Source organism: Rhizobium redzepovicii, from assembly GCF_019793435.1.
Taxonomy (GTDB): Bacteria; Pseudomonadota; Alphaproteobacteria; order Rhizobiales; family Rhizobiaceae; genus Rhizobium; species Rhizobium redzepovicii.
On sequence record NZ_JAILYH010000011.1, the window covers coordinates 172714 to 226463 of the forward strand.

At 61.1% G+C, this 53750-nt stretch carries 65 protein-coding genes, 1 tRNA gene and 2 pseudogenes (2 of these 68 only partly in view); 24 read left to right on the forward strand and 44 right to left on the reverse strand.

Annotation, left to right across the window (positions count from 1 at the left end):
• The 3 genes from K6N12_RS19115 to K6N12_RS19125 form a co-directional block, all read right to left on the reverse strand.
• Positions 1-68, reverse strand: partial view of a glutamine synthetase family protein gene (locus tag K6N12_RS19115; protein WP_097628212.1) — the 5' portion only. Its footprint begins 1297 nt before the window's first position; 68 of the gene's 1365 nt are visible here — the first part of the coding sequence; the start codon lies at positions 66-68; its stop codon lies beyond the left edge, outside the window.
• A gap of 144 nt (positions 69-212) precedes the next feature.
• Positions 213-1775 (reverse strand): amino acid permease, encoded by a 1563-nt coding sequence (locus K6N12_RS19120; RefSeq protein WP_097628211.1) that lies wholly within the window; start codon positions 1773-1775, stop codon positions 213-215.
• 119 nt (positions 1776-1894) lie between these two features.
• A complete protein-coding gene (locus tag K6N12_RS19125; RefSeq protein ID WP_097628210.1) occupies positions 1895-2665 on the reverse strand; it encodes an N-formylglutamate amidohydrolase in 771 nt (256 codons plus the stop codon).
• 177 nt (positions 2666-2842) lie between these two features.
• On the opposite strand from K6N12_RS19125, the gene K6N12_RS19130 reads away from it, so the two are divergent.
• The 6 genes from K6N12_RS19130 to K6N12_RS19155 all read left to right on the forward strand — a co-directional run bounded on the left by K6N12_RS19130 (position 2843) and on the right by K6N12_RS19155 (position 8336).
• The gene (locus tag K6N12_RS19130) at positions 2843-3715 is read left to right on the forward strand and encodes a MurR/RpiR family transcriptional regulator (RefSeq protein ID WP_097628209.1); all 873 of its coding nucleotides are present in this window, start codon (positions 2843-2845) and stop codon (positions 3713-3715) included.
• Positions 3716-3906: 191 nt separating this feature from the next.
• Positions 3907-5010 carry an ABC transporter substrate-binding protein gene (locus K6N12_RS19135; protein ID WP_012558401.1) on the forward strand — a complete coding sequence of 368 codons (1104 nt, stop codon included), beginning with the start codon at positions 3907-3909 and terminating at the stop codon, positions 5008-5010.
• Positions 5011-5081: 71 nt separating this feature from the next.
• Positions 5082-5975 (forward strand): ABC transporter permease, encoded by an 894-nt coding sequence (locus K6N12_RS19140; protein WP_097628315.1) that lies wholly within the window; start codon positions 5082-5084, stop codon positions 5973-5975.
• A complete protein-coding gene (locus K6N12_RS19145; RefSeq protein ID WP_003593296.1) occupies positions 5972-6760 on the forward strand; it encodes an ABC transporter permease in 789 nt (262 codons plus the stop codon). Before K6N12_RS19140 ends, K6N12_RS19145 begins: the two co-directional genes overlap by 4 nt.
• Positions 6761-6772: 12 nt before the next feature.
• Positions 6773-7834 carry an ABC transporter ATP-binding protein gene (locus K6N12_RS19150; RefSeq protein ID WP_097628208.1) on the forward strand — a complete coding sequence of 354 codons (1062 nt, stop codon included), beginning with the start codon at positions 6773-6775 and terminating at the stop codon, positions 7832-7834.
• 196 nt (positions 7835-8030) lie between these two features.
• Positions 8031-8336 (forward strand): NIPSNAP family protein, encoded by a 306-nt coding sequence (locus K6N12_RS19155; RefSeq protein WP_097628207.1) that lies wholly within the window; start codon positions 8031-8033, stop codon positions 8334-8336.
• A 121-nt stretch (positions 8337-8457) separates the two neighbouring features.
• Here the strand turns inward: K6N12_RS19155 and K6N12_RS19160 are convergent, their stop codons facing one another.
• The 5 genes from K6N12_RS19160 to K6N12_RS19180 form a co-directional block, all read right to left on the reverse strand.
• A complete protein-coding gene (locus K6N12_RS19160) occupies positions 8458-9459 on the reverse strand; it encodes an ABC transporter ATP-binding protein (protein WP_097628206.1) in 1002 nt (333 codons plus the stop codon).
• Positions 9460-9469: 10 nt separating this feature from the next.
• Positions 9470-10531 carry a Gfo/Idh/MocA family protein gene (locus tag K6N12_RS19165; RefSeq protein WP_097628205.1) on the reverse strand — a complete coding sequence of 354 codons (1062 nt, stop codon included), beginning with the start codon at positions 10529-10531 and terminating at the stop codon, positions 9470-9472.
• Entirely contained in the window at positions 10528-11367 is an 840-nt protein-coding gene (locus K6N12_RS19170) for a carbohydrate ABC transporter permease (protein WP_097628204.1), read from the reverse strand. The genes K6N12_RS19165 and K6N12_RS19170 overlap by 4 nt, the downstream gene beginning before the upstream one ends.
• A 9-nt stretch (positions 11368-11376) precedes the next feature.
• Positions 11377-12324, reverse strand: coding sequence for a carbohydrate ABC transporter permease (locus K6N12_RS19175; RefSeq protein WP_097628203.1), 948 nt, complete (start codon positions 12322-12324; stop codon positions 11377-11379).
• Positions 12325-12542: 218 nt separating this feature from the next.
• Entirely contained in the window at positions 12543-13802 is a 1260-nt protein-coding gene (locus K6N12_RS19180; RefSeq protein ID WP_097628202.1) for an ABC transporter substrate-binding protein, read from the reverse strand.
• Between the two features lie 531 nt (positions 13803-14333).
• On the opposite strand from K6N12_RS19180, the gene K6N12_RS19185 reads away from it, so the two are divergent.
• Complete coding sequence (locus tag K6N12_RS19185) at positions 14334-15218, forward strand: glucosamine kinase nucleotide-binding domain-containing protein (protein WP_097628201.1); 885 nt, start codon at positions 14334-14336, stop codon at positions 15216-15218.
• The gene (locus tag K6N12_RS19190; RefSeq protein WP_097628200.1) at positions 15215-15979 is read left to right on the forward strand and encodes a GntR family transcriptional regulator; all 765 of its coding nucleotides are present in this window, start codon (positions 15215-15217) and stop codon (positions 15977-15979) included. The genes K6N12_RS19185 and K6N12_RS19190 overlap by 4 nt, the downstream gene beginning before the upstream one ends.
• Positions 15980-16141: 162 nt before the next feature.
• Here the strand turns inward: K6N12_RS19190 and K6N12_RS19195 are convergent, their stop codons facing one another.
• Both K6N12_RS19195 and metH read right to left on the reverse strand, forming a co-directional pair.
• Positions 16142-16375 carry a type II toxin-antitoxin system Phd/YefM family antitoxin gene (locus K6N12_RS19195; protein ID WP_097628199.1) on the reverse strand — a complete coding sequence of 78 codons (234 nt, stop codon included), beginning with the start codon at positions 16373-16375 and terminating at the stop codon, positions 16142-16144.
• Between the two features lie 195 nt (positions 16376-16570).
• Complete coding sequence (metH, locus tag K6N12_RS19200) at positions 16571-20344, reverse strand: methionine synthase (protein WP_097628198.1); 3774 nt, start codon at positions 20342-20344, stop codon at positions 16571-16573.
• A 170-nt stretch (positions 20345-20514) separates the two neighbouring features.
• On the opposite strand from metH, the gene K6N12_RS19205 reads away from it, so the two are divergent.
• Complete coding sequence (locus tag K6N12_RS19205) at positions 20515-21774, forward strand: AGE family epimerase/isomerase (RefSeq protein WP_097628197.1); 1260 nt, start codon at positions 20515-20517, stop codon at positions 21772-21774.
• Positions 21775-21815: 41 nt separating this feature from the next.
• Here the strand turns inward: K6N12_RS19205 and K6N12_RS19210 are convergent, their stop codons facing one another.
• The 7 genes from K6N12_RS19210 to K6N12_RS19240 form a co-directional block, all read right to left on the reverse strand.
• Positions 21816-22313 carry a heme-degrading domain-containing protein gene (locus tag K6N12_RS19210; protein ID WP_097628196.1) on the reverse strand — a complete coding sequence of 166 codons (498 nt, stop codon included), beginning with the start codon at positions 22311-22313 and terminating at the stop codon, positions 21816-21818.
• Positions 22314-22402: 89 nt separating this feature from the next.
• Positions 22403-23014: a flavin reductase family protein gene (locus K6N12_RS19215; RefSeq protein WP_003593270.1), complete on the reverse strand. Its 612-nt coding sequence runs from the start codon at positions 23012-23014 to the stop codon at positions 22403-22405.
• A gap of 3 nt (positions 23015-23017) precedes the next feature.
• Complete coding sequence (locus tag K6N12_RS19220) at positions 23018-23761, reverse strand: aspartate/glutamate racemase family protein (RefSeq protein WP_097628195.1); 744 nt, start codon at positions 23759-23761, stop codon at positions 23018-23020.
• A 1-nt stretch (position 23762) separates the two neighbouring features.
• Positions 23763-24584: an ABC transporter permease gene (locus tag K6N12_RS19225; RefSeq protein WP_097628194.1), complete on the reverse strand. Its 822-nt coding sequence runs from the start codon at positions 24582-24584 to the stop codon at positions 23763-23765.
• A gap of 1 nt (position 24585) precedes the next feature.
• Positions 24586-25494, reverse strand: a complete 909-nt coding sequence (locus K6N12_RS19230; protein ID WP_097628193.1) for an ABC transporter permease — start codon at positions 25492-25494, stop codon at positions 24586-24588.
• Between the two features lie 267 nt (positions 25495-25761).
• Positions 25762-27060, reverse strand: a complete 1299-nt coding sequence (locus K6N12_RS19235) for an ABC transporter substrate-binding protein (protein WP_097628192.1) — start codon at positions 27058-27060, stop codon at positions 25762-25764.
• 45 nt (positions 27061-27105) lie between these two features.
• Positions 27106-28194: an ABC transporter ATP-binding protein gene (locus K6N12_RS19240; protein ID WP_097628191.1), complete on the reverse strand. Its 1089-nt coding sequence runs from the start codon at positions 28192-28194 to the stop codon at positions 27106-27108.
• A gap of 115 nt (positions 28195-28309) precedes the next feature.
• Between K6N12_RS19240 and K6N12_RS19245 the strand changes: the two genes are divergently transcribed.
• Both K6N12_RS19245 and K6N12_RS19250 read left to right on the forward strand, forming a co-directional pair.
• Positions 28310-28465, forward strand: coding sequence for a hypothetical protein (locus K6N12_RS19245; protein WP_165503930.1), 156 nt, complete (start codon positions 28310-28312; stop codon positions 28463-28465).
• Positions 28462-29172, forward strand: coding sequence for a GntR family transcriptional regulator (locus K6N12_RS19250; protein WP_131711337.1), 711 nt, complete (start codon positions 28462-28464; stop codon positions 29170-29172). The genes K6N12_RS19245 and K6N12_RS19250 overlap by 4 nt, the downstream gene beginning before the upstream one ends.
• Before the next feature lie 188 nt (positions 29173-29360).
• On the opposite strand, the gene K6N12_RS19255 is transcribed toward K6N12_RS19250, so the two are convergent.
• Together K6N12_RS19255 and K6N12_RS19260 are read right to left on the reverse strand one after the other, a co-directional pair.
• A complete protein-coding gene (locus tag K6N12_RS19255) occupies positions 29361-29774 on the reverse strand; it encodes a DUF4174 domain-containing protein (protein WP_097628189.1) in 414 nt (137 codons plus the stop codon).
• A 115-nt stretch (positions 29775-29889) separates the two neighbouring features.
• Positions 29890-30273, reverse strand: a complete 384-nt coding sequence (locus K6N12_RS19260) for a BRA0787 family protein (protein WP_003593258.1) — start codon at positions 30271-30273, stop codon at positions 29890-29892.
• A 361-nt stretch (positions 30274-30634) separates the two neighbouring features.
• Between K6N12_RS19260 and K6N12_RS19265 the strand changes: the two genes are divergently transcribed.
• The 3 genes and pseudogenes from K6N12_RS19265 to K6N12_RS19275 form a co-directional block, all read left to right on the forward strand.
• Entirely contained in the window at positions 30635-30859 is a 225-nt protein-coding gene (locus K6N12_RS19265; RefSeq protein ID WP_012558422.1) for a hypothetical protein, read from the forward strand.
• 25 nt (positions 30860-30884) lie between these two features.
• Positions 30885-31124, forward strand: coding sequence for a DUF2934 domain-containing protein (locus K6N12_RS19270; RefSeq protein WP_097628188.1), 240 nt, complete (start codon positions 30885-30887; stop codon positions 31122-31124).
• A gap of 323 nt (positions 31125-31447) precedes the next feature.
• Positions 31448-31675, forward strand: a pseudogene (locus K6N12_RS19275) (GIY-YIG nuclease family protein); the annotation flags it as partial.
• 333 nt (positions 31676-32008) lie between these two features.
• Here K6N12_RS19275 and K6N12_RS19280 read toward each other — a convergent pair.
• Positions 32009-32203, reverse strand: coding sequence for a hypothetical protein (locus K6N12_RS19280; protein ID WP_097628187.1), 195 nt, complete (start codon positions 32201-32203; stop codon positions 32009-32011).
• A gap of 124 nt (positions 32204-32327) precedes the next feature.
• Here K6N12_RS19280 and K6N12_RS19285 point away from each other — a divergent pair, with 124 nt between their 5' ends.
• The 3 genes from K6N12_RS19285 to K6N12_RS19295 all read left to right on the forward strand — a co-directional run bounded on the left by K6N12_RS19285 (position 32328) and on the right by K6N12_RS19295 (position 34051).
• The gene (locus tag K6N12_RS19285) at positions 32328-33053 is read left to right on the forward strand and encodes a LuxR family transcriptional regulator (RefSeq protein WP_097628186.1); all 726 of its coding nucleotides are present in this window, start codon (positions 32328-32330) and stop codon (positions 33051-33053) included.
• 144 nt (positions 33054-33197) lie between these two features.
• Positions 33198-33863 carry an acyl-homoserine-lactone synthase gene (locus K6N12_RS19290; protein WP_088936510.1) on the forward strand — a complete coding sequence of 222 codons (666 nt, stop codon included), beginning with the start codon at positions 33198-33200 and terminating at the stop codon, positions 33861-33863.
• A complete protein-coding gene (locus K6N12_RS19295; protein ID WP_003593249.1) occupies positions 33860-34051 on the forward strand; it encodes a hypothetical protein in 192 nt (63 codons plus the stop codon). Before K6N12_RS19290 ends, K6N12_RS19295 begins: the two co-directional genes overlap by 4 nt.
• A gap of 119 nt (positions 34052-34170) precedes the next feature.
• Here the strand turns inward: K6N12_RS19295 and K6N12_RS19300 are convergent, their stop codons facing one another.
• The gene (locus tag K6N12_RS19300) at positions 34171-34539 is read right to left on the reverse strand and encodes a response regulator (protein WP_012558426.1); all 369 of its coding nucleotides are present in this window, start codon (positions 34537-34539) and stop codon (positions 34171-34173) included.
• A 220-nt stretch (positions 34540-34759) separates the two neighbouring features.
• On the opposite strand from K6N12_RS19300, the gene K6N12_RS19305 reads away from it, so the two are divergent.
• Positions 34760-34835: transfer RNA gene (locus K6N12_RS19305), tRNA-Ile, on the forward strand.
• Between the two features lie 184 nt (positions 34836-35019).
• Here the strand turns inward: K6N12_RS19305 and K6N12_RS19310 are convergent.
• The 4 genes and pseudogenes from K6N12_RS19310 to K6N12_RS19330 form a co-directional block, all read right to left on the reverse strand.
• The gene (locus K6N12_RS19310; protein WP_097628178.1) at positions 35020-35409 is read right to left on the reverse strand and encodes a type II toxin-antitoxin system death-on-curing family toxin; all 390 of its coding nucleotides are present in this window, start codon (positions 35407-35409) and stop codon (positions 35020-35022) included.
• The gene (locus K6N12_RS19315; RefSeq protein ID WP_097628177.1) at positions 35406-35978 is read right to left on the reverse strand and encodes a hypothetical protein; all 573 of its coding nucleotides are present in this window, start codon (positions 35976-35978) and stop codon (positions 35406-35408) included. The genes K6N12_RS19310 and K6N12_RS19315 overlap by 4 nt, the downstream gene beginning before the upstream one ends.
• Positions 35979-36183: 205 nt before the next feature.
• Positions 36184-36596, reverse strand: a pseudogene (locus tag K6N12_RS19320) (integrase core domain-containing protein); the annotation flags it as partial.
• 313 nt (positions 36597-36909) lie between these two features.
• Positions 36910-38115, reverse strand: coding sequence for a trypsin-like peptidase domain-containing protein (locus tag K6N12_RS19330; protein ID WP_097628176.1), 1206 nt, complete (start codon positions 38113-38115; stop codon positions 36910-36912).
• A 225-nt stretch (positions 38116-38340) separates the two neighbouring features.
• Between K6N12_RS19330 and K6N12_RS19335 the strand changes: the two genes are divergently transcribed.
• Positions 38341-38550: a hypothetical protein gene (locus K6N12_RS19335; protein ID WP_012558428.1), complete on the forward strand. Its 210-nt coding sequence runs from the start codon at positions 38341-38343 to the stop codon at positions 38548-38550.
• 127 nt (positions 38551-38677) lie between these two features.
• On the opposite strand, the gene K6N12_RS19340 is transcribed toward K6N12_RS19335, so the two are convergent.
• On the reverse strand, positions 38678-38872 hold the full coding sequence (locus tag K6N12_RS19340) for a hypothetical protein (protein ID WP_097628175.1): 195 nt from the start codon (positions 38870-38872) through the stop codon (positions 38678-38680).
• 238 nt (positions 38873-39110) lie between these two features.
• On the opposite strand from K6N12_RS19340, the gene K6N12_RS19345 reads away from it, so the two are divergent.
• The gene (locus K6N12_RS19345) at positions 39111-39257 is read left to right on the forward strand and encodes a hypothetical protein (RefSeq protein ID WP_003593213.1); all 147 of its coding nucleotides are present in this window, start codon (positions 39111-39113) and stop codon (positions 39255-39257) included.
• Between the two features lie 64 nt (positions 39258-39321).
• On the opposite strand, the gene K6N12_RS34150 is transcribed toward K6N12_RS19345, so the two are convergent.
• Positions 39322-39669, reverse strand: coding sequence for a hypothetical protein (locus tag K6N12_RS34150; RefSeq protein WP_239620172.1), 348 nt, complete (start codon positions 39667-39669; stop codon positions 39322-39324).
• Positions 39666-39863 (reverse strand): hypothetical protein, encoded by a 198-nt coding sequence (locus tag K6N12_RS34155; RefSeq protein WP_239620170.1) that lies wholly within the window; start codon positions 39861-39863, stop codon positions 39666-39668. Before K6N12_RS34155 ends, K6N12_RS34150 begins: the two co-directional genes overlap by 4 nt.
• 281 nt (positions 39864-40144) lie before the next feature.
• Here K6N12_RS34155 and K6N12_RS19355 point away from each other — a divergent pair, with 281 nt between their 5' ends.
• Complete coding sequence (locus K6N12_RS19355) at positions 40145-40882, forward strand: SIMPL domain-containing protein (protein ID WP_097628174.1); 738 nt, start codon at positions 40145-40147, stop codon at positions 40880-40882.
• A 288-nt stretch (positions 40883-41170) separates the two neighbouring features.
• Here K6N12_RS19355 and K6N12_RS19360 read toward each other — a convergent pair whose 3' ends face one another.
• The 6 genes from K6N12_RS19360 to K6N12_RS19385 form a co-directional block, all read right to left on the reverse strand.
• Entirely contained in the window at positions 41171-41530 is a 360-nt protein-coding gene (locus K6N12_RS19360) for a hypothetical protein (RefSeq protein ID WP_097628311.1), read from the reverse strand.
• Positions 41531-41672: 142 nt separating this feature from the next.
• A complete protein-coding gene (locus tag K6N12_RS19365) occupies positions 41673-41978 on the reverse strand; it encodes a hypothetical protein (RefSeq protein WP_064839834.1) in 306 nt (101 codons plus the stop codon).
• A 153-nt stretch (positions 41979-42131) separates the two neighbouring features.
• Positions 42132-42554, reverse strand: coding sequence for a secondary thiamine-phosphate synthase enzyme YjbQ (locus K6N12_RS19370; protein ID WP_097628173.1), 423 nt, complete (start codon positions 42552-42554; stop codon positions 42132-42134).
• 73 nt (positions 42555-42627) lie between these two features.
• Entirely contained in the window at positions 42628-42981 is a 354-nt protein-coding gene (locus K6N12_RS19375) for a DUF1428 domain-containing protein (protein WP_012558435.1), read from the reverse strand.
• 86 nt (positions 42982-43067) lie between these two features.
• Positions 43068-43664 carry a DUF922 domain-containing Zn-dependent protease gene (locus K6N12_RS19380; RefSeq protein WP_097628172.1) on the reverse strand — a complete coding sequence of 199 codons (597 nt, stop codon included), beginning with the start codon at positions 43662-43664 and terminating at the stop codon, positions 43068-43070.
• Between the two features lie 74 nt (positions 43665-43738).
• Entirely contained in the window at positions 43739-44959 is a 1221-nt protein-coding gene (locus tag K6N12_RS19385; RefSeq protein ID WP_097628171.1) for an MFS transporter, read from the reverse strand.
• A 237-nt stretch (positions 44960-45196) separates the two neighbouring features.
• Between K6N12_RS19385 and K6N12_RS19390 the strand changes: the two genes are divergently transcribed.
• Positions 45197-45664, forward strand: coding sequence for an ester cyclase (locus K6N12_RS19390; protein WP_097628170.1), 468 nt, complete (start codon positions 45197-45199; stop codon positions 45662-45664).
• Positions 45664-46590 carry an NADP-dependent oxidoreductase gene (locus K6N12_RS19395; RefSeq protein ID WP_097628169.1) on the forward strand — a complete coding sequence of 309 codons (927 nt, stop codon included), beginning with the start codon at positions 45664-45666 and terminating at the stop codon, positions 46588-46590. Before K6N12_RS19390 ends, K6N12_RS19395 begins: the two co-directional genes overlap by 1 nt.
• A gap of 240 nt (positions 46591-46830) precedes the next feature.
• On the opposite strand, the gene K6N12_RS19400 is transcribed toward K6N12_RS19395, so the two are convergent.
• Positions 46831-47763, reverse strand: a complete 933-nt coding sequence (locus K6N12_RS19400) for a LysR family transcriptional regulator (protein WP_097628168.1) — start codon at positions 47761-47763, stop codon at positions 46831-46833.
• 79 nt (positions 47764-47842) lie between these two features.
• Positions 47843-48562, reverse strand: coding sequence for a Crp/Fnr family transcriptional regulator (locus K6N12_RS19405; protein ID WP_222148940.1), 720 nt, complete (start codon positions 48560-48562; stop codon positions 47843-47845).
• A gap of 129 nt (positions 48563-48691) precedes the next feature.
• On the opposite strand from K6N12_RS19405, the gene K6N12_RS19410 reads away from it, so the two are divergent.
• Positions 48692-48937: a DUF6894 family protein gene (locus K6N12_RS19410; protein ID WP_097628166.1), complete on the forward strand. Its 246-nt coding sequence runs from the start codon at positions 48692-48694 to the stop codon at positions 48935-48937.
• A gap of 210 nt (positions 48938-49147) precedes the next feature.
• Here K6N12_RS19410 and K6N12_RS19415 read toward each other — a convergent pair whose 3' ends face one another.
• The 8 genes from K6N12_RS19415 to K6N12_RS19450 form a co-directional block, all read right to left on the reverse strand.
• Positions 49148-49381, reverse strand: a complete 234-nt coding sequence (locus K6N12_RS19415; RefSeq protein WP_097628165.1) for a DUF6894 family protein — start codon at positions 49379-49381, stop codon at positions 49148-49150.
• Positions 49382-49460: 79 nt separating this feature from the next.
• Positions 49461-49859, reverse strand: a complete 399-nt coding sequence (locus tag K6N12_RS19420; RefSeq protein WP_097628164.1) for a DUF427 domain-containing protein — start codon at positions 49857-49859, stop codon at positions 49461-49463.
• An 82-nt stretch (positions 49860-49941) separates the two neighbouring features.
• Entirely contained in the window at positions 49942-50634 is a 693-nt protein-coding gene (locus tag K6N12_RS19425) for a B3/B4 domain-containing protein (protein ID WP_097628163.1), read from the reverse strand.
• Positions 50635-50637: 3 nt separating this feature from the next.
• On the reverse strand, positions 50638-51537 hold the full coding sequence (locus tag K6N12_RS19430) for a DMT family transporter (protein WP_097628162.1): 900 nt from the start codon (positions 51535-51537) through the stop codon (positions 50638-50640).
• Between the two features lie 78 nt (positions 51538-51615).
• The gene (locus tag K6N12_RS19435; RefSeq protein ID WP_097628161.1) at positions 51616-52422 is read right to left on the reverse strand and encodes an AraC family transcriptional regulator; all 807 of its coding nucleotides are present in this window, start codon (positions 52420-52422) and stop codon (positions 51616-51618) included.
• A 59-nt stretch (positions 52423-52481) separates the two neighbouring features.
• Entirely contained in the window at positions 52482-53267 is a 786-nt protein-coding gene (locus K6N12_RS19440) for an APH(3')-II family aminoglycoside O-phosphotransferase (RefSeq protein WP_097628160.1), read from the reverse strand.
• Positions 53264-53425 carry a hypothetical protein gene (locus tag K6N12_RS19445; RefSeq protein ID WP_003565364.1) on the reverse strand — a complete coding sequence of 54 codons (162 nt, stop codon included), beginning with the start codon at positions 53423-53425 and terminating at the stop codon, positions 53264-53266. The genes K6N12_RS19440 and K6N12_RS19445 overlap by 4 nt, the downstream gene beginning before the upstream one ends.
• A 103-nt stretch (positions 53426-53528) precedes the next feature.
• Positions 53529-53750 carry the final stretch of a DUF930 domain-containing protein gene (locus tag K6N12_RS19450; RefSeq protein ID WP_183777661.1) on the reverse strand. Its footprint extends 876 nt past the window's final position, so the window shows 222 of its 1098 coding nt (coding positions 877-1098); its start codon lies off the right edge, out of view — the gene reads right to left on this strand; it ends in the stop codon at positions 53529-53531.

A 53750-nucleotide genomic window follows, 5' to 3' on the forward strand; every position in this document is an offset into this window, starting at 1 on the left:
GCAAGAACCGTATCGATGCGCCCTTCGGCAACATCCTTCTTGAGATCGTCGAATGTGTAGCTGCTCATGGTTGATCCGCCTGACATTGGAATTGAGATGATCGGGGCAACGAAATCGCATGCGCTCGGCCGATGTGGGCCTGATGCCTTTTCGTTGAACCGGCGATGGGGCCGCAGGAGCGGCCCCGCCATTTGAGAGGGAAGCCTCGATGCTTATTTTTCGCCGCTTTCGCCAACCGCCGCTTCGGCAGCTGCGATTTCGGCCTGGCGCTTTGCCACCTCAGCGCCGATCGGCGGTCCCTTGAAGCGCCGGCTTTCAAAACCGAACCAGACGATTGCGGTCATCAGAAGGAAGCCAACGGTAACGTAAAGGGCAGCACCGTTCGGCGGTTGGATTCCGAGAATGAAGATCAGAACCATCGCGATGATCGACAGCACTGCAAAGAGCTTGAAGAGGCCTTCGCCGAGGTTCCACGGTCCCATCTTGTCCCATTTCGATGTGCCCCAGGCGAAGAGGCCGAGCGTGATCGGGATCGCGAAGGAGAAGAAGAGGAAGATGACCGTGCACGAAACGACGATGGTGTACACCGGCGTGTCGCCAATTTTCATGATATCGAGTGAGGTGAACCAGACGAACAGCACCGAAAGGATCGAGCCGGTCCAGATCGCAGCCACCGGCGTGCGGTACTGCGGGCTGACTTTCGACAGCGCCTTCGATGCCGGTAGGCCGCCGTCACGCGAGAAGGCGAAGATCATGCGGGAAACCGAAGTGACGGTAGCAAGGCCGCACAGCCACTGACTGACGAGGATCGCCAAGTAGAGGATGTCCTTCACGGTCGCGTTGACCTGCGTGTCCATCGCCCAGAAGAACACGTTCCAGCCCTGTTTTGCTGCATCGTCCATATTCGGCAGCATGAGCACGAAAGAGCACAGCATGATGTAGCCGAAGAGTGCCGACCACAGAACTGAGGCGACCATGCCACGCGGCACCGAGTGGGCGGCTTTGACCGTCTCTTCCGACGTATGCGCCGAAGCGTCGTAGCCGGTGATGGTGTAGATCGGCAGCAGCAGACCGAGCAGGAAAACCCAGCTGCCCGACGTCGTCGGCCAGACACTGCCGCCCGCTTCGCCGGAGTAATTGGCGAAGGTGAAGAGCCGGCCGAATTCATATGACGGGGCCGATAACAGGCACACTACGGCAAGCGCGATGGCGGTCGCGAAGATCAGATAACCCGAGAAGTCTGTCAGCTTTGCGGTCAACCCTATCCCCATATGGTTCACGAGCGCCTGTGCGCCGGTGATGATGACGAGGAAGACGATCCGCACCGTGATAGTGTCCGTCAAGCCAAGATAGCCCGTGCCGAACGTACCCATGAAGAAATAATAGGTGCCGACATTGATGGCGCCGAGCACCGTGACGAGACCGAGCAGGTTGAACCAGGCGGTCAGCCAGCCAGTGAAGCGGTTGCCGAGGATCGAACCCCAGTGATAAAGCCCGCCGGCCGTCGGATAGGCGGAGCTGATCTGCGCCATGGCAACGGCGAAGACGAGCGAGATGAAGCAGCCGAGCGGCCAGCCGATGCCGATGGCGGCTCCGCCGGCACCGGAGGTCGCTTGCGCCAGCGAATTGATGCCGCCGGAGAGGATGCAGATGATGGAAAATGAGACGGCGAAGTTCGAGAACGAGCTCATGCGTCGTTCGAGTTCTTGGGCATAACCCATGGAATGCAGGATGTGCACATCCTGCTTCTTGTCCAGTTCGGAATAATCCGACATGACTTCCCCCTGTTCACGATCGGCCGCGGGATTGCGGGCCGGTTCAGTGCCAAATTGCCCGCTGCATTTGCGCCGTGCGGACGTTCGCAGTTAGACTGCTCCCTCGGGTCTTCTTTTTATCAGGCGTCCAGGCTTTGCTGGAGCAGCCCTTTTAGATAGTCGGCCATGACCCCTTGGCCGACATCGTCTGCGACGAGGTCGTTGCGGACCTCGATCATCACATTGCGCAAGCCGTTCGACAGCCCGTGCAGGATCAGCGTGTGAGTCACGCCATCCTCAGGCCCGTAAGGCTGGTTGCGTTCCGTCCTGTAAAGCGGCGCCTCGGCCGCAGCCTCCAGCATGCGGTCGGCGAGCCGGCTGTCCTCGTCGTGCAATATGCCGAGTTCGACGGCGCGTTCGCGGCCGTGATAGACCGGCGTGAAGCTATGGATCGTCACGATGATGCTGTCTTGCCCCCTCGCCCGGCGATCGCGGATCAGCCCGCGGATGGCGTCGTGGAAAGGCACGTAGAGCGCGTCGGTGCGCGCAAGCCGTTCTTCGGCGGTCAAATCCGTGTTGCCGGGAACGGCATAGATCTCGCTTACTTCAGGCATGGCGCCGGGTGAACTCGGCGGCCGGTTGCAGTCGTAGATCAGCCGAGAGAACCGCTGATAGACGAGCGTCGCATCGAGCCCTTCCGATAAGCGGCGGGCGACTGAAAGAGCCCCCGGGTCCCAGGCAATGTGGCTTAAGAGCGCTTCGCTGGGCAGGCCGAGATCACCGAAATGAGCGGGAAGCACATTCGAAGCGTGCTCGCAGACGAGCAGCACCGGGCTTCGGCCGCCGACGCGCTCGATCCCGACGCAATCACCGTCCGCTTCGCTGAGGATTTTTGGCCCGGCCAGCACCAATGGCGCCACTCCTATCCCTTAATAAAAGCTTTCCAAGAAAAGAATTCTTCAGGTTTCGGTCACTGTCAAGCGTCGACTGAAAATTTCTTTTCATGACAGTAGTTGACATGGATTATGACAGCGTTGTTAACTTTGAGCGGGAAAGTGGCGCCAGACCACCCCGGGGAGCATCGTTAAGTGACAGTTGCATCGAAGACGGTTTCGGACGTCATACACTCGCATTTCGGGGTGCTGACGCGCGCCGAGAAGCAACTGGCCGAAAGCCTTCTCGACAATTATCCGGTATCCGGTCTCGGCAGCATCACCACGATCGCCGAGAATGCCGGCGTTTCAACGCCGACTGTCGTGCGCATGGTGCAGAAGCTCGGCTTCAAGGGCTATCCGGACTTTCAGGCGCATCTGCATCTGGAGGTCGAAGCGACGATCTCCAACCCGATCGCCAAGCATGATCGTTGGGCCCAGAACGCACCTGGCACGCATATCCTCAACCGTTTCGCCGATGCCATCATGAGCAATCTGCGCCAGACGTTGACCGATCTCGACACCGCGACCTTCGACAGCGTCGTCTCACTGCTGTCGGACCGCAAGCGCGGCCTCTATTTCGTCGGCGGCCGCATCACCGGCGCGCTTGCCGAATATTTCTTCACCCACATGCAGGTGATTCGGCCGGCGACGACGCTGCTGTCGTCGAACTCCAGCAGCTGGCCGCAATATGCTCTCAACATGAATGCCGGCGACATTCTGATCATCTTCGACATCCGCCGCTACGAGCAGGAGATGGTGAGCCTTGCCACTGCCGCTCGCAAACGCGGCGCAGAAATCGTCGTCTTCACCGACCAGTGGAGCTCGCCCGCCGCCAAGCTCGCCCGGCATGCCTTCCGCGTTCGGATCGAGGCGCCGTCGGCTTGGGACTCCTCCGTCGTCACCCTCTTCATCGTCGAAGCACTCATCGAGGCCGTTCAGAATTCCACCTGGGACGAGACGAAGGAGCGCATGAAGACGCTTGAGGGCTTGTTCGAGCAGACCAAGCTTTTCCGCAAACCGGGTTAGGAGGGACAAGAAAAACAAAGGGGAGAACAAGGACGGACTTTCGCGGAAACAGGTCGTGTCGTCGCAAATAAAACACGTGTCGCAAACGCCTGCTATTCATAGCAAAATTAACGTCATCCACCCGTCACACAAGCTTCATGTAAGCTGATTAACAGCATCGCCAGACACTGAAAACCCGAAGGAGAACAACAGTGATCTCTAACATTTCTCGACTTCTGTCGCTCTCTACTGCGATGATCGTGGCTTCGACCGCGATTGCCGCCGCCGAGCCGAGCGCTGAACTTATCGCCGCCGCCAAGAAGGAAGGCACCCTGACCACGATCGCTCTTCCGCACGACTGGTGCGGCTACGGCGACGTCATTGCGGGCTTCAAGGCCAAGTATGGCCTCGAAGTCAACGAACTGAACCCGGACGCAGGTTCGGGCGACGAAGTCGAAGCCATCAAGGCCAACAAGGGCAACACCGGTCCGCAGGCTCCTGACGTCATCGACGTCGGCCTCTCCTTCGGTCCGTCCGCCAAGAAGGACGGTCTGATCCAGCCTTACAAGGTTTCCACCTGGGATTCGATCCCGGACACGGCCAAGGATGCCGAAGGCTTCTGGTACGGCGACTATTACGGCGTTCTCTCGTTCCTCGTGAACAAGGACCTCGTCAAGGAATCGCCGGCCGACTGGACCGACCTGAAGAAGAGCGACTACGCAAACACGGTCGCGCTTGCAGGTGATCCGCGCAGCGCCAACCAGGCTGTCCAGGGCGTCTATGCTGCTGGTCTTTCCGCATCCGGCGGTGACGCGGCCAAGGCAGGCGAAGAAGGCCTGAAGTTCTTCGCCGAACTCAACAAGGCTGGCAACTTCGTGCCCGTCGTCGGCAAGGCGGCTCCCTTCGCTCAGGGCTCGACGCCCATCATCGTCGCCTGGGACTACAACGCCCTGTCCTGGGGCCAGAGCCTCAAGGGCAATCCTCCGTTCGAGGTTGTCGTTCCGAAGACGGGCGTCGTTGCCGGTGTCTACGTCCAGGCGATTTCGGCCTTCGCTCCGCACCCGAACGCTGCCAAGCTCTGGATGGAATACCTCTATTCCGACGAAGGTCAGCTTGGCTGGCTGAAGGGATATTGCCACCCGATCCGCTTCAACGATCTTGCCAAGAACAACAAGATCCCGAAGGACCTGCTCGACAAGCTGCCGCCGGCAGCAGCCTATGAAAAGGCTGTTTTCCCGACGCTCGAAGAGCAGGCGGCCGGCAAGGAAACCATCACCAAGAACTGGGATTCCGTGGTCGGCGCCAGCGTCAAGTAACCCCTGATCCTGCCTCCCCGCCCAACGGCGGGGAGGTTTTCTCACTCCGACGCCCCAGGATGAGCTTTTCCATGAGCACCGTCTCAACGCCTATGGTCAGCAGCGCCCCCTTGATCAACAGAGATCGCGTGATCGACTGGCTGGGCATTGCACCCTTCATTATCTTCTCGCTGCTGTTTCTGATCATCCCCACGCTTTATCTCGTGGCGGGCGCGTTCCTGACACCCGAGGGTAGTTTTACGCTGAAGAATATCGGCGATCTTTTTACGCCATCGATCATGAGCGCTTATTGGATCAGTATCCGCGTCTCGGTCGCCTCGGCTCTGGGCGGCGCGTTGATCGGCTTTTTCCTCGCCTGGGCCGTCGTGCTCGGCGGCCTGCCGAACTCGGTGCGCTCGACGCTTCTGACCTTCTCCGGCGTCGCCTCCAATTTCGCCGGCGTGCCGCTCGCCTTCGCCTTTCTGGCAACGCTCGGCCGCACCGGCCTCGTGACGGTCTTCCTGCGGGAATGGTTCGACTTCAACCTTTACAGCACCGGCTTCAACCTGCTGTCCTTCTTCGGCCTCACCATCACCTATATGTATTTCCAGATCCCGCTGATGGTGCTGATCCTGACGCCTGCGCTCGACGGCATGAAGAAGGAATGGCGTGAAGCCTCGCAGATCCTCGGCGCCACCAACCGTCAGTACTGGACGATGGTCGCGATGCCGATCCTCTGGCCGAGCCTGCTCGGCACGACACTGCTGCTCTTTGCCAACGCCTTCGGCGCCATAGCCACCGCCTTCGCGCTGACCGGCAGTTCGCTGAACATCGTGCCGATCCTGCTCTACGCGCAGATCCGCGGCGACGTTCTGCACAATGCCAACCTCGGTTACGCAATCGCGCTCGGCATGATCGTGATCACCGGCGTATCCAACGTCCTGTACCTCATGCTGCGCATGCGCGCCGAACGGTGGCAGAAATGAAAGCGCAACGTCTCGGAGCCTGGATCGCCATCATCCTGGGCGCGTCCTATTTCATCATTCCGCTAATCGGCACCATTGAATTTTCGCTGCGAATGCGCCGCGGTGAATACAGTCTCGATGCCTATCAGTCGGTCTTCTCGGACGCCCAGTTCCGCGAGACCTTCGGCTACTCCATGATGATGGCGCTTCTGACCATCGTCTTCGGCATGCTGCTCGTCGTGCCGACGGCCTACTGGGTGCGGCTGCGGCTGCCGCAGATGCGCCCGGTCGTCGAATTCATCACGCTGCTGCCGCTCGTCATTCCGGCAATCGTCATCGTCTTCGGTTATCTCAGGATGTACAACTCGTCGTCCTATCTGCCGCTGACGGGTTCGACGACCGGCACCAACATACTGCTGGTCTTCTCCTACATCACGCTGTCCCTGCCCTACATGTACCGCGCCGTCGACACCGCCATGCGCGCCATCGACGTCCGCACCCTGACGGAAGCAGCCGAAAGCCTCGGCGCGCGCTGGACGACCATCATGTTCAGGTGCATTTTTCCCAACGTCATGAGCGGCGTGCTGTCGGGTGCCTTCATCACGCTGGCGATCGTCATGGGCGAATTCACCTTCGCTGCCCTGCTCAACCGCCCGGCCTTCGGCCCCTACCTGCAGCTTGTCGGCGCCAACAAGGCCTATGAGCCTTCAGCACTGGCCGTCATCGCCTTCTCGATCACATGGCTCAGCATGGGCCTGCTCAACCTCGTTTCCCGCTTCGGCAAAGCCCGTCCGGCAAAGGCTTAAGGTAATCGGCTCATGTCTTTTCTCACGCTGACCAACATTCAGAAATCCTTCGGCCCGGTCCAGGTCGTCAAGAACTTCAACATGAACATCGAGAAGGGCGAATTCGTCTCCTTCCTCGGACCGTCAGGCTGCGGCAAGACGACCGTTCTGCGCATGATCGCCGGCTTCGAAACGCCGACCGGCGGCACGCTGACCATCAACGGCAAGGACCAGAGCGCGCTGAAGCCGAACCAGCGCAATATCGGCATGGTCTTCCAGGCCTATGCGCTGTTCCCGAACATGACGGTGCACGACAATGTCGCCTTCGGCCTGAAGGTCGCCGGCGCCCCCAAGCCTGAAATTGATGCCCGCGTCAAGGAAATGCTCGGCCTGATCAAGCTCGACCACCTCGCCGACCGCTTCCCCTACCAATTGTCGGGGGGCCAGCAGCAGCGAGTCGCTCTTGCCCGTGCGCTTGCCGTCAAGCCGCAGGTGTTGCTGCTCGACGAGCCGCTCTCCGCACTCGACGCCAAGATCCGCGTGTCGCTGCGCGAGGAAATCCGCCAGATCCAGCAGCAGCTCGGCATCACCACGGTTTTCGTTACCCATGACCAGGAAGAGGCGCTGTCGATCTCCGACCGCATCGTCGTCATGAACGCCGGCAAGGCCGACCAGATCGGTTCGCCCTTCGAGATCTATAATACGCCGGCAACGCGCTTTGTCGCCTCCTTCGTTGGGACGCTGAACCTCATCGAGGCCAAGGTCGTCGATCCCGACGCCAACCGCATCCAGATCGGCGATCAGGCCATCACGCTGAAGCAGTCGGTCGCAGCCCACAAGGCCGGCGAAACCATCTCGCTGGCGCTGCGCCCGGAAGCGGGCTCGCTCTCCGACACCGTCAGAAGCGATACCGCGCTCACCGGCCAGGTCGTCTCGGCCCACTTCCTGGGGTCGGTCATCCGCACCCGCATGAATGTCGGCGGCAACGTCATTTCCTTTGACATGTTCAACAGCCCCGGCGTCACCCCGCCGCAGGCCGGCGAAACGGTGACGCTGCGCTTCATGGCGGCCGATCTGCTGGTCATCCGCGACTGAGTTTGACAATACCGCTGACGCAAAAGGCGCCGCAAAACGGCGCCTTTTTCAGGTCGGTTGGCCGAACTGTCACCAAGCGTGATGCAGCCATCACCACAAAGCACTTGAACTCTCCCAACTCGGTGCCAGAAGTTGCCCAAACCAAATGAGCCGGGACAGCTCTTCGCCCGGCGTTTCAAGCGACGGGATATTTTCAATGATTACTTGCCACCTGCGTTATGTGATCGATCCGTACAAGCTCGCCGAATTCGAGGAATATGCCCGGCTCTGGATTCCGATCGTCAACAGGATGGGCGGCACCCATCACGGTTATTTCCTGCCATCCGAAGGCGCCAACAACATTGCCGTTGCATTGTTTTCCTTCCCGAGCCTTGCCGCCTACGAGGACTATCGAACCCGCATGGCAAGCGATCCGGAATGTCAGGCCGCTTTCGAACTCGACAAGCGCAACCGCAGTATCGTCAGCTATGAACGTAGCTTCATGCGGCCGGTGCTCAACTGATCGAACCGGCGGACGGCCGCTGCATATTAAAACCCCGCAGGTGAATTGACCCCCGAAAGTTGGACATCAACCTTCGGGGGTCAGTCAGTTCAAGGCCGCAGGGCTTGCGCTTGTCATACGCTCAGCGGATTGCCTGGTCGTCCACATCGAAGCGGTGCACACGCGCCTGATCCGGCGTCGCATAGACGGTCTCGTCGGGCTCGTACTGATGTTCGCCGAACAGACGCGCCGTCAGCAGGCCGCACTGATCGGATTCCAGATAGATGATTGTATCGGCGCCGAGATGCTCGACGTGCACGACCTTCGCTGCCCAACTCCCCTGCTCGCGCGATAATGTCATATGTTCGGGACGCACGCCGATCGTCTTGGCACTGTGATCCCCGACCTTTTCGGCCGCGATGAAATTCATCTGCGGCGAGCCGATGAATCCGGCAACGAAGACGTTCGCCGGACGATTGTAGAGTTCCATCGGCGAGCCGATCTGCTCGATCGCGCCGGCATTCAGCACGACGATCTTGTCGGCAAGCGTCATCGCCTCGACCTGGTCATGGGTTACGTAGATCATCGTCGCCTTCAGGCTGCGGTGCAGCCGAGCGATTTCAAGGCGGGTCTGAACGCGCAGCGCTGCGTCGAGGTTCGACAGCGGCTCGTCGAACAGGAAGAGTTCCGGTTCGCGCACAATGGCGCGGCCGATCGCGACGCGCTGGCGCTGACCGCCCGAGAGTTCGGCCGGCCGCCGCGCCAGATAGGGGGCGAGCGACAGCATGCCCGATGCCTTGCCCACTCGGCTATCGATCTCGTCCTTGGGCGTGCCCGCCTGCTTGAGGCCGAGGCCCATGTTGTCCTTGACCGTCAAGTGCGGATAGAGCGCATAGGACTGGAACACCATGGCAATGCCGCGCTTGGCCGGCGGCGTCAGCGTCTCGTCGCGTCCGTTGATGACGACGGCGCCCGAGGTGACGTCCTCAAGGCCGGCAATGCTGCGCAACAGCGTCGATTTTCCGCAGCCTGAGGGGCCGACGAAGATGACGAATTCGCCGTCCTCAACCTCGAGGTCGATGCCCTTCAGCACCTCATGCGTGCCATAGGTCTTGCGGATGGATTTGAGTTGAAGTGATCCCACTGATTTTTCCTTACAATCTGACCGGCTGGCCGGTGCGCACGCTCTCGTCGGCGGCAAGGCAGATGCGCAGCGACGCCACCGCATCGGCCATATGGCGATCGAGGTTCAGATCCTCGCGGATCGCCCTCAGCATGAAGGCCTGTTCCAAGTCGCAGAGCGCCTGATGACCGGGCTCGCCCGTCATCCTCATGTCCTGGTCGGGCCGGATGAACTTGCCGTCCGGCCCGGTTTCGGCCGTATGCAGACGGATCACGGAAGTCTTGGTGTGCGTGTCGATATCGTCGGACTTGGCGTTCGGATCCATGACGATCGACACCGCACCCTTCGGCGACATCACATCCTTCACGAAGAAGGCGGTCTCCGAGATCATCGGTCCCCAGCCGGCCTCGTACCAGCCAACCGAACCATCCTCGAAGAGCACCTGCAACTGACCGTAATTATACATGTCGGCGGCGATCTCGTCGGACAGCCGCAGCCCCATGCCGCGCACCTCGACTGCCCTTGCGTCGGTGATCTGACACATGACGTCGACATAATGCACGCCGCAATCGACGATCGGCGACGTGGTTTGCATCAGAGACTTGTGCGTCGCCCAGGTCGGGCCGCTGGACTGCTGGTTGAGGTTCATGCGGAAGACGTAAGGCGGGCCGAGCTTGCGCGCTTCCTCGATCAGCTTCGTCCATGAGGGGTGATGGCGAAGGATATAGCCGATCACCAGCTTGCGCCCGGCCTTCTTCGCGGCAGCGACGACCCTCTCAGCGTCGGCGACGGTGGTCGCCAGCGGCTTCTCGACGAAGACGTCGCAGCCGGCCTCGAAAGCGGCGACGGCATAATCGGCATGGCTGTCGGAATAGGTGTTGATCGAGCAGAGGTCCGGCTTCAGCTCGGCGAGCGCCGTCGCGAAATCGGGATGGATCGTATAGGCCTGCAGCTCGGGCTCCAGCTTCGGCGTCGAGCGGTTGACGAGACCGACGATCTCGAAGCCTGGATTGTTGTGATAGGCGAGCGCATGGCTGCGGCCCATGTTGCCGAGGCCGGCAACGAGGACGCGGATGGGTTTCTCGTGGCTCACTTGACGGCTCCTGACGTAATGCCGCGGATCAGCTGCCGCGAGAAGATGACGTAGAGAACGAGGATCGGCAGGATCGCCAGCGACAGCGCCGCCAGCACCGCGTTCCAGTTGGTGACGAACTGGCCGATGAAGATCTGCGAGCCGAGCGTTACCGTTTTCGTGGCCTCGGAGGGCGCCAGGATCAGCGGGAACCAGAGATCGTTCCAGATCGGGATCATCGTGAAGACGGCGACGGTCGCCATGGCCGGCCGAACCAGCGGCAGCACCAGGCGGAAGAAGATCGCATATTCGGAAAGCCCGTCGATGCGCCCGGCATTCTTGAGATCATCCGAGACCGTGCGCATGAATTCCGACAGGATGAAGATCGCCAGCGGTATGCCCTGCGCGGTGTAGACGAGGACCAGCGCCGTCAACGTATTGACGAGGCCTGCCGCCACCATGCCCTGCAGGATTGCCACCGTGCCGAGGCGGATCGGGATCATGATGCCGATCGCCATATAGAGCCCGAGCAGCGTGTTGCCGCGGAAGCGATATTCCGAAAGCGCGAAGGCCGCCATGGCGCCGAAGAGCAGTACCAGCAGGATCGAGACGATCGTCACGACGAAGCTGTTCTGGAAATAGGTGGCGAAATCGCCCTGACCGAGCACCGTCTGATAACCGACCAGACTGAATGTCGACGGCGTCGGCACCATCAGCGGCTCGCGGAAGATCGAGGCGCGATCCTTGAACGAGTTGACCACCGTCAGGAAAACCGGAAACAGCGCGACCAGTGTATAGGCGCCAAGCGCCAGATGCACGAGGCCGGTGCGGATCGGAGATGTGCGTGCCTTGGACATGCGCGCTCCTCAGAACTGGTAGCGACGCATGCGCCGCTGGATGACGAAGAGATAGAGCGAGACGCCGGCGAGGATGATGAGGAACATCACCGTGGCGATCGTCGCGCCCATCGAGCGGTCGCCGAGCTGAAGCTGGAAACCGAAGAAGGTGCGGTAGAGCAGCGTACCGAGAATATCGGTCGACATATCAGGTCCGGCGAGCGCCCCTTGCACCGTGTAGATCAGGTCGAAGGCATTGAAATTGCCGACGAAGGTCAGGATCGAGATGATGCCGATTGCCGGCAGGATCAGCGGCAGCTTGATCTTCCAGAATTGCGCCCAGCCAGTGATGCCGTCGCATTCGGCCGCCTCGATCACCTCTTCGGGGATGCTGAGCAACGCGGCATAAATCAGCATCATCGGAATGCCGATATACTGCCAGTTGGAGATCAGCGACACTGCGATCAGCGCCGAGCCGGGCTTGCCGAGCCAGGGCGCAAACAGGAATTTCAAGCCGATGAGATCGAGCATCCAGGGCGCCACGCCCCAGATCGGCGACAGGATCAGCTTCCAGATGAAACCGACGATGACGAAAGAGAGCAGCGTCGGCAGGAAGATCGCCGTGCGGTAAAAGGCGACACCGCGCAGCTTCGGCACCGAAAGCAGGGCGGCAAGCGCCACGCCGATCGGGTTCTGCACGCACATGTGGATAGCGAAGAAGATCAGGTTGTTGACCAGCGCGTTCCAGAAGTCATGCGCCCAGCGCGGATCGCCGAACAACACCCTGAAATTCGCAAGTCCGACGAAGGCCGGCTGACCGTCGACGATATTGTAGAGCGAAAGCCTAAGCGTTTCGATGAGCGGCAGCACCATGACGGCGGAATAGACGATCACCGCGGGCAGCATGAAGACGAAGATGTGCCAGCGCACCGGGCGCTTGATCGGGACGATATCGATCGCGTTGTCGGTTTGGCTCATGGCGTTTGCCTGTTCTCGTCGACTGGCCGCAATCCTGCGGGCGCAGATGGAAGATGTTGCGCCTCACCCGAACTCTCTGCCGACGGGGGAGAGAGGCAATACCCTGCTGGGATGCGAAATCGGGCTGAGAGGTCGCTGCGAGTCTGCTTCTCCCCGCGCGCGGGGAGAAGGTGGCCGGCAGGCCGGATGAGGGGCCGCAAACGCGGCCCCCCGCCACGTCACTTGGCCGGCTTGTACCAGCTGTCGAGGCCCTTCTGGAGCTTTTCGGCAGCGACCTTCGGCGTATCGGTGCCGTTGATCACGTTGGCGGACTCGACCCAGGTCTCGTTTTCAAGGTTCGGCGTGCCGCGTGACAGGATCTGGTAGGTCGAGCGCACGGTCGACTTGTACGGACCGCGCCAGGACACGAATTCCTGAGCGAGTGGATCGGACATCTTGACCGGGTTGGAGTTCAGGCTGAAGAAGCCCGGCAGCGCGTTGGCGTAGATATCGGCGAACTCGGGCGATGCGACCCAGCTGAGGAATTTCTTGGCTTCCTCGGCATGCGTGCTCTTCGCGTTTAGGGCAACGCCGATATCGGGATGGTCGGAGATGTAGCCGGTGTCACCGGCCTTCGGAACCGGCGGCGGGAACGCGCCCATCTTGAACTGGGCCTGCGTGTTGAACAGCGCGATTTCCCAGGAACCGGCCGGATAGATCGCGGCGCGGCCAAGCGTGAAGAGGTTCTGGCTGTCCGAGTAGGTCTGGGCTTCGAAGCCGTCCCCGAGATAGGGCTTCCACTTGGCAAGCTCTTCGTAGGGCTTGACCCAGTCGGCGTCCGTCAGCTTCTGCTTGCCGGCGATAAGCGCTTCGCGGCCCTCTTCACCCTTCCAGTAGTTCGGGCCGATGTTCTGGTAGCCCATAGTCGCGGCTTCCCAGAGATCCTTCGTGCCCATGGCGAGCGGGATGTAGGTACCGTCGGCCTTGATCTTGTCGAGGGCTGCATAGAACTCGTCCTGCGTCTTCGGCACGGAGATGCCGAGCTTGTCGAAGGCATCTTTGTTGTAGATGAAGCCGTGGATGACCGAAGCCATCGGCACGCAGAAGGTCGACTTGCCGTCGTCGGTGGTCCAAGCCGCCTTGGCGACGGCTGAGAAGTTCTCCATGCCCGGCAGGCTGGTAATGTCGACGAGCTGCTTCTTGTTGAAGAGTTCCAGCGAAGCGTCGAACGGGCGGCAGGTGATGATGTCCCCTGCGGAGCCGGCATCGAGCTTGGCGTTCAGCGAGGCATTGTATTCGGTCGGCGCGGTCGGCGAGAAGACGATCTTGATGCCCGGGTTCTTCGCTTCGAAGGCCGGAATGATCTTCTCCTGCCAGATCTGCAGGTCGTCGTTACGCCAGCTTTCGACTGTCAGCGTGACGTCGGCGGCATGGACGAGACCTGCCGAAGTCAGCAGGCTGGAGGCAAGCAGAAAGCTTTTCAGAGCAGTGTTTTTCATTTCCCTCTCCTGTGTTTTGAGCGCCGCAAGGCGCTGTTTTCGATCTGAAACAAGCAATTGGTGTGCTTGAGGAAACACCCAACGCCTCTTGGAGGGCCGCCAGCACCTGCCGGCCCCGAAAGCTCGACGGACGCAAAGGCGGATCGCTTGCGGCCGGACTGCGCGCTGCCCCGTGACCTGCATCGGGCGCGGCAAAATTGATCGGGAAAAGCCGATGGATACCGAACTTCGCCACCAGTCTGACAAGCGGTGGGTCGTTCTCTCGATCATCCTCGAAGCGGTTCCGGCTTGGCTTTGCCGCCGGTTTTCGCGGGCTTCGATGTGCTGTTCCCTTTTGCCGAATTAAGTCCAAAAAAATACCAATTGTCCAGCCGAATTTAACTTTTCTGCCCCAAAAAATTCATTAAAAAATTTTATCAAATAAAATCAACATGATAAAAAGACGAATTTTCTCTATCATTCCCACTTGGTAAATGGTATTTTTTTGGTATTGTAATAAAAAACATAGGGAACGGCGTATTCGGAGGCCCGATGACGGAGCTTGCAATCGGCATAGACGGCGGTGGAACGAGCTGCCGAGCCGCGGTCGCGGACAGACACGGCAATGTCATCGGCCGCGGCAAAGCAGGCCCGGCCAATATCCTGTCCGATTTGGAAAATTCTCTTCTCAACATTGTCGAATCCGCCCGGCAGGCGCTGATAGATGCAGGACTTGCGGCTGAAACCATCGCCTCTGTTGCATCAGTCGTCGGCGTCGCCGGCGCCAATGTCACGGATTACGGGCAGCGAATAAAAAAGGCCCTGCCCTTTGCCGAAGGCCGCGTCGTCACCGATGCGCTAATTGCCCTACAGGGCGCGCTCGGCGATGGCGACGGCATCGTCGGGGCCTTCGGCACCGGCTCGGTCTATAATGCCCGCAGGAACGGCCGGCTGAACGGCATCGGCGGTTGGGGCTTCATCGTCGGCGACCAGGCAAGCGGCGCCCGCCTCGGCCGCGACCTGATGGAGCGATCGCTGCTCGCCCATGACGGCGTGCGCCCGTCGTCTCCCATGACCGAAGCGATCATGGCCGAATACGGCAGCGATCCTGAGCGCATCGTCGAGTTCGCGCATTCGGCAAGACCGATGGATTTTGCCCGCTATGCACCTGTGGTCTTCGAACATGCGGCTAAGGGCGATGCCGTCGCGGTCGGCATCATCACGGACGCGGCAACGGCAATCGGCGAAAGCCTCGAAGCGCTGCTCTGGCCTGAATGCCCGTCGATCTGCCTGCTCGGCGGCCTTGCAGGAGCCTATGAGCCGTGGCTTTCCGAACGCTACAAGGCACGGCTTGCCAGGCCGAAGGGCGATGCCCTGCAGGGTGCGGTCGAACTTGCCGTCAAGCTCCTGCACGACGAACAGAGAGGTGCGGCATGACCGACGACCTGGCCACCCTCCTGTCCCTGGAGCGTCTGCAGGCGGCCGGCACCGGCCCGCTCTACGTCAAGCTGCGCCGTACGCTGGAAGAGGCCGTGCGCACCGGTACGCTCGGTCACGGCGATGCGCTGCCGCCGGAACGCGACATCGCGGAATTCGCCGCCGTCAGCCGCGTCACCGTGCGCAAGGCGATCGACGAACTCGTCGCCGACGGTCTGCTGGTGCGCCGCCATGGTTCCGGCACCTTCGTCGCCAAACCCGTCTCAAGGGTCGAGCAGCGCCTGTCGCAGCTTACCTCCTTCACCGAGGACATGGCGCGCCGCGGCATGTCCTCCCGTTCCGAATGGCTGCACAAGGGCATCCACACCCCCTCGCCCGACGAGATGATGATTCTCGGCCTCGGCACCGACGTGAAGGTTTCGCGCCTCTCCCGCCTGCGCATCGCCGACGACCAGCCGCTGGCAATCGAAAATGCCAGCGTCTCCGGCGAGTTTCTCCCCGATCCCGCCGCCGTCACCAATTCGCTCTATGCCGAACTCGAACGACTCCAGGTCCGCCCGGTGCGGGCCGTGCAGCGCATCTCGGCGACCAACATGAAGGAAGCCGACGCCCAGATTCTCGGTGTCTCCGTCGGTGCCGCCGGCCTGTCGATCGAGCGCATCTCCTATCTCGGCTCCGGCCGCGCCGTGGAATTCACCCGCTCGCTCTATCGCGGCGACGCCTATGATTTCGTCGCCGAGCTGACGATCGGGGTTACCTGAGCCTACCAGAAGCGAGTAATCCAGCGCTCATTTCCGGCGAGTTGATCGAAGATCGCATCGGCGGAAGTGATCGGTATCCCATTCAGCATGGCAGTGGCGGCGACAGCCGTTTATCGCCAGTCAGCGCCCATGCCCAGGCATGGGTATCGAGTAGAAGGGAATTCACTCGCCCCCTTCCCAGGCCGCAAGGTCGCCCTCATCCATGGGCGCGAAAAAGTCAGGCCCATTTCCAGCAACCAGCCCCTTGAGCAGGCCGATCTTGAAGGAAGATTGCACAATCGGCATGATCTTCACGACAGGCTTGCGTCCCCTAGCGATCACCACTTCTTCACCGGAAAGCGCGGCGTCGATCAATTTCGATAGATTGGCCTTCGCGGCATGGATAGTAACTTGCATCGCGGCCCCATTCGCTGCTTGGCAGAGAATGCCATTACAACATCAATTCGGCTATCGAATTCGAAAAGCTAGAACGCGGATCATTATTGAACCATATCAAAATCATAGAGCCGGAAAGTGAATCACTTCCCGGCTTTCATTCATTGAATCAGTTCCTGAGCGCGCCGCCTCAAGCGGCTGCGAAGACTCAGCAAATCAGGCGGCGTCTTCGATCTCCTCGCTGGTCTTGCGCGGCACGTAGTTTAGCACCGGCCCGAGCCAGCGTTCGACTTCGGAAACCTCCATGCCCTTGCGCTTGGCATAGTCTTCCACCTGATCGCGCTCCACCTTGGCGACGCCGAAGTAATAGGAGTCGGGGTGGCCGATATAGAGACCCGAGACCGATGAGCCCGGCCACATCGCATAACTCTCCGTCAGCTTAACACCGGCAGCCTTTTCCGCGTCGAGCAGCCTGAAGAGCGTTGCCTTTTCGGTGTGGTCGGGCTGGGCGGGATAACCCGGCGCAGGCCGGATGCCGGCATAGGCTTCGGTGATCAGATCCTCATTGCTGAGCGTCTCGTCTTTTGCATAGCCCCAATATTCGCGCCGCACCTGCTCGTGCATGCGCTCGGCAAAGGCCTCGGCGAAGCGGTCGGCCAGCGCCTTGACGAGGATCGAGGAATAGTCGTCGTTCGCACGCTCGAAGCGCTCGGCGATGGCGATTTCCTCGATGCCCGCCGTCACCACGAAGCCGCCGACATAATCCTGCACGCCGCTTGTGACAGGTGCCACGAAATCGGAGAGCGCCACGTTCGCCCGCCCATCGCGCTTCGAAAGCTGCTGGCGCAAGGTGTAGAAGGTGGCAAGCTCCTTGCTGCGGCTTTCATCGGTGAACAGCCGAATGTCGTCGCCGACGGCGCCAGCCGGCCAGAAGCCGATGACGGCGCGCGGGCGGAACCACTTTTCGTCGATGATCTTCTTGAGCATCGACTGCGCATCAGCCCAGAGCGCACGCGCCGCTTCGCCCTGCTTCTCGTCCTCGAGAATGGCGGGGTAACGGCCGCGCAGTTCCCAGGTCTGGAAGAACGGCGTCCAGTCAATATACCGCGCAAGCTCGGCCAGATCGTAATCCTCGAATACCCGCGTGCCGAAGAATTGCGGCTTCGTCGGCTGGTAGCCGGACCAGTCGACCTTATGCGCATTGTCGCGGGCCCGCGGCAATGGCAGGCGCACTTTCTCTGCCTCGCTGCGCGCATGGGCGGCCGCCACCTTGGCATATTCGGCCCTTGTATCGTCGACATAGCCCTGGCGCGTCTCCGGCGACAGCAGCGCCGAGACGACGCCGACGGCACGGCTCGCATCGGTGACGTAGATCGCCTGCCCCTTGTTGTAGCCGGGATGGATCTTCACCGCCGTATGCACACGGCTGGTCGTCGCCCCACCGATCAAAAGCGGGATCTCAAAACCCTGCCGCTCCATCTCGGCCGCGACATGCACCATCTCGTCGAGCGACGGCGTGATCAGGCCGGAGAGGCCGATGACGTCGACCTTTTCGGCAATTGCCGTCTCGAGGATCTTTGTCGCCGGCACCATGACGCCGAGGTCGACGATCTCGTAATTGTTGCAGGCCAGCACGACGCCGACGATGTTCTTGCCGATATCGTGCACGTCGCCCTTGACCGTCGCCATCAGGATCTTGCCGGCCGAGCGACGTTCTTCGCCGCCGTTCAGGCGCTTTTCCTCTTCCATGTAGGGCAGCAGCACGGCGACCGCCTGCTTCATGACACGCGCCGACTTGACCACCTGCGGCAGGAACATCTTGCCCGAGCCAAACAGATCGCCGACGACGTTCATGCCGGCCATCAGCGGCCCTTCGATGACGTGCAGCGGCCGGGCCGCCTGCTGGCGCGCCTCCTCGGTATCGGCTTCGATATATTCGGTGATGCCGTTGACCAGCGCATGTTCGAGACGCTTCTCAACGCTCCATTCGCGCCAGGAAAGATCCTGGACCCGGCCTTCCCTGGCGCCGGCGCCGCGGAAACGCTCGGCGACTTCGAGCAGCCGCTCGGTGCCGTCGGGGCGGCGGTTCAGCACCACGTCTTCGCAGGCCTCGCGCAGCTCCGGATCGATATTGTCGTAGACGGCGAGCTGGCCGGCATTGACGATGCCCATGTCCATACCCGCCTGGATGGCGTGGTAGAGAAACACGGCGTGCATCGCCTCGCGCACCGGCTCGTTGCCGCGGAACGAGAAGGACAGGTTGGAGACGCCGCCGGAGATATGGACGAGCGGCATGCGCTCGCGGATCGTTCGGGTCGCCTCGATGAAATCGACGCCGTAATTATTGTGTTCTTCGATGCCGGTCGCGACCGCGAAAATGTTCGGGTCGAAGATGATATCCTCGGGCGGGAAGCCGATCTTCTCTGTCAGAAGCTTGTAAGCGCGGGTGCAGATTTCCACCTTGCGCTCATAGCTGTCGGCCTGCCCCGTCTCGTCGAAGGCCATGACGACGACGGCGGCACCGTAATTGTGCAACAGCCGCGCCTGGGCGAGAAAATTCTCCTCGCCTTCCTTCAGCGAGATCGAGTTGACGATCGGCTTGCCCTGGACGCGCTTCAGGCCGGATTCGATGATCGAGAATTTCGAACTGTCGATCATCACGGGCACACGGGCGATATCGGGCTCGGCGGCGATCAGGTTGAGGAACTCGACCATCGCCTTTTCGGAATCGATCAGGCCCTCATCCATGTTGATGTCGATCACCTGCGCGCCGTTCTCGACCTGGTCGCGTGCGACGTCGAGCGCTGCCGTGTAGTCGGCATTGGTGATCAGCTTGCGGAACTTCGCCGAGCCGGTGACGTTGGTGCGCTCGCCGACATTGACGAAGGGGATGTCCTTGGTCAGCTCGAAGGGTTCGAGGCCCGACAGCGACATGAAAGGGCGATGCTCGGGAAGCGGCCGCGGCTTGTACTTGGCGACGGTCTCGGCGATCGCCCGGATATGCTCGGGCGTCGAGCCGCAGCAGCCGCCGACGATGTTGACCAGGCCTTCGCGGGCAAAGCTGTCGATCTGCGCCGCCATCAGCTCCGGCGTTTCGTCGTACTGGCCGAATTCGTTCGGCAGGCCGGCATTCGGATAGGCGCAGATGAAAGTATCGGCGACACCCGAAAGCTCCTGCAGATGCGGGCGCATCGCATTGGCGCCGAGGGCGCAATTGAGCCCGATGGTGAAGGGATTGGCGTGGCGCACCGAATTCCAGAAGGCCGACGGCGTCTGGCCGGAAAGCGTGCGGCCGGAAAGGTCGGTGATCGTGCCGGAGATCATAACGGGCAGGCGCACGCCCTTGGCCTCGAAGCGCTCCTCGCAGGCGAAGATCGCCGCCTTGGCGTTCAGCGTGTCGAAGATCGTCTCGATCAGGATGATGTCGGCGCCGCCGTCGATCAGGCCGTCGATCTGCTCGCCATAGGCGGAGCGCAGATCGTCGAAGGTAACGGCGCGGAAACCGGGATTGTTGACGTCGGGCGAAATCGAGGCGGTGCGGTTGGTCGGGCCGATGGCGCCAGCGACGAAACGGCGGCGGCCGTCCTCGCGCTCGGCACGCTGTGCCGCGCGGCGGACGATTTCCGCACCCTCCTTGTTGAGGTCGTAGACCGCCCCTTCCATCTCGTAATCGGCCTGGGCGATGCGGGTCGAGGAGAAGGTGTTGGTCTCGAGAATATCGGCGCCGGCCTTGGCGTATTTATAATGGATCTCTTCGATCGCATCCGGCTGGGTCAGGATCAGAAGGTCGTTATTGCCCTTCTGGTGGCAGGCGCAGCCGATAAAGCGGGTGCCGCGGAACTGGTCTTCGTCATAGCCCAGCCCCTGGATCTGCGTGCCCATGGCGCCGTCGAGGACGAGGATGCGCTCGCTCGCGGCTTTGCGCAGCGCTGCGAAAATTTCGTTGCCGTCACGTTTGCCCGTTTCCGGACCAAAAAGAGTATCGAACACGGGAGGGCTCCTTGACGTCGTAAGACCAGACAGTTCAAATCACATAAAGATATCTTTATGTCAATATATGCCTATCGATTTCGTGCTTTGCAAGTCTCAGCGGATGACAGGCTTGAACGGCCTCTATATAGGCAATTGACACGCATTGCCCACCAAATCGGAGGAGTATCATGGCACCCGCAACCGGCAACGCCGCGCTTGGCAACTGGACGAGCCGCGCCTATCACCGCGACTGGCTGCTTGCCCAGGCAAACGGCCTCTTCGATTTCTTCCAGCACAATTCGGTCAACCCAAAGGGCGGCTTCTACGATCTCGACGATAACGGCACGCCGCTCGATGCCGAGGGCCAAGTGCGCAGCATCCATATCGCCGCGCGCGCCGTGCATTGTTTTGCCATCGGCGCCCTGCTCGGCCGTCCGGGTGCTGCCGACGTCGTCGACCACGGCATGGACTATCTCTGGAACCATCACCGCGACCTGAGGAATGGCGGCTATTTCTGGTCGCTCGACAACAGTGGTCCGGTCGATTCCAACAAGCAGGGTTATGGCCATGCTTTCGTGCTGCTCGCCGCCTCATCGGCCAAGACGATCGGCCATCCGCTGGCCGACGGCATGCTTGCCGATATTACCGAGGTCCTGAACACCAAGTTCTGGGAGCCGCGCCACGGCGCTATCGCCGAGGAATTCACCGCCGACTGGCAGCCGCTCGACGGCGGCGCCTACCGCGGCCAGAACTCCAACATGCACCTGACCGAAGCGCTGATGGCCGCCTTCGAAGCATCAGGCGACCGGGATTACCTGACCAAGGCCGAAAGCATCGCCGACCTCGTCATCCGGCGCGCGGCCGGTTCGGTCGACTGGCGCGTCGCCGAGCACTTCGACGCCGAATGGAAGCTCGACAAGCAATACTATCATCCGAACGAAATGTTCCGCCCGGCCGGCACGACGCCCGGCCATTGGCTGGAATGGACCCGCCTCATCCTGCAGCTTTGGGCCCTCGGCGGCAAACGCATCGAGTGGATGCCGGATGCGGCCAAAGCCCTCTTCGAGCAATCCATGGCGCTCGGCTGGGACAGCGACAAGGGCGGCTTCTTCTATACGCTCGACTGGAACGACAAGCCCGCCAAGCGCAATAAGCTCTGGTGGCCGGCCTGCGAGGGTGCGGCCGCCGCCCATTTCCTCAACGAGCACCTGCCGAGCGACTATCACGAGGAATGCTACCGCAAAATCTGGAATGTGATCGAACGCGCCTTCATCGACCATCGGAACGGCGGCTGGCATGAGGAGCTGACGGAGGATCTCGTTCCCGCCCATTCGCTCTTCCCCGGCAAGGGCGATATCTACCACGCCCTGCAGGCCTGCCTCATCCCGCTCTTCCCGGCAACCGGCAGCCTGACGAAGAGCATTACTGAGGCCGGCGGCAGGCTCTGAGGTTCACTAACCGGCGCCCGCCTATCCAGCAAATGGCCGGCTCAGAGCAGCGGGTCGAGCCGCAGCGTGTCCAGATCCTTTGCCAGCATCAGCGCCAGGGCCTCGACCGCGAGATTGTGGTCGTCGCGCTGGGGCAGGCCGGAGACGGTGACCGCGCCGATGCAGCCGGTGCCCTTGACGTTGATCGGGAAACTGCCGCCATGCGGCGCATAATCGGCGCCGGAAAGCCCGTTATCCTCGACCGTCTTGCCGTCCTTGCCGAGCTTCAGGCCGGAGGCATAGCTGCTGCGGAAATAGCGCAGCACCATGTTGCGCTTGCGTCTGACCCAGTTGACGTTGTCGGGCGTCACGCCAGGCAGTGCGGCATAGAAGACCGGCATCGAATGCAGGGTCACATCGATCGCGATGCCGAGGCCGCGCTCGGTGGCAAGTTCCTGCAGGAGCTTGCCGAGCTGCCATGCCGTCGTCAGATCGAAAGCGTCGAAGCTCAGCGCCTTCTCCTGTTCCGCGATCCGGCTGAGATCCTGTTCGACTGTCATGGCTAAGCACTCCTCTGCCGTGATGATCCGCTGCGACCATTCTTGCGGGGAGCAAAAAAGTAAAGCAAAAACTTGGAGGTACCCCGGGCTCAGAGTTTCGGCGTCAGCATCTCGAAGCGGTCGCGGATGGTGGCGCAGGTATCGCCGCCGAGCCGCGCAATGGCATCGACGGCGGCCGGATCGACATGCAGCCGTTCCGGATCCACGACGCCGTCCTGATAATGCGCATAGACGATCTCGCCCATGACGATCTGCCGCGAGCGCCCGAGCTCCAGCGTCACATGCCGCCGGCATTCGAAGGCTGCCGGCGCCTCGGCGATCCAGGGCGAGGCCACCTTCGCGCCCGGCATCGCCGTCAACCCAGCCTCCTTCAACTCGTCGACGCCGCGGGGATAGCGAGCGCCGCAGACATGCATCGCCTCGGCGATGGCGAAAGAGACGATGTTGACCGTGAAGACCTCGGTCATGCGAATATTGTGGCCGGTGTCCTTGAACGACATGTCGGCATTGTTTTCGACCCCGATCGCGAGGATCGGCGGATCGGCCGAAAGGCAGTTGAAGAAGCTGAAAGGGGCTGCGTTGATCCGCCCGTGTTCGTCGACCGTCGTCACCAGCGCAATCGGCCGTGGAATGATCGTGCCGATCATCAGCTTGTAACGCTCGCGCTCACTGAGCTCTTTGAAGTCGAAGGAGATGGCCATGGCTCAGCCGAGCTTCCCGGCCGGCGCAAAGACGCCCATCGCTCCGGTGAAGGGTTTCGGCAGCGGCGAGGCGTAGGAGCCGCGCTTGCTGGTGGAAAGGCCGAGCGAAACCAGCGCCTCTGCCTGCTTGACGGCGGCCGAGACACCATCGATGACGGGCACGCCGTAGATATCCTGCAATTCCCTCGCCAGATCCGTCATGCCGGCGCAGCCCAGCACGATCGCCTCGGCGCCGTCTTCGGCAAGCGCCCGTTCGATCTCGGCCCTGAGCTTGCCGATTGCGCCCGAGGCCGGATCTTCAAGCTCGAGCACCGGGATATCGGAGGCGCGCACCTTGGCGCGCTCGCCCATGCCGTAGCGGCGCACCAGATTGTCGATCAGCACCCGTGACCGCTCCAGCGTCGTCACCACGGTGAAGCGTTGCGCTAGGAAACCCGCTGTCGCGACGGCGGATTCGCAGAGCCCGAGGATCGGCACATCGGCGAAACTCCGCGCCGCGTCGAGCCCAGTATCGTCAAAGCAGGCGATGACGGCCGCGTCGTAACCCGCCGCCCATCGTTCCTTCAGTTCGGAAAGCAGGCCGGGGATCGCCAGCGCCCCGTCATAATGGCCCTCGATGGAGACAGGCCCCATCTGCGAAGTGGCGGCGATGATTTCCGTGCCTGAAGCAGCCACCGCCCGCGCAGCGGTGGCCGCCTTCTCGGTCATGGAGGCCGTGGTGTTCGGATTGACGATGAGGATGCGCATGTCAGTTGATCTTTGCCTGCCGCCGGCTGAGCATCGTCATGATGCCGAGGGCGATGAGAATGATGGTGAAGGAAAACAGCGTCGTCACCGTGCCGAGCGCATAGAGCACCGGCGTCGTGACATTGGTGGTCATGCCGTAGATTTCGAGCGGCAGCGTATTGTAAGTGCCTGACGTCATCAACGTGCGGGCGAATTCGTCATAAGATAGCGTAAAGCCGAACAGGCCGACGCCGATCAGGCTCGGCGCGATCATCGGCAGCACGACATGGCGGAAGGTCTGCCATGCGGACGCGCCGAGGTCGCGCGCCGCCTCTTCATAGGCCGGCGAGAAGCGGTTGAAGACGGCAAACATGATCAGCACGCCGAAGGGCAGCGTCCAGGTGAGATGCGCGCCGAAGGCCGAGGAATACCAGGCGGGCTTCAGCCCGCCCTCCTGGAAGACGACGCCAATGCCGAGCGAAACGATGATCGACGGCACGACAAGGCTGGCGACAGTGGCATAGAACAGCACGGTCGAACCGCGGAAACGGCGGCGGAAGGCGAGGCCGGCGAGCAGCGACACGGTGACGGTCACGGCCATGACCATCAGCCCGAGGCTGAAGGAGCGCCGGAACGAGGCGCCGAAATCGCCGACCGCCTGTTTTTCGAACAGGTTGAAGAACCAATGGGTGGAAACGCCGTTCATCGGGAAGGTCAGCCCGCCGTCCGGCCCCTGGAAGGACAGGATCAGCACCGCCGAGAGCGGACCGTAGAGGAACAGCACGAAGACTGCGAAGAAGATCGCCAGCAGATAGAATTCGAGGCCGCGTTTTTCGTGGTTCATCTCAAAGCTCCTTGCGGATGTCGACGACGCGCAGGATGGCTGCGACCATCAGCAAAACCACGGCCAGCAGCACCACGGCATTGGCGGCCGCCGCCGGATATTGCAGCAGCGACATCTGGTTCTTCATCATCAGCGCCACCGAGGCGCTCTGGCCGCCGGACATCACCTGCACCGTCGAGAAATCGGCCATGACGAGGGTGACGACGAAGATCGTGCCGATCGCCATGCCGGGTTTTGCCAGCGGAATGACGACATTCCACAGCACCTGCCAGCCGGAGGCGCCGGCATCACGCGCCGCCTCGAACAGCGACCGGTCGATGCGCATCAGCGTGTTGAAGATCGGCGTGACCATGAACAGCGTATAGAGATGCACCATGGCGAGCACGACGGCGAAATCGGAATAGAGCAGCCATTCGATCGGCTGCGGGATGATGCCCATCTTAATAAGCGACGAATTGACAAGGCCATTGCGCCCGAGCACCGGGATCCACGAGATCATGCGGATGATGTTCGAGGTCATGAACGGCACGGTGCAGACGAGAAACAGGATCATCTGCGTCGAGGTCTTGCGGATGTGGAAGGCGAGGAAATAGGCGACCCAGAAACCGATGAGAAGCGTCAGCGCCCAGACGATCGCCGTGAATTTCAGTGTGTTGAGATAGGTCTTCCAGGTTACCCATGAACCGAGCGTGTCGGTGTAGTTCATGGTGAGGAAGTCGGGATAGAGGCCGGCGAAATCGTAGTCCCAGAAGCTGACGACGGTGATCATGGCGATCGGCAGCAGGAAGAAGAAGCCGAGGATGGCGATCAGCGGCGTCGCCTGGAGATAGGAGATGGCTGAGGGGGAGAGGCGCAACTTGCGGCGTATAGGCTGCTTGCTGTCTTCCGTTGCCGCTGCGATGGTCGCCATGATCGGTTCTCCGTTCTCACTAGATCAGGTGGGACGGGAGCGCGTGCAGCCCCCTCATCCGCCTGCCGGCACCTTCTCCCCGCTGGGGAGAAGAGGAATCGCGGCACCGTCTCGGCAGCCGCGAGCCTTGATCTTTTGTTGCCTGCCGAGCGGCAAGCTCCCCCTTCTCCCCAGCGGGGAGAAGATGCCCGAAGGGCAGATGAGGGGCGGAGCGCAGCGACGTCTAGAGCATCAGCAAAAGACAATGCTTCTCCGCCCCCTCGCCGATCAAGCAGCGATGAACTCGTTCCAGCGGCGGACCATGTAGCGGTCTTCGTCCATCACCGAGTTCCAGCAGGCGACGGCCCCCATGCGTGCTTCGAAGGCGCCGCCGTCGCGCACCGCACCGGCCTTCTCCATGACCTTGCCTTCGGGCGACAGGATATCGCCCTGCGCCGGCTTGCCTTCGATCCAATAGCCCCATTCGTCAGCCGACATGAAGTTCTTGGCGGTGTCCATGCAGGCGGAGTAGTAGCCCTGGCGGTTGAGATAACCGCCGACCCAGCCTGATGTGTACCAGTTGATATATTCATAGGCCGCGTCGAGCTCGGCGCCCTTCAGATGCGAGGCAAGGCCGAGTCCGCCGCCCCAGGCGCGGTAGCCTTCCTTGAGCGGCTGATACTTGCAGGCGATGCCTTTGGAGCGGACGGCGGCCACAGCCGGAGACCACATCGACTGGATAACGACCTCGCCCGAGGCCATCAGGTTGACCGACTCGTCGAAGCTCTTCCAGAAGGCGCGGAACTGGCCGTCGCCCTTGGCCTTGATCAGGAATTCGATCGTCTTGTCGATCTCTTCCTTGGTCATGTTGCCCTTGTCGGCATATTTGATGTTGCCCATGGCTTCCATGATCATCGCCGCATCCATGATGCCGATCGACGGGATGTTGAGGATCGAGGTCTTGCCCTTGAACTTCGGATCCATGATGTCGGCCCAGCTGGTGATGTCGCGGCCGACGAGATCCGGGCGGATGCCGAGCGTATCGGCGTTGTAGATTGTCGGAACCATCGTCATCCACTGCGTCGGCTCCTTGGCGAACTTCTTGGAGCCCTGCGCCTCGACGAAGCCGACCGTGTGCGGCGCCGTGCCCTGGGCGATGACGCTGTCTGCCTTCAATTTGCCGTTGATGAACAGCGGCACGATCTTGTCGTAATATTTGAGCTTCTTGACGTCCATCGGCTGCAGCACGCCCGTCGGAAACACCTTCTTGGCGATCCAGTATTCGATATCGGCAATGTCGTAGCTGTCGGGCTGGGTAACGGCCCGCTGGGCGGCGGCGTCGGAATCGGTCGCCGTCATCTCCAGAGTGATGCCGAGATCGGCTTTGCACTTCTCGGCGATGGCATTGATGTTCGAAACGCCGGTGCCGAACTGGCGAAGCGTGATGTTCGTCTTAGCCCAGATGGTGGGAAAGCCGGTGAGAGCGCCGGAGCCGGCAATGGCGCCGACGGCGGCGGCACCCGTCTTCAGCAGGGTGCGGCGGGAAAGACCCTTCGCGGCCTTGGTCGATGTCGTTTCAGTCGTCATGTCAGTTCCCCTTTTTTGATGTGGAAGGTCTTGGTTTTTGATTGGTCATGCGGAAGCGCGGCCGAGCAGCACGGCATCATCGAGTTCCCAGCTGAGCGCGACCGTCTCGCCGACGGCGACCGGGCGGGCGAAATAGTCGCTGTCGTCTGATATGACCGTGAAGTCGTCGCTGCCGGCGCCGAGCACGGTGATCTTCACGGAGGAGCCGCGATATTCGACGTTGGAGACGACGCCGTTGAAGCCGAGCGTCCATTCGCTCGCCACCTGCAAGCGCACGCGGTCGGTGCGAATGCCGATATCGACCGGTTCGCCGACCTCCCTGCCCGCCCCGCGCACGGAAAAGCTCTGCCCCTCCGGCACGGTCATGACGAGCACGCCGTCCTCGCTCGATGTCACCCGGCCGCTGAGCACGTTGTGATCGCCCATGAAGCGGGCGACGAAGGCGGTTGCCGGCTTCTCGAAGACCTCGCGCGGGGCAGCCGCCTGCTCGATCCGGCCATCATTCATGATGACCATGATGTCGGCGAGCGCCATCGCCTCTTCCTGGCTGTGGGTGACGTGCACGAAGGTGATGCCGAGCGACTTCTGCAGCTTCTTCAGTTCGGCGCGCATGCGGATCTTCAGGAACGGATCGAGCGCCGACAGCGGCTCGTCGAGCAGCAGCGCCTCAGGGTCGGTGATCAGTGCGCGCGCCAGCGCCACGCGCTGCTGCTGGCCGCCGGAAAGCTGGGCCGGACGCCTGTTAGCATAGGGCTCCATCTGCATCAGCTTCAGCATGTCGAGCGCCTTGGCCCGCCGCTCCGCCTTGTCGACGCCCTTCATCTTCAGGCTGAAGGCGACATTGTCGATGAGATCGAGATGCGGAAACAGCGCATAGGACTGGAACATCATCGCCGTGCCGCGCCGGGCCGGCGGGAAATCGGTGACGACTGTATTGCCGAGCCGGATATCGCCCGACGAGATGCTCTCATGGCCGGCGATCATGCGCAGCGTCGAAGTCTTGCCGCAGCCGGACGGGCCGAGGAAGCAGCAATAGGAGCCGGCCGGAATCTTCAGGCTGATCGCCTGTACCGCGGTCGTTGCCCCATAGACCTTCGAAACGGATACTATATCGATCTCTGCCGCTTTCGACATCATGCCTTCCCCTGTTTGGAAAAGACGATGCACTTGCCGTGCCAATTTGCCGACGACTTCTCAACCCATTGTGAATCATGGGTTTTCTCTGCCGTAGATCGGAGGGAGATAAAGTATGAGCAAAACGATGCCTGCACAGGATTTAGGCTATCGTCCTCAATTTATGCAGATGATCGTATACAATTTGCTGGCGCTTCGAGCACAAATTCCGTTTAACTTTTGCCGGGAAGCCAGATATGGTTTGCCGATCACAGGAAATCGATTTTCATGAAATCCGCTGCCAAGGCCATGCAGGCCGAAGACTCCGCCGAAACCAGCGCACAACTGATCCGTGATTCCATTCGCGAAGCAATCGTCGAGCGCAGGCTTTCGCCCGGCACCAAGCTCTCCGAAAAAGATGTCGGCAACCTCTTCAGCGTCAGCCGCACGCTTGCCCGCGCGGCACTGCAGGCGCTCTCCTATGAAGGTCTCGTCAGCGTCGAGAAGAACCGCGGCGCCTTTGTCGCCTATCCCTCGCCCGACGAGGCCCGGCAGATCTTTGCCGCCCGCCGCCTGGTCGAGCCCGGCATATTGCGAGAGGCAGCCGCGCGGATCACGCCTGGTGACATCAGCCAGCTGAAACAGCTTCTGCTGGAGGAAGGCCGCCTGATGAGCGAGCGCGGCCAGACGGCGCGACGCGCCGAGATCAAGGCGTCAGGCGATTTTCACCTGAGGCTGGCCGAGATCTCCGGCAATGCGATCATGCAACGCTTCATGGAAGAACTGGTCGCCCGCTCGTCGCTGGTGATTGCCCTTTACGGCCAGTCGACCGCCTCGAGCTGCGGCCATTCAGAACATGGCGAGATCATCACGGCGATCGAAAATAACGAGCTCGACCGCGCCTGCCAGCTGATGCTGCATCACATCACCCATATCGAGACCGATCTCGACCTGCGCGAACGCAAGAGCCTCGGCCTCAAGGAAGCCTTCGAGCTTTAATGCATGTCACCCGGAAGTGTGCAGCGGTTCCGGAATAACGACATGCATCGAAACAAAGAGCTGGAGCGCGTCGCATGAATCAAGTTTGATGCGACGCGCATTAGGAATGCCTTTCAGGCTGTCGGCATGCGAAGACGCCGGGCGCGCGGCTTCGCCACGCCGTCGCGTGTCCCGCGCAGTCCGAAGCCCTACCAAGGCGTCTGCTTCGGCAGCATCTCGAAGGCCGCGAAGATATCCTCCGCAGTCCTCGGCTCATCCGAGCGCAGCTTGACGGTCCCGTCGCGCCCGATCAGGATCAGCCCGAACTCGCCGGATGGCGGGCCCTGCAGCCGCTCTCTGACATCGTCGGCATCGAGATCGGAGCCATCGTCGAACAGCGAGAAAGCGCCGCCGCCGGCGATGATGAAAACTTCGACGTCTTCCTCGATGAGACGCATATGCGCGTTCCGCAGCCATTCGTCCTGGATGACGGCGCGGTCGTCCTGGGCATCGGCAAAGATGATCAGCACCCGCTTCCTGTCGCGAAACTGCTCGAGCGACTGCGGAAGTTCCGGTTCACGCCGCGGCGTGCCGATGATTTCATGAACGATGGATTTCAGCATGGTGCTTATTCCTCACCCGCACTGGCGGCGGGCATGCCAGTAAACGGCTGGCAATGGGCGAGGTTCCGCCTGGAAGCGGAAAAGGATCGCAGCCATGGCCGCGATCCTCATCCTGTCAGTCGCGGTTCTGATCTTCGGCCGCGTGGGCCGAAACGGCGACGAGATCGACCGTGCCGTTGGCAAGCAGGCGCTTGCGCACCAGCACGCGCATGACACGCGCCGCCGTCGAAAAGGTCATCTGGTCGAGCGGGCCTTCGCCCTCCCACGGCTTGGTCAGCCGCTCGGTGACGGCGCCGACGATGTTCATCGGCACGATGTCGGTGCATTCGCGCATGGCTTCGAATACGAAGCCGATAGGGATGACCCGTCCTTCGTAGGTGACGATCGGTTCGGTCAATTCGCTGTCCCATTCCTCGAAGGCGTAAAGTGCTTCGCGAAACAGCTGCTGGAGGGTAAACGGCGCGTGGCCGTCATGAAGTGGCGGCAGGGCATTCATCATGTCTGTCTCCTCTTGATGGGTTGAGGCCAAAGTCCTCCGGTCTCGGTCGCGCCAACGCGGGGAATGGCAGGTTTTGCTGCCCCTGCGAACCGAATAACACTATTGATTCTATAGAGTAACGCGCCGGGGTAAAGCCCAATTCTGCGCCCTTGCGGAAGCGAATTCCATAACGCGCTGATTTTCTTGCGTGTTTTAGTGGAAATTTTCTCAGCCACGCCCCTTCCTGAAAATCCATGCCAGCGGCTGCAAATCGCCCCGCAATGGTACGACGGGGCGAAAAAACCCTGCAAATTCACGGAACTTTTGCCGCTGTAATTTGTTTTGTTCTCACACTTCGAAAAACAGTCTGGGGTAATCACCAATGACGCAAATCCATGAACCGGAGCGCCGAAGCAGAATCCTGCGCGGCCGCCCATATAGCCTTGATGAATTCGCTTCCAAATATGGTCTTGGCGGCGAGCAGGCCGAAAGTCTTTTCACCCGTTTTGGGCCCTCTTCGATCGAGCTCGACCTGCTGATGGCTGCCAAGCGGCGCCTGCCGGTTCGTAACGACGGGCCGGTTCCGCAGGACAGAATTGCCGAATAACACCTTTCACGAATGGAATAGATAGATGAGCGACAAGCGCCACGAATGGATTAGCAAAAGAGCTTACGCGATCTGGGAAGAACAGGGCCGCCCCGAAGGGCGCGGTGACGAACACTGGCGCCAGGCAGTGGCCGAGCGCAATGCCCTGGAACGCACACAAGCCTCTGTCGACGGCCGCGAGGTGCTGGTGAAATTTCGCCCGAAACAGCCGCGGCCCGAACTGCCGCTCCAGGATTGGCTCAACCCTTCGACCAAGGTTGGCTGATCTCTATCTTATGTTGGCTGCTGAGGCCCCTGCGGGGAACCTCAGGATGAGGGCGGAGAGAGGTTGCGGCTTACCTCATCGGAGATTGCGGCGCCTTACGCCGATAGCCTAGCAGCAGGGCACAACAATGCGGGCGGAGAGAGGGCGCGGCTTGCCCGCCCAAGAACGCAGAGCCCTGCCGCCGACGGTCTAGCCTCAGGGCACAACAACTAGCCCTCATGGTGAGGAGGCACGCAGGGCCGTCTCGAACCACGAGGGCGGGTGATGGCCACTCCAGCGCCGCACGATTGCTGCTCACTCGCTCCCCATGCTCGCCTCTCGCCATGGAAGTCACAATCTACATCCTCCGTTGCAGCGACGGCTCTTATTATACCGGGCTGACCAAGCAGGAGATCGAGGCGCGTGTCTGGGAGCACAATGCCGGCACCTATGACGGCTACACCGCCAAGCGCCTTCCCGTCGAACTCGTGTTCACCGAAACCTACGACCGCATCATCGACGCCATCGCCCGCGAGCGCCAGATCAAGGGTTGGTCGCGCCAGCAACGGCAACGTACAAGGATGAGGTTGGAGAGAGGTTGGCGCTTGGGGTTTGCGGCTCGCGCGCGCCAACAATGGCACAGTCTAGCCGTTTCCCGAGACACCAGCGCCGCCATTGGAAACCATTCTTCAAGCATAATGGCACAAATCCAGGGAGTACGAGCTTTCCCTCTGACCGCCCGCGACAATGCCGCTCGACACTTTCTTCGCAAAATCGGAAACGGATGAGAATGAAAACGTGGTCGCTCGCAGGACGCGGATTTCATCTCGTCGTGGCCGATCCCGGCGCCCGGTCGGTGCTGTAAGATCGGGAAGAGCCTGAAAGCCCTGCCGGGGCGGGCCGTGTCAGAAAACGTTGTTTTCCACGCTAAGCGCCCTGTGGACCTCGGTCCAGAACAGCGCCAGCGGGGTGTCCCCGTTGCGTTCGGCAACGAGCGCGCGGATCAGCGCTTCGGAGCCTGCCATGTCCTGCCAGCTGGATTTCAGGCCTTTGGCGGCCTGTTGGCATTCGGCAATCTCGAAGGGGCGCTTGCTGTCCATATGAGGTCTCCTCGTGGAAAGGCGCTAGCAGGCGGAGCCGGGATTGTCATTCCCCGCATATGTGGGGATGCCTTGTATTTATGACGGTCCTCACGGTAGGATTGAGGGAATTGGGGCAGTGGAAATGATCGAGAATAGCTATAGCGATAAGTTCGAGTCCGCCTTCGAACAGATCAAGGCGGCGGCCAATGTGGATGCTGCCATCCGCATTCTCCAGGCGCAATATGGCCTCGATTTCGTCACCTACCATCTCGCCCAGACGATCGCCAGCAAGATCGACTCGCCCTTCGTGCGCACCACCTATCCGGATGCCTGGGTCTCCCGTTACCTGTTGAACAGCTATGTGAAGGTGGATCCGATCGTCAAACAGGGCTTCGAGCGCCAGCTGCCTTTCGACTGGAGCGAGGTCGAGCCGACGCCGGAGGCCTATGCCATGCTGGTCGACGCCCAGAAGCACGGCATCGGCGGCAACGGCTATTCCATTCCCGTCGCCGACAAGGCGCAGCGCCGCGCGCTGCTGTCGGTGAACGCCCGAATCCCGGTCGAGGAATGGACGGAGCTTGTCCGGCGCTGCCGCAACGAATGGATCGAGATCGCCCACCTGATCCATCGCAAGGCCGTCTACGAGCTGCACGGTGAGAACGACCCTGTGCCGGCACTGTCGCCACGCGAGATCGAGTGCCTGCACTGGACAGCACTCGGCAAGGATTACAAGGACATCTCGGTCATCCTCGGCATTTCCGAGCACACCACACGCGATTATCTGAAGACCGCCCGCTTCAAGCTCGGCTGCGCCACCATCTCGGCCGCCGCCTCGCGGGCCGTGCAATTGCGCATCATCAATCCATAGTCTTTGCTCGGCGCATGTCGTGACGTCAGCCCTCATGCTTTTGGGCTAATCCCCTCATCTGAGGGGGCCCATCTGAGGGAATTTCCGAACCGGCCGGCCTGAACCATTCTGCTCTCCACGAACTTGTAAACGCTGGAGGGCAAAATGTTCGTTATCATTCAGGCACATGAGTATCAGAAATACGCTGCCGTACTCGACCAGATGTTTCGCCTGCGCAAGAAGGTGTTCGCCGATACGCTCGGCTGGGACGTTCCTGTCGTCGGCCCTTACGAACGCGACAGCTACGATGCGCTGGCTCCTGCCTATCTCGTCTGGTGCAACGACAGCCGCACGCGTCTTTACGGCGGCATGCGCCTGATGCCGACGACCGGCCCGACCCTTCTCTACGATGTCTTCCGCGAGACGTTTCCCGATGCCGCCGATCTCATCGCGCCGGGCATCTGGGAGGGCACGCGCATGTGCATCGACGAAGAGGCGATCGCCAGGGATTTCCCTCAGATCGACGCCGGCCGCGCCTTTTCGATGATGCTGCTTGCGCTTTGCGAATGCGCGCTCGATCACGGCATCCATACGATGATTTCCAACTACGAGCCCTATCTCAAGCGCGTCTACAAGCGCGCTGGCGCAGAAGTGGAAGAACTCGGCCGCGCAGACGGCTACGGCAAGTACCCCGTCTGCTGCGGCGCCTTCGAAGTGTCGGACCGCGTGCTGCGCAAGATGCGCACCGCCCTCGGCCTGACCCTACCCCTTTATGTCAGACATGTTCCGGCCCGCTCGGTCGTGACGCAATTCCTGGAGATGGCAGCATGAACCGCCTCGCTGAAACCGCAATACAGAAAGATATCGGCGCCCTGGAGCGCCACGTGCTCGCCTCCCGCGATATCGCCACGCAGATCGGGGATCCCTTCCTCTCCTATCTCCTCTCGATGGCGCTGTTCACCATCTACGAGAAGAAGGCTCACCACGAGAACGAGGCGCTGAAGAGCAGCTTCAGCTGAGGGCGCGACCCCCTCCGCACGCCTGAAGACGAGCATGTCTCCCGGCGCCTCGCGCGCAGCCGCAAAACCTGTCCCCGTTTTGCGGCTGTGCGCCCCGTCATGTCATCAGCGAATTGCCGTCACGTCATCAGGGAATCGATCGTCGAGATCAACGCGTCGTGCATATAGGGCTTCGGCAGGAAGGCGGTGTTGGCGGGCAGCGCCATGGGGTCGAGCCGCACCATGCCCGAGGTGATGATGATGCCGATGTTCGGCCGCATCGCCCTCACCCGCTTGGCAAGCTGGATGCCATCCATGGTACCCGCCATATTGACATCGGTGAACAGGATATCGACATCCTGCCTGCCCTTCAGCACCACCATCGCCTCGTCGGCATTCGCCGCCTCCAGCGCCACATGGCCGACCTCTTCAAGCACATCGAGAACATTGAACCGGATCAGCGGCTCATCCTCGACGATAAGCACCACGGCACTGTTCAACGCCACCATCTGCGATCGCCCTCCTTCATCGAATCCAATCTCTGTAATTGTCGCCGGCGCGAGAAGGTTCCAGTACCGGCGCCGATGAAATATGCATCGTCCACAGATGCTTGCGCTCTGCGCTTGTGGCTCCCTGCAATTTGCGTTAGAGCGAACCGATGCTGCGGGAACCATTGCCCCGGTATCCTGGCGCCGGCCTCCGGCGCCAAGGCGCCACCACCGGCGTCAAGGGCCTGTAGCTCAATGGTTAGAGCCGGCGGCTCATAACCGCTTGGTTGGGGGTTCGAGTCCCTCCGGGCCCACCATTTTTTCTTGTTTTAAGGGATTTGATGAGGGGGTTAGCCTTTGGTTCAGCGCCATCTTGATCGACTGTAGCCGGACGCGGAATTCCGGAATTTTGACACCAAGTTCCGGAATTTTACAAGAATCGTTGAAGGGGCTTTGAAGGCCACTTGAGCCATCAGTAGCGAGACGATCAATTCCGATCGATCACGGCAGAATGGTGTAAACCCTCATGACATTAACAAAATCGTTTGAGAGGGAGCTATGGGTAATCAGTTCCTCTATTTTCTCCGCCCAATAATCGGTATCGGGCAAAATAAGGGTTGCGCCGTTTCGAGCTAGGAATTCGGCGGCGGCGTGAAATGCTGTTCGCTTGTTACCTTGTTCGAACGCGTGGGCTTTCGCGATTGCGAACAAAAGGTTGCCGAAGGCCTGCACAAGATCTGGCCCCTCATAGTGCCAATGGTCCCGAGGCGACATCACCGCAGCTTCTAAAAGCCCAAAGTCTCGCAGAAAGTGCACCTCCCCAGTCTTGGAAACTTGTTCCGCGTTGATGGCAACCACCTGATGCACTTCAATCCAGATCGGCGAGTTCATTTGGCGAGGCGCGCTGTGATTTTAGGGAACCGCTGATTCAGGTCGTCACGAATCGCCTTCTCATCATCAGCCATGGTCTTGGATTGTTCTCGGATCTTGGCATCGATACTCGGTTGGAGCTCTTTTTGCAGGAAAGAAATGAATGCCTCATCGATTGCAATCATGTCTTCCTGCGAGCGGATCGATTCGGCGCTTCTCTTGCGGAAAAATTTCCTCTTTCCGGGCTCGCCAATCCGCAGAGCACGCTCTTCAATAGCCTGCCGCATCGCTGGGAAAATTTGGCGCATCTCTAATATGTGTTGGTAGGCGCGCATGCCGTACTCGATGCAGCCCAACCTGACTTCGATAAGCTTCATTCTGTCGTTATCTGCGATCATCGCATCAACAGCATCACGAAGAGCGGCGCGCTCCAATGCATCAGCTGAACGAAGCCTAAGGACGAATTTCGCGAAACCGCGCGCAAAAATGGCAGCAGCCTCGGCCGGGTCGGAATCGAGCGATGGCCAATCCGGACGCGGATAGGCTCCAAACCTTTTTTCACGCTCTTCGAGAAGTGCTAAAGCTGCCATCGCCCGTTTTTATCCTTCATCTCTTATTAAGATGCTCAGGAGCTATTTTCAATTCCCTGCGTTTGGCGCGGTCAGCTCCATCAAGTCACGGATAGAACTTCGCCTTTTCCGACTGAGGCACGCGGCCCACGGTTCTGAGGATGGTGTGAGGCAAAGGATGGACATGTGAACCGCGCCTAGTTTGCCGGGGGCCATTTCGTTTAAATTATGCGGCCATGGCTGGCGCATCCGCATGGCGTAGTATCGTTCTTCGGCCTCTGCTGGCGGAGTGTTTCAGATGGGTTCCAGAAGACGCCGGTTTTGTTGAACCAATCGACCCATTCGAGTGTGGCGAACTCCACGGCTTCGAAGTTGCGCCATGGTCCTCGCCGATGGATGACCTCGGCGTTGTGAAGACCGTTGATCGTTTCGGCGAGAACATTGTCATAACTGTCGCCAACTTCCAACGGAGGGCTCGATGCCCGCCTCCGCCAGTCGCTCGGGATACCGAATTGACACGCATTGCACGCCCCTGTCGGAATGGTGGATGAGGTCGCCGCGATAGATAGGCCGTCGATCATGAAGCGCTTGGTCCAAGGCATCGAGGGCCAAACCCGCATGGGCGGTCCGGCTTGCCCGCCCGATCCGGTCGCGCGTTTCAGGATCATCAGATTGTTCACAAAACGCGGCGACACGCGGAAATGCCGAGCCGCCTCTCGATGGCTATGGCCTTCCTCGACAAACGCAGCAACACGCACGCGCAACGCGATCGGATGTGATTTGCCCACGGCCCTTCTCCCTCTGTCAATCAAAGGGAATCACACCTCCACTGATTGGAGAATCCTGAATCTCAAAAGCCGCGACACGCTTTAGTGTCAGACAACATCGACAATTTTCACGGTCATTTCGTCATCGCGTTGCGAGCGAGTTTGCTCGGTGAAGATTTGCTGTTTTACTTGATCCCTAACTCCACACCTTTAGTCGCCTTGGGACGGCCAATCGTATCCTTGAGCCAGCATTCGTTTTTTTTGGGAATATAGGAAAACGCCTTGCAAGCATTGTCGCCGATACAGGCGGTGAAACATAGCAGATAGTTGCTGCCTCTTAGGCGTCTGTAGTCACCGCCGGGAAGATCGATGCCCGAATAGCTCGTGAAATCAGACACGATCACATCGGCTGCCTTTGACGATGCATAGGCGGCGACCGCATCCGAATTCCGTATCAGGGCAACAATGTTATCTTTCAGGAAGCAAACGCTGTGCTTCGTGTTGTAGGTAGTCGCCTTGCACTGGCTCTCGCCTTCGCAAATTTCGTGGCACCCCGAATAAGTGACATCCTTGACGGCTCGGTAGTCGAAGCCGATCGCGTCGTAGCCGCGAGCATCGATGAATGAAGCGGTTGGTTGCGCGGGGAGATTGGTCGTGGCGCTTGGTGTGTTGGTCGACGCCTGTTCCTGCTCCTCGCCGTAGCAGAGAATCTGGAACACCGACGGCGTGATTTTGTCCGCCACATCGGCTGTCGAGATCGGCTGCTGGTCTGCCGCCTTGTCGCCGGATTGCCCTGTGATGCTCTGAGATTGCAGGAAAAGGTCGGCAACCGAAGCACGAATAGCGAAATTCACATTCTGCGCCGTGATACCGATCTCATCCGCGATCCCTTTCGACAGCGTCGCGCTGGTGATGCCCATAAGAAAGCCGTCGCGGTCAACGACCGGGCCACCGGAATTACCGGGCTGGATCGGTGTGGAAATCTGGATGTACCGGGTGTCATTTCGAAGCCCTGCCAGCGCATTCACGTTGCCTGTGGTGACCTTGACCGAATCCGACAGCAATGTCGCCAGCGGGTAGCCTATGGCAACGATGTCCTCGCCGACCCGCGTTGGAGCGTGACGGAAGACAAGAGGCTTCAACGGCTCCGCGGCATTGATCTTCACCAACGCCAAATCATTCGTGGCGTCGATGCGGGGATCGGTGGCGTCTCCCTTGCCTTTCACCTCGATGCGCTTGCAAGCCTGGACGACGTGCGCATTTGTCAGCAGCCATCCATCGGTGGTTACTGCGAAGCCGGTCCCTGATGACGTCGGGCCGTCGGCAAGACATGTGGAAGCAAGGACCGCGGAAAACACAGCGCTCAAGATTACGCGAAACACGGCTGCCATCAGTATATCCCCAGTTGTCCGGAGATTAGACCTTTGCCCGGGTGCTTTTCAACCAACTCTTGCGGTCAGGCTTAATGCCATAACCATGCAGGGTCCCGCCGTCTGGAGCGATCAGGGATCAGTGGTTGACCGCATGCTCAGCCCGATCGTCGAGCCACCTGCCTTTCGATAGAAGTTGTGGTATTTTTTTTACGGATGTCGTTGTTCTCGGGAGGATAGCAATTCATGGTCGTGCACAGGGATATGACGAGCGACGAATGGAAGTGGCTTGTGCGCCTTTGCCAACACGAAGCGGACAGCATTCCGAAGGAAATCGAAGCGCGGTTTACCGAACTTGGTCTGTTGGGGCCGAATGGTCTTTCGGACAATGCCAGGAACCTGGTTCAAAATGAACTGCTGGCAGAGCGGCGGAACAGACTGCAAGGGCTTCACTGATTGATACCGTTGGACGCCAAGCAGGAGTCCAAGGCGGTGATGTTCATGCGGCACGTCCAAGCCGGAATCCGACTATCTCGGTTCCGGACTTGGTCATGGATTTTCTGCCAACGGCCCGAGCCGGCCTCTAATAGCTGCAGGAGCGACCGTCGCTAGGTCTAAACCCACCGCCGCAGGCCGGGTTGAGCGGCATCTCTTCCCGATAATAGCCGCCCCCGATCGACGAGGTCTGATCGAGGTATCCGGATGATGTGCAGGCCGAAGTGATCGTGGCAAGGCTGATCAGCGTTCCGGTCGCGATAAATGCGAAAAATCGGTTCATCTGAGCTTCTCCTTCGGAGGGCCCTTGGCTTGGCCCTGAACGGAGAATTTACCACGCGATCCCGCATGTTCGCGAGGATTTATGGTGTGAGAGTGCCCTTCGGCGGCCCTCATAACGCCAATGTGATCTCCCAAGCCATGCACTGTCGCATAACTGTCATGTAAAATTGCCCATTGCGATGGCAGCTTGGGCAAAATATATGCTGCCGGCTAACAAAAAAAAGAATGAGTGAACTGCCATGAGTGCCCTGCATAAACTTTTCAACCGCAATCTCCTGACCCGTTTCGTGACCGGTCTCGGTGCGGTTCCCCAGCGTTTTCGCGACGCCCGCGAAGAGCGCAAGCCTGCGATCCATCCGTCTTTCATGGATGATTTCGGCGCTTAAATCCGCAATGTGTCCGCTGGCCGAAAGGTAAGGCAAACGACCTTATCCTGGCTGGCGTGCGCCCTCAATTCACTGCGGGCGCTGCCGGTTCTCCCCAGCTCGATATGGGCTGACCGGCCCTGGTTGCCACCCTCACATCATAGAGCGCGAGCGAAGCCTGAAGCTGCTGCGTATCGTTGCAACGGTTGATGACGCCGCCGATATATTGCACGCAGTCGCTGGCGCTGCCCTGCACGGAGCCCGTCGACCAATCCTTGACGATCCCATCGGCGCCCACCAGGAAATAGGACAGCCGGTTGCTCTGCGACACCGTGGAGCTGCCGACAAGGCCGGCAAAGTTCGTGCCGGTCTCGGTCTTGGCGGCGGGCGTCATATGCCGGTAGATCGTCATGCCGTTCTTCAACGGCGTCACGCGATCATCGGCCCATAGGTCGCGTCGGAGCCGGAAAGCCGCGCCATCGGCGATTGGACGAGATTGGCGATCTCCGTATAGTGTTTGCCGAGCGCATAGCTGATGTAGGAGCGGTTGGCGGCATTTTCAGCCTTTTCCGCCACCTGGGAGCAGCCCGCCAGGCCGATCGCGAGGCCGATCGAAAGAATTGTCATGAAGCGCATGCTGCGCCCTTGCCGGTCACAGCATGCCCGCCCCTGTTTCTTAACCCGCCGTCTTTGCTATCAGGTTTGGGGGATTTGGTAGGTGGTGGGAAGACGGAGAAATGGAGAGGCTGTGCCGTGGGCGCTACTCACCGTCGAGCCGGATTCGCGTTCCACGCCCGCACCCTCACATTTTTTCTCTCCGCACACACTCGCCCTTCTCTTCCGCCGCAATAGCTTCACAATCAACCGACAGAAAGTTCATCCGGGAAACGACAACTAGGGAATGAAACATGGCGCCGATTCTCTCCAAGACTCTTCTGATGACTGCCCTTCTCGCCCTGCCGCTCGGCAGCGCAGCGCCGGTGTTGGCGCAGGAGGCAAAGCCGCGTGAGGCGGTGATTTCGGTGACGGGGGATGGTGAATCGGCCCTTGCGCCCGATATGGCCGTCGTCAACCTTGCCGTCGTCAAGCAGGCAAAGACCGCCCGCGAAGCGCTCGACGAGAACAACAAGGCGATGAACGAGGTGCTGAAGGCGCTGAAGGACGGCGGCATCGCCGAGCGCGATCTGCAGACCTCCGGCTTCTCAATCCAGCCGCAATACAACTACCCGCAGCCGGTCGATGGTCAACAGCAGCAGCCGCAGTTGATCGGCTACCAGACCATCAATTCCATCACCATCAGGCTGCGTGATCTTGCCAAGCTCGGCCAGGTGATCGACCAGTCCGTCACCCTCGGCATCAACCAGGGCGGCGACATCCAGTTCACCAACGACAAGCCGCAAGCAGCCCTCGAAGAGGCGCGCAAGAATGCTGTTGCCGAGGCGGTGAAGAAGGCGAAGACTCTGAGCGAAGCCGCCGGCGTCAAGCTCGGCCGCATCATCGAGATCAACGAGAACGTGCCGCGCCCGATGCCGCAGCCGGCCTATCGCGCCACGATGATGAAGGAGGCCGATTCGGCCGTTCCCGTGCAGAGCGGCGAGAACAACTACACTGTCAGCGTCACCGTGACTTTTGCGATCGAACAGTGAAATGAAAGTGCCGGCGGCAGCCAACACCCTCCCCAACCCCTCCCCACAAGGGGGAGGGACTAAGCTGCGGTTGCCGACGGCGGCCAAAATGAAGGTCTTGCTGACTGCCACCGTTCGACGAATTGCTTGGATGGAAATTATCTGAGGCGGTGCGGCATGTTAGACCCTCCAGGGTCTACCGAGCGTAGAACAACCTCACAAAAAGAAAACCGCCCTTGCCGATCCGGGGAGACTGGCAAAGGCGGTTCTGGCCGCCGCATCGGGGAGACGAGGCGGTATTCTAGTTTATCAGCGGCGCAGAGCCGGGCAGCCGCGGACGTTGCCGAAGCTCATCTCGCCGGGGCCGCGACGCGTCCAGCCCTGGACAATGACGCGGCGCGGGGTGACGTCGACGACGCGGGCGCGGCGGAAGCCGTAATCGCGGGCCATGTCTTCGGCCATCCGCGGATCACAGCCGCGCGGACGGCGGTCGTAGCCCAACGGCGGGCGATCGTAGCCCGGAGCCGGACGGCGGTAGTCCCGCGGCGCGTCACGGTCCTGATCGCCGATAATGATATTCAACTGCGCGGCGGCGGGCGCCACCGTGCCGGCAAGGGTGCCGGCGGTCAGCATGACGGCAAGACCCGCCTTTGCCAAAAACTGCATCATCGAAAAACCTTTCGTTTCAAAGTCGGTGCGGCCGAGCCGCCTGGGAATCACCCATACGGATTAGAGAAGAAGCGGCTGAACGTGTCGCCGTCAAGGCAAAAGCGGCCGGCAAGCGCCGTGTCGGCGCCTGCCGGCGCAGTCCTCAGCGCCGGATCAGCGGGCAGCCGCGGACATTGGCGAAGACCATTCGGTCCCAGCCACGATGGTCGCGGCCGGAAACGACGACGACGCGCGGCGACATGCGAGTGATCTGGGCTCTGCGCAGACCGAAATCGCGCGCCTTGCGCACTGCATGCATCGGCGAGCAGCCGCGAATCGGCCGGTGATATTGCGCCTCGACGACGAAATTCGTCTGCGGCCCAGCGGCTGCCGCGGTGGTGACCGTGGCCGGGACGGTGCAGAGGGCGAGCAATGCGGCAAGCGAGGCCTTGGCGAGGAAATGTGTCATGGGGCGTCTCCGTCGATTGGTCCTATTTCTACGCATGTCGTTATTGCGCGACATGCTTGGGTTCTCCCTTAGGGATTGCCTCGACAGTAAACGCTGTAAACTGAATGGCGTTCGAACCGACCATTCACTTCTCATTCACAAGGATTAATCCTTTCACGGGCCAAGATGCAGAACGATTTCCCGCCGGTGCGGGCGGTCGCGATGCTCGAAGAGATAGAGGCCCTGCCAAGTGCCGAGCATCAGCCGGCCCCGCGCGACGGGAATGCCGACCGAGACCTGCGTCAGCGCCGCCTTGATATGCGCCGGCATATCGTCCGGCCCTTCGGCGCGATGCACGACCCAGCCCATCGACGGATCAGAGGCCGGCGGCACGAGGCGGCGGAAGAAGGAAAGCAGATCGGTTTGCACGTCGGGATCGGCATTTTCCTGGATCAGCAGCGAGCAGGAAGTGTGGCGCACGAAGACAGTGAGAAGCCCCTCCTCCCGCCCTGATCGGTTGACAAAGGCGTCTGCCTGATCGGTGAATTCGTAAAGGCCCTGTCCGCGTGTGGACAGTGTCAGGATCGTCTGTGGCAAGGCGCTCTCCCGTCTCGGAATCTTATCGGCGCGAGGTGGCTCGTCAGAAGAGGCAAGTCAATGCTTGATCGGTTCAGAGTTTGATCAGCGTCTCGAAGCCGCCATAGATCATCCGCTTGCCGTCGAAGGGCATCTGCCATTGGTCGCCCTTGAGCCTCGGATCGGCCATCACCTTGGCGTTGACATCGTCGCGCTGCTGCCGGGACCGGTAGACGATCCAGGCAAACACCACCACCTCGTCCTCCTTGGCCTGCACAGCGCGGGGAAAGGAGGTGAGCTCGCCATAGGGCACGTCGTCGCCGATGCATTCGACATATTCCAGCGCGCCATATTCCTTCCAGATCGTGCCGGCAAATGTCGAGAATTTCTTGTAGGCCTCGATATTCTCCTTCGGCACCGCCACGATGAAACCGTCGACATAGGACACGATCATCTTCTCCATCTATCTCGCGCTGGAGGGAGAGATAGGCGCGCGGCCAGACAGATCCAGGGATGATGCGCCGGCAGCGGTAATCAGGCTCCGTTCACCAGCTTGAGGATGAGCTGCTGGATATTGCCGCCGTCGCCCATTTCGACCTTGTCGAAGTCGCGGCCGCGCTGGCGCTGCTTTGCAGAGATCTCACCGAGGCGGCGGGTCAACTCGATGCGGATTTTCTTGCAATCGGGATCGTCGGCAACGGTGAGGCCGATGCTCATCGTCTCGATTTCCTTGACCATCTCCTTGATGGTCTCACCGTGCACCCGCTCATGCGCCTGCACGCCTGCGATGAAGCTCTCCCAACTGGCCTGGACGGCCGGCGGCAGCGCCGTGGAGGGTTTCGGCAGCGTATAGGTGATGATCAGTTTCGGCCTGTTGGTGGTGATCACGCAGGCGGCGCCTTGCGCTTCGTATTTCCGGGTCCAGGTCAACTTGAAGGTCGTATGCGCGATCACCCGGCCCGCACCGACTTCAGGCCCCCGCGCCCCGATCGATTCGTAGAGTTCGGCGCCGGTCTTCCCCGATATCGAATAGGGCCGCACTTCTTCCACAGCCTGCCATTCGGCCACTGCGGCGGCTGGTGCTGCGGCGACAATCGCCGCCAGGACATAGGATAGAAAAGTTTTCGTCACGCGGCCCCCGCCGAATAGTGATTTGCGCGGACCCTAACGGCAGCCGCTGCTGCTTTCAACGCACCAGATATGCATCAGCCCTGCAGCGTCTTGACCTTGGTAAGATCGGGGAAGAGCCGCATCCACAAGAGCACGACGATTACAGTGCCGAGCCCGCCGACAATGCCGGTGGCGACCGGCCCAAGTGCTGCCGCCATCATGCCGGATTCGAATTCGCCGAGCTGGTTGGAGGTGCCGATGAACAGCGAGTTGACCGCACTGACACGACCCCGCATCTCATCCGGCGTCAGAAGCTGCACCAGCGAGCTGCGCACGACGACGCTAACCGTATCCGACGCGCCGACGACAAGCAGGGCGGCGACAGAAAGCGCGATGTTGGTGGACAGCGAAAAGACGATGGTGGCGACGCCGAACACGGCGACGGCGGCAAGCATCTTGCGCCCGACATTGCTCTCGAGCGGGCAGCGGGCCAGCACGATCGACATGGCAAGCGCGCCGATCGCCGGTGCGGCGCGCAAAAGGCCGAGCTCCCAAGGGCCGGCATGCAGGATATCGCGGGCAAACATCGGCAAGAGCGCGGTGGCGCCGCCGAGCAGCACCGCGAAGAGATCGAGCGAGATCGTGCCGAGCATCACCGGCCGGCTGCGGATGAAGGAGACGCCGGCAAAGACCGAGGCCAGTGTCACCGGCTCGCGCTTGCCGGGCGCCCATTGCAGGCGGATCGAGATGACGTTGACGCTGGCGGCGGCAAAAAACAGCGCCGACACGGCGAAGGGCGCCACCGGGTTCAGCCCGTAGAGCAGGCCACCGAGCGAGGGGCCGATGATCAGCGCCGTCTGCATCAGCGAGGTGGAGGTGGCGACCGCCTTCTGCAGCATCGAAGCCGGCACGATATTCGGCAGCAGCGCCGCCATGGTCGGCCGCTCGAAGGCGACAACGGCGCCAAGCACGGTGACGGCGACAAGGATACCTGAAGGCGTCAGCCATTGCTGCCAGGTGGCAACCGCCAGCACCAGTGCCGTCACCGCCTCGATCAACTGGCAGATGAGGCCGATGCGCCGCCGGTCGAAGCGGTCGGCGACATGGCCGACGACGAAGGTCAGCGCCGCCATCGGCAGGAACTGGCAGAGACCGACGAGGCCGAGCGCAAAGGCGCTGTGCGTCTGATCATAGATCATCCAGCCCATGGCGATGCCAATGGACTGGAAGGCAAGCGAGGAAAAGACGCGGGAGGCAGCGAAGTTCAGATAGCCGGGGTGGCGAAGAACGCTCCGCGGGCCTTGAGGTATGTCCATTTGCGATGTCACCGGCCGACGCGGCTGCGCCGGCCTTTGCAGGAGTTTGGGAAGATCAAAACGGTGTTCTGCCCGAACGGACCAATTGTCAATCGCAATGAACCGCTCTCACCGGATTGTGCGATTGCAGAGCCTGCAACATTCATGCGGTGAATGACCCCAAATAATCGATATCGATTTTCAATATGAAGACCCGCGCCGTAGCCTTTCGCTCGTCACCCAAGCAAGAGGCTTTCCATGACCATCGACACGACGGCAAGCGCACTGACCGCAGGGCAGCATGCAACGCTTCAAACCTTCTACGGCGCATTCACCCGCAAAAATCCCGATCTTCTCGACGAAGCCGTCACGCCCGGCTGGCAGGACATTCCGCTGGCGCCGGGCCAGGGGCCAGGACCGGCAGGACTGAAGCCGATCATCCTCGGCTTCATCGATTCCCTGCCTGATGTCGAGATCCTGGTCGACGAAGTCATCGGTCTCAACGATCGCGCCGGCGTTCGCGCCCGCATCGTCGGCACGCAGCGCGGCGCGCTCTTCGGCATTCCGCCGACGAACCGCCGACTCGAAATCGCGCTTCATGAATTCCACCGTTTCGAAGGCGACAGGATTTCCCACACCTGGCATCTCGAAGACTGGTTCGGCATGCTGCATCAGCTCGGCGCCTGGCCGCCAAAGACGATGCCGCTGCTTCAGGAGCGCGCGTGATGAAAGCCGTCCGCATCCATGCCTACGGCGCGATCGGCGACATCCGCCTCGACGATATTCCCGAGCCGGTGGTGGGTCTCGACGATGTCCTCATCCGTATCGAGGCCGCAGCAGCCAATCCGATGGATAACAAGCTGATCGCCGGCTACCTGAAGGATTTCTTTCCCCTCGCCTTCCCTCATGTGCTGGGGACCGATCTCACCGGCACGGTCGTTGCAACGGGCCGGATGGTCGCCACCGTCAAGCCCGGCGACAGGGTGATCGCGCGCACCGAGCCGGCCGCCGGCGGCGCCTTTGCCGAACTGGCGGCCGTGCCCGCGCGCCTGGTCGTGCCGGTTTCGCCGGCGCTGCCGCTCAAAAGCCTCGCCGGTCTGCCGACGGCTGCGGCCAGCGCCTGGCAGGCTTTGTTCGAAGCCGCAACCGTCCAGCCCGGTCAATCGGTCCTGGTCCATGCCGGCGCTGGCGGTGTCGGCAGCTTTGCCGTCCAGTTCGCAAGGCGTGCCGGAGCGCATGTGACGGCAACGGCATCTGCGGCCAATCTTGATCTCGTCGGCTCGCTCGGCGCCGAGGCGGTGGTCGATTACCGCAGCCAGGACTTCGCCGCCCTGCTGACGTCCGTCGACGTCGTGATCGATACGGTCGGCGGCGAAACATTGCAGCGCTCGCTCGGCATCATCCGCCGGGGCGGAAAGCTCGTCGGTCTGTCGGCGCCCTTCGACACCGAAGGGGCGAAAGCGCGCGGCATCGATGCGCAATTCCTGTTTCACCAGAGCGATGCGGGCCGCCTCGCCGCAGTGGCAGCGCTCGTTACAGATGGTCACCTGCAGAGCGTCATTGGCCGGGAGTTTGCTCTTGCCGATACCGCTGAAGCGCTGCGGGCTCTTTCGAAGGGCGGTTCTCGCGGCAAGACGCTGCTGATGCCATAGGCAACCGCTGGAGCATGATGCCGAAAAGTGTGCGCGGTCTTCTCAAGACATCACGATCTAACTCGTTAATTTAGAAGAGGATTCAGATTTTAGGCCAACGGGCCTAGAATCATCCTGTTCTAGAGCATGTCGCGCAAAAGTGTGCAGCGGTTTTGCGGCAACGACATGCGTAAAAACAAAGAGCTAAAGCGCGTCGCATGAATCAAATTTGACGCGACGCGCTTTAGCGCAGAAGCAGGATCAGTCCGGGTCTCCTGGCCGATCCTGCTTCGCCGCCGCAACGGAACCGATCAGCGCGCGGAACCACTGCTGTCCCACATGAGAATCGTTGCGGCGATGCCATGACAGCGCGAAGGAGACCGGCGGCAGCTCGATCGGCGGCCTGTGGACGGACAGCCTGGCGCGATGATCCGAAACCTCAACGATCCCCTGCATCAGCGTGGCGACGAGATCGGTCTCGGCGACGACCGCCGGCGCCGCATACATTTGCGGCAGCGTCAGGCCCAGCCTGCGCCGCAGTCCGAGTTCCGAAAGCCTTCGGTCGACATGGCCGTAACGATCGCCTTCCGGCGATACGAGCAGATGGTCAAGGCTGACGAAGGTTTCGAGGTCGAGGCACTTTGCCGCTGGGTGATCGGCGCGGACGATCGAAACGAAGCTCTCCTCGAAAAGCAGCCGCGAAAGGATCCGCGGCGACGAGGAGACCGGCACGCCGATTGCCGCATCGACCTCGCCGGCATCGAGCATTTCCACCGCCCGTTCGCGGACGGTGAAACCCTTGACGTCGACGCTGACATTCGGCGCGACCCGCCTGATTGCGGAGAGCAGTTTCGGCAGCAGCACGAAGGCCGGATGTTCGGAGAGACCGAGGCGAAACGAAGCCGATGACGACTGCGGGTCGAAGGCGCCGCTGAAGGCCAGCGCCTCCTGCGCATGCCGCAGCGATTTTCCGATCGGCTCAGCGAGATCGAGTGCCCGCGGCGTCGGCTCCAGCCCGTTCGGGCTGCGCACGAACAGTTCATCCTGGAAAAGCTGCCGCAACCGGGCGAGCGCCGCACTCATCGCCGGCTGGGTGCGGCCGATGCGGGCGCCGGCCCTTGTGACACTGCGCTCTGCCATGATCGCATCGAAGGCGACGAGAAGGTTGAGATCGATCGAGGAGAGATTATTCATGGCGTGGATGATAGGCGCCCGCCGCTATCGATTGCAAGCATGCCGAGAGCCGGTGACGTCAGGCCTGTCGCTGAAAGCGTTAGCGCGACTCCTTGAAGATGTTCAGATAGGCGGGGTCGAATTCGGCGATTTCCTGCAGGCGCTCCCAGTCGACGATGGTGATCGTCCGGTTCTCCCAAGTAAAGACGCCCTCGCGCCTCAGCGCCTGCAGCGTCTTGTTCAGGTGGACGACGGAAACGCCGAGCACATCGGCCATCTCGATCTGCGTCAACGGAAACTGGAAGCTGGCGCCGCGCGTCCGCTTGACGACCTGCAGGCGCACGAAAAGCTCGCAGACGAGGTGGGCGATATGGGCGCGTTTGGAGCGCCGGCCCATGGCGACGATCCACTCGCGGTGAATGGCGCCATCGACAAGCGTATCGAGCCAGAGCAGCCGCGTCAGATGCGGCATGCGCTCGGTGATCGCCCTGAGATCGGCATGATCGGCGAAGGCGACATGACAGGGCGACAGAGCAACGATGCCGTGATCCATCTTCTTGACGGGAAAGGCATGCAGATCGACGAAATCGCCGGCGACATGCAGCGCGGTGATCTGTCGGCTGCCATCGGCCATCACCTTGTAGCGCGCCGCGAAACCATCGAGTAGCAGCGTGCTGTAGGGCGGGCGGCTGCCTTCGAGGACGATATCCTCTCCCGCAACAAAATGCCTGTCCTTGACCAGGATCGACCTGAGAAGGTTCTCCTCCTCGGCGGAAAGCACGTCGCGGCTTCCAAGATTGAGCAGCAGGGCTTCAATCACGGGCTTTTCCGCCGATAGCACAAGAGGAGATCATGATGATGCGACCTGTATTTTCTATAAGAATCAATGCCTAGCCTCGGGAACAATTGTCTTCATCTGTACTTTCCCCCTGTGACGACAGGAAAAAACATGGCTCGCTACTTTTTCGATCTACATAACGGCGAAGGTCCCACACGCGATGAGCACGGCACCGAGCTCAGATCGCGCGCGGACATTCCGAAAGAGGTGACCCGCATCCTGCTGGATGTGGCCCGTGACGAGCTGCCGGCGGGTGATCGCACCATCATCGCCGTCACCGTTCGCAACGAAAGCGGCGACCCAGTTACGGTTGCCAGCCTCATCTTCAACAATGAGTGGCTCGATGTATTGCGATAGGCCGCTATTCAAGGCTTGCCGTCGATCTTCTCCGCATAGTCCGACGCGGTGGCCGCGACGATTGAGTTCTCTTTATGCATGTCGTCATCCCGGAACCGCTACACACTTCCGGGCGACATGCATTAAGACCCGCCTTCATAGCCGGCAATTAACTTTGACATAGTCGCGCCATTGCTTGGAGCAACATCGTAGACGGCTTGCCGGCTGCGGCTATTTGGGTATTTCCTCGAGGATCAGCCGGATCTCCGCAAGCGGTCGCCGGCTTTCGTCAAAGAGTTCCACCGACAGCATGTTCAAAGGTTCTGCCGGCAGACCTTCGGCGGCCATCTCCGCCAGCACGCGCCGGGCCTCCGCTTTCGCGGCCTCGATGGAGGCGAACTCATATCCTGTCTCGGTCGCCCCGACGCCATCACCGTCGAGGAGCTGAAAGTAGAATTTCGGCACGACACATCCCCCGCTAGATCAGTCTAACGAGCCCGCGGGCCACATGTTCCCGATTGCTGATGTGTCTCACCTGCGGTGGTCAGAAGGTGCCGGCTTCCGGAGACGCCATTTCCTCGATGCCGTCGACGCGGTCGGGATAAAAGGCGAGATGGTCCTTGATGTTGCTGACGGCGGCATTCGGCGCTTCGTAGGTCCAGACGGCATTCTTCGAGCGCTCGCCGCCGGCAATGATGCTGTAATAGGCGGCGTCCCCCTTATAGGGGCAATGGCTGGCATGGTCGGTGCGCTGAAGCTGCGCCATGTCGACATCCCGACGCGGAATATACTGCACCGGCGGATAGGAGGCCTCGCGCAGCGTCAGCGCATCGTGGGTATCGGCAATCACCTTGCCAGCAAGCGTGACGACGACGCGGCAGGGATTGTGCTCGACGGTGATCGGATGATCCGGGCCCGGGATCTTGATCGATTTGTCTGACATGAGGTTCGTCTCCATGAGATATCGATCTGACTGAGATAGGTCGGGCATGCCGCCGGCCCAAGACCTATCCGGACGACATGCATTAGAATTCGAAACGCGGCGATGCCAGGCTCAGCATGGCGGTTTTCGGCTGAACCGCCCAGTGATGCGCCAGCGCCTCCGAAAGCGTTGCGACCAGCCTGCCGATATCCTCGCCGGCAGTAGCGTGCAGCGCCTCGGCGACGATCAGCACTGAGCGCGTCTGTTGCCGCACCGCCGAAAGCCCGCTCTGCCGGTTGGTCCAGCGCCGCGCATGCGCCCTGTCTTCACCGTCGGCAAAGATCACCTCGTTTACTTCCGGATGCTCGATTTCGCCGCCGAAGGTCAGATAGGTCTCGTGGCCGCCGGCGCGCCGAACCTCGAGATCGCCGGCAATCTGTTCGGCGTCGAAGACGGCGATTGGAATGGCGAAGGCGAGCGAAATCGCATTGCAGAGATCGACGAGCGGATGCAGGTTCGGCAGGCCATGCTCCTGGCGGAAGCGGCGCAACAGCGCCTCGGAAGCTGAGCGATATTGCGTCGGCTTCAGCCCCATGCGCGAAAAGCCGCGCCGCCACGCCTGGATTTCAGGAAATTCGCCCTCCTGCGCGGCGGCCAGCCGGCCCTCGGCAATCGTGCTGAAACTGGCAATCGCCTTCTCGACATCGGCATCCGCATGGATAGCGTCGACATGGAGCGCGCCGGCGCGAAGCTCCGGAAACGCCTGCCATATCGCATCGGAATGACGAAACTGCATGGCCTATCTCCCTCTGGATATATTCATTGCCGCCCGGCTGCCGGCAAAGGCAAGCCCGAGCACGGCCGCCAGCACGCAGGCGATGCCGGCGATCTGGTTGAGCCCGATCGGTTCGCCGAGGATCAGGAAAGCCAGCATGACGGCGCAGACCGGAGCGACTGCGGTGAAGAGCGCAGCTTCCGTGCCGCTCACCCTGGCCGCTCCCGCATACCAGAGCAGGAAGCCGCCGACGGTCGGCACCAGCGCATAATAGACGACGGCAATGATGGCGCTTGCAGGTATATCCGGTGTGACAGGCGCCGCGAAAGCCGCCGGGATGACGGCGACGACAAAGCCGATGCCGGCCATCAGCGTCGACTGGGCAAGCGGCGGAATGTCCGCCTTCAGTCTTTTGTTCAGCAGGATGAACAGCCCCTCGCAGACGACGGCGCAGAAGATCAGCAGATTGCCGGCGAGCGACCCGCCGGCCGCACCCGGCGTGACGGCGATCGAAAGCACGCCCGCCGTTGCAAGCGCCACGGCAAGGAGCAGGCCGCGCCCAGGCCTTTCGCGCAGCAGCAGGATGGAAATACCCGCCGAGACCACCGGCAGCGTGCCGATGACCACGCCGGCATCGGCGGCCGAACTGAGGCTGAGGCCTGAGATCAGCAGCGTCGTATAACCGACGCTGCCGGCGCCCGCCTGAACGACGAGAATCAGGCGATCGTGCCTGGAAAGCTTCGGCAGCCGGACGCCGCTTGCCCGCATCAGCACCAGCAAGACCGGAAAAGCCAGCGCGAAGCGCAGGGCGGTGGCGGTAAATGGCGGCAGGCCCGATGCGATGAGCTTGCTTGCGATGACGGTGCTGCCCACCGTCAGCATCGCCAGCGCCAGATAGACATACCCTTGAACCTGCCTCGACATTCAACGCCTCCTGTTGGAACGCCGAGGAAACAACAGGGGCGTCTCGCGGTCTTGAACGAAATTGCAGGCGCCGGGACTTTAGAGAAAGGCGCCGGCATAGAGCCGCGGCGACAGGCCGTATTTGCGCACGAAGACCCGCGTCATGTGGCTCTGGTCGGCAAAGCCGCTGGCGAAGGCGGCTTCGGCAAGCGGCATGCCCTGAGCGATCAGCCGCCGGGCGATATGGATGCGGGCCTGGACGAGATAGGCATGCGGTGTCAGGCCCGTCGCCCTGGCAAAACCGCGCAGCACCTGGAAGCGGCTGAGCCCGCTTTCGCCGGCGAGATCGGCGAGCGAGACGGCGGCAAGCGGATCGTCGTCGATCAGATCCCGGGCCGCGCGGATCGACGCCGGCACCGGCGGCCGCTCGTCGCTGCCGCCGCGCTCCCGCATGACGTCGGCCACAAGCTGCAGCAGCAATTGCTCGCGCAACAGCCCATATCCCGACCCGCTCTCGGTCACCGCGCCAAACAATATTTCGAAGCGGGCGGCGATCGCCCTGTTGCGGATGACGGGATGGGGGATTTCCTGCCGCCCTGGCCCACCCTCGCCGATCTCTCGCGACAGGCCGGCGACGATCTCGGGATCGAAATAGAGGATGCGCCACGATCGCCCATCGCCGATCGGCGCCCCGTCATGCACCTCGTTCGGATTGACCGTGATGATATCGCCGGCCGCAGCCTCGACCATGCCGCGGCCGCTCAGCGATTTCTGCGCCCCTGATGAGACGAGGCCGATGCCGAACTGCTCATGCGTGTGCCTGGAGAAACTGTGACGCGTTTCCGCCTCCACCGCTTCGACGCCTGATAGCGCCGAGCGCAGCATCCTGAACTGGTTCTTCGCCATCGTCTGTCCGCAGGTTCGATTGCGGCCACTCTGCCAGCCGGATGGAGATGGCGCAACGGCTAGAAGAATTCGTCGAGCAGCCGATAATAGTCGAGCCTCACAGGATCCGCGGCCGGCATGCCGTAACGATCGAGGAAGGGCTGCACCAGCGCCTCGCCGAAATTAGAGGCGATGCTGCGGCAGGCGAGCGCGATATCCTGATAGCGGTCGGCGACGCCGAGCCGGCTGCAATCGATATAGCCGGAGAACCCGTCCTCGGAGGCGATGAAATTCGGCAGGCAGGCATCGCCATGGGTGACGACGAGGTCTTCGCGGCCCGGCCTTCTGGTTTCGAGTTCGGCAAACAGCGTCTCGGCACTTTTCCCAAGCCGCGTCTCGTCGAAATCGGTCTCGTCGACACTACCGGCCTGCATCCGCGCTTTGGCTACCGCCATGCGTTTCTCCCGCCGGTGATCGAAGGGGCAGGATGTGATCGGCAGACGATGTAACTCGAGAAGCGCCGCAGCCAGCAATTCGACCCGCGCCAGCGGCGTCAGCGCCGATGCACTGGCAAGATCATTGCCCGGCAGCGCGCCGATCAGCAGCCAGTTGCGCCCGCCGTGGCTTTCCCGGCCGATCACTTCGGGACACGGCAAGCCGGCGGTCTTCAGCCAGTCAAGCCGGGCGGCTTCATCGGCAAGCTCGCCGAACGGCCCCGCTGCCTCGACCTTCAGATAGAGGACCGGCTGCCCCTCGCCTTCCAGCCGGAAGACGCTCGCGGTGGAACGGCCGAGCGTATCGCGTTCGAACCGGTAGCCGGACAGCCGCTCGGCAAGCGCTGCCGGCAATGTTTTGGAAAATGTCAATGCAGCGTTTCGGCGGGCGCCGCTTCGAGCAGAATCTCGAACGCCTCTTCCAGAGCCGCCACCAGAATATCGGTCAGCTCGTCACCCTTGTGTTCCAGGAACAGCGCGCTCACGGCTTCATCCTGACGCTCAAGAAAACGCTCGATCTCGTTCGACATATCATTGTCCTCTCTCACCGTATCATCACGGCCATGAGGAGAGGCTAGATGCGGTTCCTTGCGTGTGGCTTGTTGCCGATGAGACGAAAGCCCATCGCGAGGACTAGTCAAGAATATCGTACTTCGCATACTGACTGCGGGGGATCAACCCGCCAACTTCGTGGGCAAACGACACAACTTTCGTCGCTCCCTCATCCAACTCGCACCTGAAACGAACGTGGTACCAGCCTTTGGCTGTGCTAAAGGCCGCATCGTCGACGTTAAGAATGCTGCCGGCTCGCAATCCAAAACTGGGCAATGAGATGGGGAAATAACGCGGCGAACC

What these genes read in the sequence shown, in the direction of transcription:
- K6N12_RS19120 (WP_097628211.1), bottom strand. Translation starts at nt 1,775, where the DNA reads ATGTCGGATTATTCCGAACTGGACAAGAAGCAGGATGTGCACATCCTG.
- K6N12_RS19140 (WP_097628315.1), top strand. Translation starts at nt 5,082, where the DNA reads ATGAGCACCGTCTCAACGCCTATGGTCAGCAGCGCCCCCTTGATCAAC.
- K6N12_RS19145 (WP_003593296.1), top strand. Translation starts at nt 5,972, where the DNA reads ATGAAAGCGCAACGTCTCGGAGCCTGGATCGCCATCATCCTGGGCGCG.
- K6N12_RS19150 (WP_097628208.1), top strand. Translation starts at nt 6,773, where the DNA reads ATGTCTTTTCTCACGCTGACCAACATTCAGAAATCCTTCGGCCCGGTC.
- K6N12_RS19155 (WP_097628207.1), top strand. Translation starts at nt 8,031, where the DNA reads ATGATTACTTGCCACCTGCGTTATGTGATCGATCCGTACAAGCTCGCC.
- K6N12_RS19170 (WP_097628204.1), bottom strand. Translation starts at nt 11,367, where the DNA reads ATGTCCAAGGCACGCACATCTCCGATCCGCACCGGCCTCGTGCATCTG.
- K6N12_RS19175 (WP_097628203.1), bottom strand. Translation starts at nt 12,324, where the DNA reads ATGAGCCAAACCGACAACGCGATCGATATCGTCCCGATCAAGCGCCCG.
- K6N12_RS19180 (WP_097628202.1), bottom strand. Translation starts at nt 13,802, where the DNA reads ATGAAAAACACTGCTCTGAAAAGCTTTCTGCTTGCCTCCAGCCTGCTG.
- K6N12_RS19185 (WP_097628201.1), top strand. Translation starts at nt 14,334, where the DNA reads ATGACGGAGCTTGCAATCGGCATAGACGGCGGTGGAACGAGCTGCCGA.
- K6N12_RS19190 (WP_097628200.1), top strand. Translation starts at nt 15,215, where the DNA reads ATGACCGACGACCTGGCCACCCTCCTGTCCCTGGAGCGTCTGCAGGCG.
- K6N12_RS19195 (WP_097628199.1), bottom strand. Translation starts at nt 16,375, where the DNA reads ATGCAAGTTACTATCCATGCCGCGAAGGCCAATCTATCGAAATTGATC.
- K6N12_RS19205 (WP_097628197.1), top strand. Translation starts at nt 20,515, where the DNA reads ATGGCACCCGCAACCGGCAACGCCGCGCTTGGCAACTGGACGAGCCGC.
- K6N12_RS19210 (WP_097628196.1), bottom strand. Translation starts at nt 22,313, where the DNA reads ATGACAGTCGAACAGGATCTCAGCCGGATCGCGGAACAGGAGAAGGCG.
- K6N12_RS19215 (WP_003593270.1), bottom strand. Translation starts at nt 23,014, where the DNA reads ATGGCCATCTCCTTCGACTTCAAAGAGCTCAGTGAGCGCGAGCGTTAC.
- K6N12_RS19220 (WP_097628195.1), bottom strand. Translation starts at nt 23,761, where the DNA reads ATGCGCATCCTCATCGTCAATCCGAACACCACGGCCTCCATGACCGAG.
- K6N12_RS19225 (WP_097628194.1), bottom strand. Translation starts at nt 24,584, where the DNA reads ATGAACCACGAAAAACGCGGCCTCGAATTCTATCTGCTGGCGATCTTC.
- K6N12_RS19230 (WP_097628193.1), bottom strand. Translation starts at nt 25,494, where the DNA reads ATGGCGACCATCGCAGCGGCAACGGAAGACAGCAAGCAGCCTATACGC.
- K6N12_RS19235 (WP_097628192.1), bottom strand. Translation starts at nt 27,060, where the DNA reads ATGACGACTGAAACGACATCGACCAAGGCCGCGAAGGGTCTTTCCCGC.
- K6N12_RS19240 (WP_097628191.1), bottom strand. Translation starts at nt 28,194, where the DNA reads ATGTCGAAAGCGGCAGAGATCGATATAGTATCCGTTTCGAAGGTCTAT.
- K6N12_RS19245 (WP_165503930.1), top strand. Translation starts at nt 28,310, where the DNA reads ATGAGCAAAACGATGCCTGCACAGGATTTAGGCTATCGTCCTCAATTT.
- K6N12_RS19250 (WP_131711337.1), top strand. Translation starts at nt 28,462, where the DNA reads ATGAAATCCGCTGCCAAGGCCATGCAGGCCGAAGACTCCGCCGAAACC.
- K6N12_RS19255 (WP_097628189.1), bottom strand. Translation starts at nt 29,774, where the DNA reads ATGCTGAAATCCATCGTTCATGAAATCATCGGCACGCCGCGGCGTGAA.
- K6N12_RS19260 (WP_003593258.1), bottom strand. Translation starts at nt 30,273, where the DNA reads ATGATGAATGCCCTGCCGCCACTTCATGACGGCCACGCGCCGTTTACC.
- K6N12_RS19265 (WP_012558422.1), top strand. Translation starts at nt 30,635, where the DNA reads ATGACGCAAATCCATGAACCGGAGCGCCGAAGCAGAATCCTGCGCGGC.
- K6N12_RS19270 (WP_097628188.1), top strand. Translation starts at nt 30,885, where the DNA reads ATGAGCGACAAGCGCCACGAATGGATTAGCAAAAGAGCTTACGCGATC.
- K6N12_RS19280 (WP_097628187.1), bottom strand. Translation starts at nt 32,203, where the DNA reads ATGGACAGCAAGCGCCCCTTCGAGATTGCCGAATGCCAACAGGCCGCC.
- K6N12_RS19285 (WP_097628186.1), top strand. Translation starts at nt 32,328, where the DNA reads ATGATCGAGAATAGCTATAGCGATAAGTTCGAGTCCGCCTTCGAACAG.
- K6N12_RS19290 (WP_088936510.1), top strand. Translation starts at nt 33,198, where the DNA reads ATGTTCGTTATCATTCAGGCACATGAGTATCAGAAATACGCTGCCGTA.
- K6N12_RS19295 (WP_003593249.1), top strand. Translation starts at nt 33,860, where the DNA reads ATGAACCGCCTCGCTGAAACCGCAATACAGAAAGATATCGGCGCCCTG.
- K6N12_RS19300 (WP_012558426.1), bottom strand. Translation starts at nt 34,539, where the DNA reads ATGGTGGCGTTGAACAGTGCCGTGGTGCTTATCGTCGAGGATGAGCCG.
- K6N12_RS19310 (WP_097628178.1), bottom strand. Translation starts at nt 35,409, where the DNA reads ATGAACTCGCCGATCTGGATTGAAGTGCATCAGGTGGTTGCCATCAAC.
- K6N12_RS19315 (WP_097628177.1), bottom strand. Translation starts at nt 35,978, where the DNA reads ATGGCAGCTTTAGCACTTCTCGAAGAGCGTGAAAAAAGGTTTGGAGCC.
- K6N12_RS19330 (WP_097628176.1), bottom strand. Translation starts at nt 38,115, where the DNA reads ATGGCAGCCGTGTTTCGCGTAATCTTGAGCGCTGTGTTTTCCGCGGTC.
- K6N12_RS19335 (WP_012558428.1), top strand. Translation starts at nt 38,341, where the DNA reads ATGGTCGTGCACAGGGATATGACGAGCGACGAATGGAAGTGGCTTGTG.
- K6N12_RS19340 (WP_097628175.1), bottom strand. Translation starts at nt 38,872, where the DNA reads ATGAACCGATTTTTCGCATTTATCGCGACCGGAACGCTGATCAGCCTT.
- K6N12_RS19345 (WP_003593213.1), top strand. Translation starts at nt 39,111, where the DNA reads ATGAGTGCCCTGCATAAACTTTTCAACCGCAATCTCCTGACCCGTTTC.
- K6N12_RS34155 (WP_239620170.1), bottom strand. Translation starts at nt 39,863, where the DNA reads ATGACAATTCTTTCGATCGGCCTCGCGATCGGCCTGGCGGGCTGCTCC.
- K6N12_RS19355 (WP_097628174.1), top strand. Translation starts at nt 40,145, where the DNA reads ATGGCGCCGATTCTCTCCAAGACTCTTCTGATGACTGCCCTTCTCGCC.
- K6N12_RS19360 (WP_097628311.1), bottom strand. Translation starts at nt 41,530, where the DNA reads ATGATGCAGTTTTTGGCAAAGGCGGGTCTTGCCGTCATGCTGACCGCC.
- K6N12_RS19365 (WP_064839834.1), bottom strand. Translation starts at nt 41,978, where the DNA reads ATGACACATTTCCTCGCCAAGGCCTCGCTTGCCGCATTGCTCGCCCTC.
- K6N12_RS19385 (WP_097628171.1), bottom strand. Translation starts at nt 44,959, where the DNA reads ATGGACATACCTCAAGGCCCGCGGAGCGTTCTTCGCCACCCCGGCTAT.
- K6N12_RS19390 (WP_097628170.1), top strand. Translation starts at nt 45,197, where the DNA reads ATGACCATCGACACGACGGCAAGCGCACTGACCGCAGGGCAGCATGCA.
- K6N12_RS19395 (WP_097628169.1), top strand. Translation starts at nt 45,664, where the DNA reads ATGAAAGCCGTCCGCATCCATGCCTACGGCGCGATCGGCGACATCCGC.
- K6N12_RS19400 (WP_097628168.1), bottom strand. Translation starts at nt 47,763, where the DNA reads ATGAATAATCTCTCCTCGATCGATCTCAACCTTCTCGTCGCCTTCGAT.
- K6N12_RS19410 (WP_097628166.1), top strand. Translation starts at nt 48,692, where the DNA reads ATGGCTCGCTACTTTTTCGATCTACATAACGGCGAAGGTCCCACACGC.
- K6N12_RS19420 (WP_097628164.1), bottom strand. Translation starts at nt 49,859, where the DNA reads ATGTCAGACAAATCGATCAAGATCCCGGGCCCGGATCATCCGATCACC.
- K6N12_RS19425 (WP_097628163.1), bottom strand. Translation starts at nt 50,634, where the DNA reads ATGCAGTTTCGTCATTCCGATGCGATATGGCAGGCGTTTCCGGAGCTT.
- K6N12_RS19430 (WP_097628162.1), bottom strand. Translation starts at nt 51,537, where the DNA reads ATGTCGAGGCAGGTTCAAGGGTATGTCTATCTGGCGCTGGCGATGCTG.
- K6N12_RS19435 (WP_097628161.1), bottom strand. Translation starts at nt 52,422, where the DNA reads ATGGCGAAGAACCAGTTCAGGATGCTGCGCTCGGCGCTATCAGGCGTC.
- K6N12_RS19445 (WP_003565364.1), bottom strand. Translation starts at nt 53,425, where the DNA reads ATGTCGAACGAGATCGAGCGTTTTCTTGAGCGTCAGGATGAAGCCGTG.